At 55.0% G+C, this 57,671-nt stretch carries 47 protein-coding genes and 2 pseudogenes (1 of these 49 only partly in view); 22 read left to right on the forward strand and 27 right to left on the reverse strand.

Annotation, left to right across the window (positions count from 1 at the left end; genetic code table 11):
• The first annotated feature begins 53 nt into the window (after positions 1 to 53).
• Positions 54 to 2,360 (forward strand): EAL domain-containing protein, encoded by a 2,307-nt coding sequence (locus ABD013_RS16160; RefSeq protein WP_343808314.1) that lies wholly within the window; start codon positions 54 to 56, stop codon positions 2,358 to 2,360.
• A gap of 53 nt (positions 2,361 to 2,413) precedes the next feature.
• Here ABD013_RS16160 and ABD013_RS16165 read toward each other — a convergent pair whose 3' ends face one another.
• A complete protein-coding gene (locus tag ABD013_RS16165) occupies positions 2,414 to 2,764 on the reverse strand; it encodes a cupin domain-containing protein (RefSeq protein WP_343808317.1) in 351 nt (116 codons plus the stop codon).
• A 31-nt stretch (positions 2,765 to 2,795) separates the two neighbouring features.
• A complete protein-coding gene (locus ABD013_RS16170) occupies positions 2,796 to 4,103 on the reverse strand; it encodes an NAD(P)/FAD-dependent oxidoreductase (RefSeq protein ID WP_343808320.1) in 1,308 nt (435 codons plus the stop codon).
• 145 nt (positions 4,104 to 4,248) lie between these two features.
• Here ABD013_RS16170 and ABD013_RS16175 point away from each other — a divergent pair, with 145 nt between their 5' ends.
• Positions 4,249 to 5,226, forward strand: a complete 978-nt coding sequence (locus tag ABD013_RS16175; protein WP_343808323.1) for a LysR family transcriptional regulator — start codon at positions 4,249 to 4,251, stop codon at positions 5,224 to 5,226.
• Positions 5,227 to 5,231: 5 nt separating this feature from the next.
• Here the strand turns inward: ABD013_RS16175 and gcvA are convergent, their stop codons facing one another.
• Positions 5,232 to 6,155, reverse strand: a complete 924-nt coding sequence (gcvA, locus tag ABD013_RS16180) for a transcriptional regulator GcvA (protein ID WP_343808326.1) — start codon at positions 6,153 to 6,155, stop codon at positions 5,232 to 5,234.
• Positions 6,156 to 6,265: 110 nt separating this feature from the next.
• A complete protein-coding gene (locus tag ABD013_RS16185; protein WP_343808329.1) occupies positions 6,266 to 7,966 on the reverse strand; it encodes a BCCT family transporter in 1,701 nt (566 codons plus the stop codon).
• Between the two features lie 400 nt (positions 7,967 to 8,366).
• Between ABD013_RS16185 and ABD013_RS16190 the strand changes: the two genes are divergently transcribed.
• The 5 genes and pseudogenes from ABD013_RS16190 to ABD013_RS16210 all read left to right on the forward strand — a co-directional run bounded on the left by ABD013_RS16190 (position 8,367) and on the right by ABD013_RS16210 (position 13,732).
• On the forward strand, positions 8,367 to 9,551 hold the full coding sequence (locus ABD013_RS16190; protein WP_343808332.1) for an aromatic ring-hydroxylating oxygenase subunit alpha: 1,185 nt from the start codon (positions 8,367 to 8,369) through the stop codon (positions 9,549 to 9,551).
• A 62-nt stretch (positions 9,552 to 9,613) separates the two neighbouring features.
• Positions 9,614 to 11,056 carry an aldehyde dehydrogenase family protein gene (locus ABD013_RS16195; protein WP_343808334.1) on the forward strand — a complete coding sequence of 481 codons (1,443 nt, stop codon included), beginning with the start codon at positions 9,614 to 9,616 and terminating at the stop codon, positions 11,054 to 11,056.
• A gap of 76 nt (positions 11,057 to 11,132) precedes the next feature.
• Positions 11,133 to 11,294 (forward strand): annotated as a pseudogene (locus ABD013_RS16200) (rubredoxin); the annotation flags it as partial.
• The gene (locus ABD013_RS16205) at positions 11,286 to 12,497 is read left to right on the forward strand and encodes an FAD-dependent oxidoreductase (RefSeq protein WP_343808492.1); all 1,212 of its coding nucleotides are present in this window, start codon (positions 11,286 to 11,288) and stop codon (positions 12,495 to 12,497) included. The pseudogene ABD013_RS16200 and the gene ABD013_RS16205, both read left to right, overlap by 9 nt.
• 164 nt (positions 12,498 to 12,661) lie before the next feature.
• Positions 12,662 to 13,732, forward strand: coding sequence for an AraC family transcriptional regulator (locus tag ABD013_RS16210; protein ID WP_343808337.1), 1,071 nt, complete (start codon positions 12,662 to 12,664; stop codon positions 13,730 to 13,732).
• On the opposite strand, the gene ABD013_RS16215 is transcribed toward ABD013_RS16210, so the two are convergent.
• Positions 13,733 to 15,175: an aldehyde dehydrogenase family protein gene (locus tag ABD013_RS16215; protein ID WP_343808340.1), complete on the reverse strand. Its 1,443-nt coding sequence runs from the start codon at positions 15,173 to 15,175 to the stop codon at positions 13,733 to 13,735.
• Positions 15,176 to 15,604: 429 nt separating this feature from the next.
• On the opposite strand from ABD013_RS16215, the gene ABD013_RS16220 reads away from it, so the two are divergent.
• A complete protein-coding gene (locus ABD013_RS16220; RefSeq protein ID WP_343808343.1) occupies positions 15,605 to 16,513 on the forward strand; it encodes a porin in 909 nt (302 codons plus the stop codon).
• A gap of 196 nt (positions 16,514 to 16,709) precedes the next feature.
• Here the strand turns inward: ABD013_RS16220 and ABD013_RS16225 are convergent, their stop codons facing one another.
• Positions 16,710 to 17,819 (reverse strand): FAD-dependent monooxygenase, encoded by a 1,110-nt coding sequence (locus ABD013_RS16225; protein ID WP_343808346.1) that lies wholly within the window; start codon positions 17,817 to 17,819, stop codon positions 16,710 to 16,712.
• Between the two features lie 104 nt (positions 17,820 to 17,923).
• Between ABD013_RS16225 and ABD013_RS16230 the strand changes: the two genes are divergently transcribed.
• The gene (locus tag ABD013_RS16230; RefSeq protein ID WP_343808349.1) at positions 17,924 to 18,844 is read left to right on the forward strand and encodes a LysR family transcriptional regulator; all 921 of its coding nucleotides are present in this window, start codon (positions 17,924 to 17,926) and stop codon (positions 18,842 to 18,844) included.
• Positions 18,845 to 18,853: 9 nt separating this feature from the next.
• On the opposite strand, the pseudogene ABD013_RS16235 reads toward ABD013_RS16230, so the two are convergent.
• Positions 18,854 to 18,955 (reverse strand): annotated as a pseudogene (locus tag ABD013_RS16235) (PhzF family phenazine biosynthesis protein); the annotation flags it as partial.
• Positions 18,956 to 19,228: 273 nt separating this feature from the next.
• Here ABD013_RS16235 and ABD013_RS16240 point away from each other — a divergent pair.
• Both ABD013_RS16240 and ABD013_RS16245 read left to right on the forward strand, forming a co-directional pair.
• On the forward strand, positions 19,229 to 21,259 hold the full coding sequence (locus ABD013_RS16240; protein WP_343808352.1) for a methyl-accepting chemotaxis protein: 2,031 nt from the start codon (positions 19,229 to 19,231) through the stop codon (positions 21,257 to 21,259).
• A 587-nt stretch (positions 21,260 to 21,846) separates the two neighbouring features.
• Positions 21,847 to 22,059 carry a DUF6812 domain-containing protein gene (locus ABD013_RS16245; RefSeq protein ID WP_343808355.1) on the forward strand — a complete coding sequence of 71 codons (213 nt, stop codon included), beginning with the start codon at positions 21,847 to 21,849 and terminating at the stop codon, positions 22,057 to 22,059.
• Positions 22,060 to 22,570: 511 nt separating this feature from the next.
• On the opposite strand, the gene ABD013_RS16250 is transcribed toward ABD013_RS16245, so the two are convergent.
• Complete coding sequence (locus ABD013_RS16250) at positions 22,571 to 22,975, reverse strand: hypothetical protein (RefSeq protein WP_343808358.1); 405 nt, start codon at positions 22,973 to 22,975, stop codon at positions 22,571 to 22,573.
• 366 nt (positions 22,976 to 23,341) lie between these two features.
• Here ABD013_RS16250 and ABD013_RS16255 point away from each other — a divergent pair, with 366 nt between their 5' ends.
• The gene (locus tag ABD013_RS16255) at positions 23,342 to 23,905 is read left to right on the forward strand and encodes a hypothetical protein (protein ID WP_343808361.1); all 564 of its coding nucleotides are present in this window, start codon (positions 23,342 to 23,344) and stop codon (positions 23,903 to 23,905) included.
• A gap of 348 nt (positions 23,906 to 24,253) precedes the next feature.
• Here ABD013_RS16255 and ABD013_RS16260 read toward each other — a convergent pair whose 3' ends face one another.
• From ABD013_RS16260 to pdxR, 7 genes are all read right to left on the reverse strand, one after another.
• Positions 24,254 to 24,571, reverse strand: coding sequence for a cysteine-rich CWC family protein (locus ABD013_RS16260; protein WP_343808364.1), 318 nt, complete (start codon positions 24,569 to 24,571; stop codon positions 24,254 to 24,256).
• Between the two features lie 110 nt (positions 24,572 to 24,681).
• Positions 24,682 to 25,080, reverse strand: coding sequence for a response regulator (locus ABD013_RS16265; RefSeq protein WP_343808367.1), 399 nt, complete (start codon positions 25,078 to 25,080; stop codon positions 24,682 to 24,684).
• A 382-nt stretch (positions 25,081 to 25,462) separates the two neighbouring features.
• Positions 25,463 to 26,671 (reverse strand): MFS transporter, encoded by a 1,209-nt coding sequence (locus tag ABD013_RS16270; protein ID WP_343808370.1) that lies wholly within the window; start codon positions 26,669 to 26,671, stop codon positions 25,463 to 25,465.
• An 87-nt stretch (positions 26,672 to 26,758) separates the two neighbouring features.
• Positions 26,759 to 28,024: a serine hydroxymethyltransferase gene (glyA, locus tag ABD013_RS16275; RefSeq protein ID WP_343808373.1), complete on the reverse strand. Its 1,266-nt coding sequence runs from the start codon at positions 28,022 to 28,024 to the stop codon at positions 26,759 to 26,761.
• Between the two features lie 70 nt (positions 28,025 to 28,094).
• Positions 28,095 to 28,895 (reverse strand): YggS family pyridoxal phosphate-dependent enzyme, encoded by an 801-nt coding sequence (locus tag ABD013_RS16280; protein WP_343808376.1) that lies wholly within the window; start codon positions 28,893 to 28,895, stop codon positions 28,095 to 28,097.
• Positions 28,892 to 30,157, reverse strand: a complete 1,266-nt coding sequence (locus ABD013_RS16285; protein WP_343808379.1) for a benzoate/H(+) symporter BenE family transporter — start codon at positions 30,155 to 30,157, stop codon at positions 28,892 to 28,894. Before ABD013_RS16285 ends, ABD013_RS16280 begins: the two co-directional genes overlap by 4 nt.
• 181 nt (positions 30,158 to 30,338) lie before the next feature.
• A complete protein-coding gene (pdxR, locus tag ABD013_RS16290) occupies positions 30,339 to 31,838 on the reverse strand; it encodes a MocR-like pyridoxine biosynthesis transcription factor PdxR (protein ID WP_343808382.1) in 1,500 nt (499 codons plus the stop codon).
• A gap of 129 nt (positions 31,839 to 31,967) precedes the next feature.
• On the opposite strand from pdxR, the gene serC reads away from it, so the two are divergent.
• Positions 31,968 to 32,840 (forward strand): 3-phosphoserine/phosphohydroxythreonine transaminase, encoded by an 873-nt coding sequence (gene serC, locus ABD013_RS16295; RefSeq protein WP_343808385.1) that lies wholly within the window; start codon positions 31,968 to 31,970, stop codon positions 32,838 to 32,840.
• Between the two features lie 292 nt (positions 32,841 to 33,132).
• Complete coding sequence (locus ABD013_RS16300; RefSeq protein ID WP_343808388.1) at positions 33,133 to 34,320, forward strand: aspartate aminotransferase family protein; 1,188 nt, start codon at positions 33,133 to 33,135, stop codon at positions 34,318 to 34,320.
• 135 nt (positions 34,321 to 34,455) lie between these two features.
• Here ABD013_RS16300 and ABD013_RS16305 read toward each other — a convergent pair whose 3' ends face one another.
• From ABD013_RS16305 to ABD013_RS16335, 7 genes are all read right to left on the reverse strand, one after another.
• Positions 34,456 to 35,172, reverse strand: coding sequence for a YebC/PmpR family DNA-binding transcriptional regulator (locus ABD013_RS16305; protein ID WP_343808391.1), 717 nt, complete (start codon positions 35,170 to 35,172; stop codon positions 34,456 to 34,458).
• Between the two features lie 482 nt (positions 35,173 to 35,654).
• Entirely contained in the window at positions 35,655 to 37,415 is a 1,761-nt protein-coding gene (locus tag ABD013_RS16310) for an ATP-dependent nuclease (RefSeq protein ID WP_343808394.1), read from the reverse strand.
• A gap of 90 nt (positions 37,416 to 37,505) precedes the next feature.
• Positions 37,506 to 38,213: an HNH endonuclease family protein gene (locus ABD013_RS16315; RefSeq protein ID WP_343808397.1), complete on the reverse strand. Its 708-nt coding sequence runs from the start codon at positions 38,211 to 38,213 to the stop codon at positions 37,506 to 37,508.
• Between the two features lie 28 nt (positions 38,214 to 38,241).
• Positions 38,242 to 39,492 carry an AAA family ATPase gene (locus tag ABD013_RS16320; protein WP_343808400.1) on the reverse strand — a complete coding sequence of 417 codons (1,251 nt, stop codon included), beginning with the start codon at positions 39,490 to 39,492 and terminating at the stop codon, positions 38,242 to 38,244.
• Between the two features lie 462 nt (positions 39,493 to 39,954).
• Positions 39,955 to 41,136 (reverse strand): thiolase family protein, encoded by a 1,182-nt coding sequence (locus ABD013_RS16325; protein ID WP_181739573.1) that lies wholly within the window; start codon positions 41,134 to 41,136, stop codon positions 39,955 to 39,957.
• 72 nt (positions 41,137 to 41,208) lie between these two features.
• Positions 41,209 to 42,360, reverse strand: a complete 1,152-nt coding sequence (locus ABD013_RS16330) for an acyl-CoA dehydrogenase family protein (protein WP_343808407.1) — start codon at positions 42,358 to 42,360, stop codon at positions 41,209 to 41,211.
• A gap of 31 nt (positions 42,361 to 42,391) precedes the next feature.
• The gene (locus tag ABD013_RS16335; protein WP_343808410.1) at positions 42,392 to 43,153 is read right to left on the reverse strand and encodes an SDR family NAD(P)-dependent oxidoreductase; all 762 of its coding nucleotides are present in this window, start codon (positions 43,151 to 43,153) and stop codon (positions 42,392 to 42,394) included.
• A 230-nt stretch (positions 43,154 to 43,383) separates the two neighbouring features.
• Between ABD013_RS16335 and ABD013_RS16340 the strand changes: the two genes are divergently transcribed.
• Positions 43,384 to 44,571, forward strand: coding sequence for an acyl-CoA dehydrogenase (locus ABD013_RS16340; protein ID WP_343808413.1), 1,188 nt, complete (start codon positions 43,384 to 43,386; stop codon positions 44,569 to 44,571).
• A 12-nt stretch (positions 44,572 to 44,583) separates the two neighbouring features.
• On the opposite strand, the gene ABD013_RS16345 is transcribed toward ABD013_RS16340, so the two are convergent.
• Positions 44,584 to 45,369 (reverse strand): FadR/GntR family transcriptional regulator, encoded by a 786-nt coding sequence (locus ABD013_RS16345; RefSeq protein WP_343808416.1) that lies wholly within the window; start codon positions 45,367 to 45,369, stop codon positions 44,584 to 44,586.
• 138 nt (positions 45,370 to 45,507) lie between these two features.
• Between ABD013_RS16345 and ABD013_RS16350 the strand changes: the two genes are divergently transcribed.
• Genes ABD013_RS16350 through ABD013_RS16370 form a run of 5 tightly spaced genes read left to right on the forward strand, consistent with a single transcriptional unit; the run spans position 45,508 to position 51,450 of the window.
• Positions 45,508 to 46,464 (forward strand): TAXI family TRAP transporter solute-binding subunit, encoded by a 957-nt coding sequence (locus tag ABD013_RS16350; protein ID WP_343808419.1) that lies wholly within the window; start codon positions 45,508 to 45,510, stop codon positions 46,462 to 46,464.
• Positions 46,465 to 46,512: 48 nt separating this feature from the next.
• Positions 46,513 to 48,573 (forward strand): TRAP transporter permease, encoded by a 2,061-nt coding sequence (locus ABD013_RS16355; protein WP_343808422.1) that lies wholly within the window; start codon positions 46,513 to 46,515, stop codon positions 48,571 to 48,573.
• Between the two features lies 1 nt (position 48,574).
• The gene (locus tag ABD013_RS16360; protein ID WP_343808425.1) at positions 48,575 to 48,988 is read left to right on the forward strand and encodes a DUF1850 domain-containing protein; all 414 of its coding nucleotides are present in this window, start codon (positions 48,575 to 48,577) and stop codon (positions 48,986 to 48,988) included.
• Positions 48,989 to 49,007: 19 nt separating this feature from the next.
• Positions 49,008 to 50,195 carry an acyl-CoA dehydrogenase gene (locus ABD013_RS16365; RefSeq protein ID WP_343808428.1) on the forward strand — a complete coding sequence of 396 codons (1,188 nt, stop codon included), beginning with the start codon at positions 49,008 to 49,010 and terminating at the stop codon, positions 50,193 to 50,195.
• A 43-nt stretch (positions 50,196 to 50,238) separates the two neighbouring features.
• Complete coding sequence (locus ABD013_RS16370) at positions 50,239 to 51,450, forward strand: CaiB/BaiF CoA transferase family protein (protein WP_343808431.1); 1,212 nt, start codon at positions 50,239 to 50,241, stop codon at positions 51,448 to 51,450.
• On the opposite strand, the gene ABD013_RS16375 is transcribed toward ABD013_RS16370, so the two are convergent.
• From ABD013_RS16375 to ABD013_RS16390, 4 genes are all read right to left on the reverse strand, one after another.
• A complete protein-coding gene (locus ABD013_RS16375) occupies positions 51,440 to 52,087 on the reverse strand; it encodes a class I SAM-dependent methyltransferase (RefSeq protein ID WP_343808434.1) in 648 nt (215 codons plus the stop codon). The genes ABD013_RS16370 and ABD013_RS16375 overlap by 11 nt on opposite strands.
• Entirely contained in the window at positions 52,084 to 52,992 is a 909-nt protein-coding gene (locus tag ABD013_RS16380) for a bestrophin family protein (RefSeq protein WP_343808437.1), read from the reverse strand. The genes ABD013_RS16375 and ABD013_RS16380 overlap by 4 nt, the downstream gene beginning before the upstream one ends.
• 67 nt (positions 52,993 to 53,059) lie before the next feature.
• A complete protein-coding gene (locus ABD013_RS16385; RefSeq protein ID WP_343808440.1) occupies positions 53,060 to 53,341 on the reverse strand; it encodes a hypothetical protein in 282 nt (93 codons plus the stop codon).
• A gap of 535 nt (positions 53,342 to 53,876) precedes the next feature.
• Positions 53,877 to 56,042, reverse strand: coding sequence for an esterase-like activity of phytase family protein (locus ABD013_RS16390; RefSeq protein WP_343808443.1), 2,166 nt, complete (start codon positions 56,040 to 56,042; stop codon positions 53,877 to 53,879).
• A gap of 204 nt (positions 56,043 to 56,246) precedes the next feature.
• Here ABD013_RS16390 and ABD013_RS16395 point away from each other — a divergent pair, with 204 nt between their 5' ends.
• Both ABD013_RS16395 and ABD013_RS16400 read left to right on the forward strand, forming a co-directional pair.
• Entirely contained in the window at positions 56,247 to 56,906 is a 660-nt protein-coding gene (locus tag ABD013_RS16395) for a YccT family protein (protein WP_343808446.1), read from the forward strand.
• 39 nt (positions 56,907 to 56,945) lie between these two features.
• Positions 56,946 to 57,671, forward strand: the 5' portion of a protein-coding gene (locus ABD013_RS16400; protein ID WP_343808449.1) for a porin. The gene runs 204 nt beyond the window's last position; only the first 726 of its 930 coding nucleotides appear in the window; its start codon is at positions 56,946 to 56,948; its stop codon lies beyond the right edge, outside the window.

Genomic DNA, 57,671 nt, shown 5'->3' on the forward strand with positions numbered 1-57,671 from the left:
ATTTAAATGCTGTAGCTAAACAGCTGCATTCTGCAGGCAGGAGGCCGGCCCGTTTGTTCAATCTGAAGTGCAAATTTCTTGATTTCACCTCCAAGAGCAGCATTTTATCGAGCATCCTGCTATTGGCACTATTTTCCTGGGCATCATTCTGGGTCTACACCCACATCACGATAGACACCACTGAAAAGGCGGTTGCAGCCCAGTTTCAGCAGCGGCTGCTGTACCGTTTTGACTCCGCCCTGAAGGCCATGGATCAACGTACCGCCGAGATCGAATACCAGGCCGGCACACTGGCCCGTCAACTGGTCACCACCAGCACACAGGAACAACAGCTCAATCTGCTGCAACAGGCACTGGAATGGTCTTCCGATCTGGCAGGTGTGGATGTGTTTGCAAACTGGCCCGCCAAACAGGCCAGCCACAGCCTGTATTCGGCTGGCCCGCTGTCAGGCTCCATCACTACAGCACCTTCATCACCCGCCTGGCTGCAGCAACTGCCCAATTCTTTCAACGACCCGATAACCGCCGGTAACCCCTGGTGGACGCCTGTCCATCGTCACCCAATCAGCAATGACCCGGTAATTACGCTCGTTCAGCCCATTCTTTCCGCCCAGGGACAGTTAACCGGATTGATCAGCCTGGACTGGAAAGTGGAAGCGATTCTGCAGCTGGCTGCCGAGGCCGAGACCACTCCAGGGACACTGGTATGGCTGAGCGACAGCAACAACTATCAGTTGGCCCGCAGCTATCAGGATCAACGCCAGAACTACGCCCAGGATGTGATGCGCAAAGCGCAGACTCAAACCCCGCAAGCAGTCTTCGTAACCGATTTCGAATTCCAGTCACTGGAGGTCGATCAATACCCGGTAACGCTATACTACTCACGCTCACAAAACGGGCTGAAGTTTTCGGTGGCCATCCCTCAGGTCGATCTCGATACACCTTTGACAGCCCTGAAAGACAGCAGCCGCACCTACCTCTTTGCGCTTACCGCCGTCCTCCTGGTACTGACTTTGCTTGGCCTGTTCAGTCTCGTGCCAACACTGCGCAACATGCGTCTGTCCGACCGCGATAAGCTGACAGGCCTGCCCAACCGGCTTTGCCTGCTACAGGACCTGGAACGGGAAAGCGCCGTCAGCCTGATTTTGATCAACCTGGACCGCTTTCGCGAGGTCAACAGCCTGTTCGGTGATGACTGCGGCGATCTGATCCTGAGGGAAGTCGCCCTGCGTCTGCAATCGTTCATGTCCAGCGACGAAAACAAAGGCGGCAGGCTCTACCGTGTCAGTGGCGATGAGTTCGCCCTTTCACTGCCACGCCGACGCCCCGAGCTGGTGCAGGTTCAGATGGAGCAGATCCTGGGCTGTGTACGCCAGACGCCCATTTTCTGGCAGAACCACGAGATCGGCCTGAGCGCGACCGTGGGTGCAGCGGTACCCTGGATCGAAGCACCGAAAGAACACAGCCTTTATATCCATGCCCGAGAGGCACTGCGTGAGGCACGCACGAAAGGACTGCACTGCCGTGTCTACGACGGCTCCGAACCACTGGAGCAAGAGTTTGAACATAACCAGAAATGGGCCGGCAAACTGCGTGATGCCCTGAATGCAGAGGGGCTCGTCGCCTGGTTTCAGCCGATCCTGAACAACACCACCGGCCGCATCGACAAATATGAATGCCTGGTACGCATGCTGGACAGCAACGGCGAAGTGGTCAGCCCCGGCAAGTTCCTGGGTGTCGCCGGCAAACTGCGCCTTGAAGGGCATATCACGCGTGTCATGGTAGAAAAGTGCTTTGCCCGTTTCGCCGATTCGCCGATGCAGTTCTCGATCAACCTGTCCTACAGCGACCTGCAGCAAAAAGAGCTGACCGACTTCATTCTGCAGCGGCTGGATGAAACCGGCGTTGGCCCCCGGGTCATCTTCGAGTTGCTGGAGTCGGCCAATATCGAAAACTACGATCAAGTGAGAAGCTTCGTTGATGAGGTCAAGCAACGCGGCTGTCGCATCGCCATCGATGATTTTGGCACTGGCTACTCTAACTTCGAGCACCTGCTGCAGCTGAAAGTCGATTTCATCAAGATCGATGGCAGCCTGATTCGCAACCTGGACAAGGATCCGAATTCACGCCGTGTCGCGCGCGGTATCGTCGGCCTGGCACGCAGCATGAAGATCGAAACCGTAGCGGAATACGTCCACTCCCCGGCGATCCAGATGGAGGTACTGCGCCTCGGCATCAGCTTCTCCCAGGGTGAGCTGATCGGCATGCCAGCGCCAGAACTGCTGGTGCGGGTACCCAAGGAACTGACCAAGCTGTCTTACTCGGGTCGCAATCAGGCAAGAAATACAATGCGGGTGTAAACAAATCAGCCGCGCCGGAGGTTTGCCGGCGCGGCTGATGAACAGGCAGGCGCTCAGGCCATGCCGTGAATCTCTTTCCAGTTACCCGGATAGACGGCATAGAAGATACGGGCCTGATCACCTTCGTATTTCAGCTCGGTACCTTCAGGCACCCAGATGATGTCACCCGCCTCACCTTCCAGCACCCCGTCGTTGGTGACCAGGCGGAAAACGCCGTCGATCACGTAGATCACTTCGTCATACAGCACTGTCCAGCTGATGGAGCAGGCATCAAAATGGGCTACACCGGCCCCCATGGTGGCGCTCAGGTCGGTACTCACGGCACGGGCCACGCCGGCGTCGCCGGGAGGGCCGCCACGGTGCATGTAGGTCAGGCTGCTGCCCTTGATCAGTTTTGCGGACATGGTTTTCTCCATTTACAGGGTCGAACAATATTTAAACTTCGGAACGGCTTCTGAAACGTTCAAAGGCCAACCGCATGGGCACGCCTATGCGCAGTAACGGTTTGGGTGGCAGACGCGACGGATTGCCAGACACGGTTTGCATATCACGCAGCAAATCACTTCTGCGGCCACAGGCCATATCCGCCAGCATCATGCCGGAGATAGTGCCGCGCGCAGCGCCCACGCTCTGGTCACAGCAGGATGCAAAGATATTGGTTTCCAGCTCACCGAAGTAGGTCTCGAAATTGCCGGAAAGACCACTGGCACCACCCCAGGTGTACTCGAACTCCACATCACTCAACTGCGGGTAACGCTCGTCGAAGGCCTCACGGTGACGACCGGTAATTTTGGGGATCAGCTCCTGCGGCGTGTTGTAGTCATGGGCGTAGCGATAGGAGTTGCGCACGATCAGGCGACGGTCCTGGGTCATGCGCAAGGTAGTACCGCCGTGGTCCGCCGGGGTGATGCCCCAGTCGAGCTGACCGCCGTAGCGACGCAGCTGCTCATCGGTCAGCGGCGTGGTCATGCTGGCAAAGGTCATGATCGGCAGAATGCGATCGGCCATATAACCCAGCTCGGCAGTAAAGATGTTGGTGCCAAGAATCAGCTGGCGACACTGAATCCGAGCCTTGTCGGTTTTCAGTTCAAACCCGAAGTGGGTGCGCTTGATCGAGGTGACGGCGGTGCGCTCGGCAATACGGACGTTGTCCGGCATACTGTCGGCCAGGCCTCGCATCAGCGCGGCAGGCTGCATCAGGGCACCGCCCGGCGTATGGATCGCGGCCGAATAGAAGTCGGTACCAAACACCGACTGCATCTCCTCTCGGCTCAGGCGGTGGTACTCTTCCCCGCCCTTCTGCAGCAACTGCTCGTAGTGATCCAGATGCTTGCGGCCGCGGGGGCCTACCGCCGCCTGGTACTTACCGGCATGGGACCACTGGCAATCGATATTGAAGCGCTCGATCTGGGTTTCCAGATACTCCACCGCCACCCGGTTGAGCCGAACGATCTTCTGCTTCAGCTGCTCGTCGTTGCTCTCCAGATCACGCTTGTGCGGCTGGTCGATAACGAAACCGGAGTTGCGACCTGACGCCCCCTGACCGATCTTCAGCGCATCGATCAGCAGCACCTCGGCATCGGGACGGTTCTCAGCCATCCGGCGCGCCGCGGCACAGCCGACAAAGCCACCGCCAATCACGACCACGTCGACCTGCGTATCGTCTCTCAATGCAGGAAAATCGGATACATCTTCAAGCTGCTCATACCAACCGCAACGGCGGTCATACCGGGGAAGAATCATTATTGTAATACTCGGCTCAAGGGGTTCAGATACAGGCGCTGCATCAGCACACTTCATGTATCCGATTATTGCACCAGGCATTAATTTATCTACAATAAAGAACGATATTGAGCCAATCTAACAATATTCATAAGAACAACTAATAATGAATACCTCTCCGCTGATCGATACCCATGCCCTGGCCTGTTTTGTCTGCATCGCCGAATCCGACTCGCTGACCGATGCCGCCCAGCGGCTCAATGTCACCCAGTCCGCGGTATCGCAAACGCTCAAACAGCTGGAAACCCAGCTGGGCACTTCACTGGTGATTCGGCGCACGCGTCCGCTGCGACTCACCGCCGCCGGGCAGATGCTCAAACAGCAGGCGGATACCCTGCTCGGCGATCTGCGCCGGCTGACCAGCCGTGTCCGCGGAGCCGCGCACCAGGGCCTGATCCAGTGCCGGCTGGGGCTGGTCACCTCCTGCTCCGAGGTGTTTGGCAGCCGCCTGATCGCACAGATGGATGACCGCATCGAGCAACTGACTCTGAGAAGCGGCCTGACGCCACCGCTGCTACAGTCCTTTCTCAACCGGGAAGTGGATATTCTTGTGTCCAACGACCAGCTGGAGGAGATAGACGGGCTCGAACGTTACCCCCTGTTCAGGGACCCGTTGCTGCTGGCGGTACCGGAAAGCTTCAACTTTGACGAGCGCCTGCCATCACGGGAGGCGCTGACGGCTCTGGCGCTGCAGCACCCCTTGATCCGCTACGGACGCAACACCCATATCGGCGCCATGACCGAAGTAGCACTGAGGCGCATGGGACTGTTGGCGCAAGTTCGATACGAAACCGACGACACTCATACACTGATGCGCTTTGTGCAGGATGGACACAGCTGGGGCATCATCAGCGCCCTTTGCCTGGCACAGGTAGCCCCGCATACCGAGGGCATCCGCCTGCTGCCACTGGACAACAACCGCCACGCCCGTCACTTGCACCTGCTGGCACGTCAAGCGGAGCTGGGTGATATTCCCGCCGAGATCGCCGCGCTGATCCATCAGCAGATGATCGGGCCAGTACTCCAGGATCTGCAGCGAAGCGCTCCCTGGCTACAGGCAGAAGTGCTGCAACCCGAGTGCTGAGTAGCTTACTCGGGGGCGTCGCTGGCGACCTGCTCGGCCGCCACCAGCTCCAGCAGCCAGGCACGGAACTCATCCACCCCCGGCTTGCGCCTGAAGGTCATGTCCGGTTCCAGCATATAGAAGCAGGCCTCGGTGTTGAGCTCGGTCGCCACCGGCTTGACCAGCAGACCACTGTCCAGATAGTTGCAGATCAGCTGCTCCCAACCCAGAGCTACGCCCTGACCATTCAAGGCCGCCTGGATCAGCATCGGATAGTTGTTCAGGTTCAGTCGACGTTTGGGTGGCGCCGGCTTGAGTTCAACCTGCTGAAACCACTCCGTCCAGCCCAGCCAGTCCTTGCCTGAATCCAGCCAGAGCAGCGTGCTCGAGAAGATATCTTCAGGCTGTTCCAACGCCAGCCGCTCCAGAAACTGGGGGCTGCACACCGGGAATACCCGCTCGCGAAACAGCGGCGTGGCGACCATGTCCGCCGGCGGCTTGCGATAGTAGAACAGCGCCACATCGAACTCGGAGGGCCGCACACCCTTCAGGGTATCGTTGGCAAAGATGCGCACATCGATATCCGGGTGGCGATCCTGAAAATCCGCCAGACGTGGCAACAGCCAGAGCGAGGCCATGGCATTGGAGGTCACTACGGTGATCTGCTTGTTGTCCTGCCACTGCAACACTTCCCCTGTGGCGTTGGCCAGCAACTGCAGCGACTGCTGCACACTGAAAAAGTAATCCTCACCGGTCTGGGTCAGCGACAGGCTGCGCTTGTCACGCAGAAACAGCGACCGCCCCAGGTAATCCTCCAGATGACGAATCTGACGACTGATCGCCCCCTGGGTAACGCTCAACTCGATGGCAGCTTGGGTAAAACTCAGATGTCGGGCGGCAGACTCGAACGCCACCAGACTGTTCAAGGGGGGAAGAGGCTTGATCTTCAACGGCAGACCTCGGTGTACTTTGTAATCATTATAATAACGAGAGGCCCGACTAGCGGGCCTCTGAGGATGTAGCATTATAGTTTGCTCAGCGAGCTGGATGCCACTTCCTGTTAGCGATCACCACTGGCTCTTAGCAGTACCGGCGCGGGTTCCGCCTGCAGTTGAGCCGGCAGGAACTCATCCGCACCTTCTGGCTCAGGCTGGGGTACCGGTTGGCGAACCGGTGACAGCGGCAGTCCAAGCTCTTCCTGTCGCAGCGCTTTCATCAGCGAGATGCACATAATCAGCGTCAGGACGGCGATTGGCAGACCGGCAGCGATAGATGCTGTCTGCACCGCCTTCAGGCCGCCCGCATAGAGCAAGCCACCGGCAATGAACGCCTGCATCACACCCCAGATCACACGCAAGACCATCGGTGGTTCGGGACTGCCGCGCGAATTCAGCGTACAAAGCACCAGCGTGCCCGAGTCCGCGGAAGTGATGAAGTAGGTCGCCAGCAACAGCACCACCATCATGCTCAGCATCTGTCCCAGGAAACCGTCATCGATTTTCTCGAACAGTGTGAACACGGCAGAGGTGGTTTCAGCCTTGGTCGCCAGCAGCACGTCGCCGCCCTTGAACTCGGCCGCTTCGCCAACCAGCACTCCGGATTCCACCTGCGCCTGATGCGCCAGACGATCATTCTGCTCCATCTTCAGTGCAGAGCCGCCAAACACGGACATCCAGATAAAGGTCACCACGGTCGGCACAATCAGTGCGCCCATGATCAGTTCACGGATGGTACGGCCACGGGAGATACGGGCGATGAACATGCCGACGAAAGGTGACCAGGTCATCCACCAGGGCCAGTAGAAAGCGGTCCACCAGTTCTGCCAGCCACTGTCATCCTGGGCGTCGCTCCAGGTGCTCAGCGACACGATATTACCCAGATAGTCACCGGTGCCTTCGATCAGTGTATGCAGGATATAGCGGGTCGGACCGACCGCCAGCACCACCAGTACCAGCAGAATCGACAGCAGCATGTTCCACTCGGACAGCAGGCGAATGCCACGGCCGACACCTGACAGCACTGACAGAATCGCCAGGAAGCTGATCAGGCCGATCATCATCAGCTGATTACCTACGCTGATATCGATGCCGAGCACATTATTCAGACCGGAGTTCATCTGGATCACGCCCAGCCCCAGTGACTGGGAGACACCAAAGGCAGTGATCGCAACGGTCAAGATATCGACGGCATGACCGATGGGGCCGTAAATGCGATCACCAATCAGCGGATAGAGCACCGAACGCATGGTCAGCGGCAGCCCCTTGCGATAGGAAAAGTACGCCATCACCAGTGCCACGATGATAAAGATCGCCCAGGGATGCAGCCCCCAGTGGAAGAAAGTGATGCGCATCGCCGTCTGGGCCGCTTCGTTGCTCAGCCCCGTCTCGGCGAAAGGGTTGCCGGCGTAGTGCCACATCGGCTCGGCCACCGACCAGAAGATCAGACCGATACCCATACCACCACTGAACAGCATCGCCAGCCAGGAGCGGTAACTGAATTCAGGGGTTTCGTCGTCCCGCCCGAGGCGGATATGCCCAAAACGGCTCAACATCAGCCAAACCAGCAAGCAGAGGACGCCGCTAACAAGGCTCAGGTAGAACCATTTGAAGTTGTTGAGGATGCTGTCAGACACCTGCTGGAAGAAAGCACCCGCTTCCTTCGCCATCAGGCCACAGAAGATCACGAAGCCAATCACCAGGATCTTGGAAATCACGGTGACCGTGGGATCGATGCCCCGCACAAGGCCGGAGTCGTGTTTCATTGGGTCGTCTCCATCTAATTATTATTGTCTGCACCCGGCTGATGCCGGGCGCTGCCACCGAAAAAACCTGGGGTTCACCGGCAACGACCACATGCGTGCAACATGCAGTGGAGGCAATCCTGCTGAAATTATTGATCTGCATCAAACTAATTTTGCGAATGGTTTGATGAGCTTTGGTAATAGGTTGAGTTTCCAGCCACATCTTTACGCAACTGCACAACATGACTCCCGGAGAGGTCATGAGTTTTTGTAATGACCCAGGGGCGCAAAAATCGTTTGTGACAAATCCGTGTCTATCCCAATATCCGCTCCACAGACAGGGGCATTTTCTTGAGCCCCGTCAATGAAACCAGCTTTTTACAAACACCTATGCCTCAGTGGCGGAATGTGGAGAGACACCATGACAATAAAATCTCACATCATCCCAATGGAAACCCTGGACGACGTACGCAAGCCTCTGGCTGAAGCCAAGGGTATGCCGAATGCGGTCTATACCGAAGATGCCATGTTCGAGCTGGAGCGCGACGAAGTACTGGGCAAAACCTGGGCTGCTCTGGGCTATGCCACTGACCTGCCGAGCAACGGCTTTGCCAAGCCTGTCGACTTCATGGGCCTGCCGCTGGCGATCATGCGCAACCGCGACGGTGAATACAAGGTATTCCACAACGTCTGCAGCCACCGCGGCATGATCATGCTGACCGAAGAGACCGAAGTGGAAGGCATGGTACGTTGCCCGTACCACTCCTGGACCTACGACCTGAACGGCAACCTGAAAGGCACCCCGCACATCGGCGGCGTGGGCGTACACAAGGCGGAAGGCTTTGCGTGCGAGAAGCATGGTCTGCGTGAAGTGCGTTCCCACGTCTGGGCCGGCATCGTCTTCATCAACCTGTCTGGCGACGCCAAGCCGTTCGAAGAGCACATCGAGCCGCTGGTCCAGCGCTGGAGCGAGTTCTGCGGCAAGGACGGCTGGGACAAGCTGACCATCGCGCCAACAGGAAGCCAGATGCAACTGGAAGTGAAGTGCAACTGGAAACTGGCGATCGAGAACTACTGTGAAGCCTACCACCTGCCGTGGGTACACCCGAGCCTGAACACCTACTCGCCGCTGGATCAGCACTACAACCTGATCGTCAACGACGACATGTCTGGCCAGGGCAGCTACAACTACAACCTGTCCGATGTCGCCGGCACCCGCCTGCCGCGTTTCCCGAGCTGGCCGCAGGACCGTCTGCGTCACGCCGAGTACGTGTCTCTGTACCCCAACGTGATGCTGGGCATGCAGGCTGACCACTTCTTCGCCATCATCCTCGAACCGAAGAAGAAGGATCTGACCAACGAGAACCTGCGCCTGTTCTACGTCGGTGAAGAAGCCTCTGGTGACGAATACGCCGCCTGCCGCCACTCCCAGCTGGAAGCCTGGAAAGTGGTCTTCGGTGAAGACGTCTTTGCCGTTGAAGGCATGCAGGCAGGCCGCAAGTCCCCGGGCTTTACCGGTGGCGTGTTCTCGCCGGTACTGGATGGTCCGACCCACCACTTCCACACCTGGGTCGCCAACAAGTACGCCGACATCAATAACGACTGATCCATGACGGGACCGACCTGGCTGCGCGCCGGGTCGGCCACTGACGGACGAAGGACAGAATTATGCTGAACAACGAAAACCACTGGCTCAACTTCATCGGCGGTGAATGGCGCGACAGCGCAACCCGCATCGAAGTTCGCGACCCCTCTACCGACACCGTTTTCGCCACCATTGCCAGCGCCACGCTGGATGATGCCGAAGATGCCATTCGCGCCGCTCGCAAGTGCGTCAAAGCGGGTGCACTCACCCGCCAGCGCCCGGCCCGTCGTGCCGAACTGATGTACCGTATCGGCCAGGAGATCCGCAAGCTGGTCGAAGAAGGCGCTGTACTGGCGTCCCGCGAAAACGGCAAATCCGTCAACGATGCCCGTGATGAATTCGAAGAAGCCGCGCGCTACTTCGAGTACTACGCCGGCATGACCGACAAGATCGAAGGCAAGTCGATCCCGTTGGGTGAAGACTACATCGACTTCACAACTTACGAGCCTCAGGGAATTTCTGTACAGGTCGTGCCCTGGAACTTCCCGGTCTCCATCTGTGCCCGCTCCCTGGCCCCGGCCCTGGCCGCCGGCAACGCCGTGATCGTCAAGTCACCGGAGATCTCTCCGCTGGCGATCACCCTGCTGGCCACCGCCTGCGAACGTGCTGGCCTGCCCAAGGGCGCACTGAGCGTGTTGGCTGGCCCCGGTCGCAAGATTGGCGCCGCGCTGGTATCCCACAAGGAAACCAACCAGATCGTGTTCACCGGCTCCGTGCCGACTGGCCGCTCCATCATGCGCGATGCCGCCGAGAACTCGGTTCCCTGCGTCATGGAATTGGGTGGCAAGTCTGCCGCAGTCGCTTTCCCGGACGCAGACCTGGATCAGCTGATCAGCAGCGTGCGCTGGGGCATTTTCTTCAACGCCGGGCAGGTATGCTCCGCCATGTCGCGCCTGCTGATACACCGCGACATCTATGACGAAGTGGTGGGCCGTGTTGCCGAACTGGCCACCGGCCTGAGCATCGGTGCCGGCAAGGACAACCCCGACCTGACCCCGGTGGTGTCCATGCAGCAGCGTGACGGCATCCTCAAGATCTGTGATGAAGCCGTAGAAGACGGAGCCCGTCTGGTCTGCGGCGGCGGTGCCGTCGAAGGCCTGCCCGGTGCTTTCGTACAGCCGACCGTGTTTGCCGATGTGACCACCGAGATGCGCCTGTTTACCGAAGAGGTATTCGGCCCGGTGATCGCCCTCACGCCGTTCGACACCGAAGAGGAAGCTTACGAACTCGCCAACGCCACCGACTACGGTCTGGTTGCCGGTGTGTTCACCCAGGATGTCAGCCGCGCCATGCGTGCCTCCCAGGCACTGGACGCAGGCCAGGTATTCGTCAACGAATGGTTTGCCGGTGGCATCGAAACGCCGTTCGGTGGCAACCGCCTCTCCGGCTACGGCCGCGAGAAGGGTCAGGAAGCCCTGTACAGCTATGTACGTACCAAAAACGTAGCCATCCGCGTCGCTCGCTAAGAGCAGACAACTGCAATTGTAAAAAGGGTGCCGCCATCGCGGCGCCCCTCCCTAATAAGAAAAGGTGGGCCCAATCATGAAAAAGTGGTTATGTGTCGTTTGCGGACTTATTTATGACGAAGCCAAGGGTTGGCCAGCCGACGGCATCGCTCCCGGCACACGTTGGGAAGATGTCCCTGAAGACTGGAAATGTCCCGACTGCCTGGTCGGCAAGTCTGATTTTGAAATGATGGAGATCCGCCAGGACCTGAAAGTCGAGGTTCCGGTCATCGACATCGCCGCTCAGCAACCGCCGATCGTCATCATCGGCACCGGTTACGCCGGCTACGGTCTGGCCGAAGCCCTGCGCCAGCGCGATGCCCAGACTCCGATCGTAATCTTTACCGCAGACGACGGTCACAACTACTCCAAGCCGGGCCTGTCCACCGCCCTCACCCGTGATAAGGCGGCGGCCGAACTGGTGACAGAAACACCTCTGTCCATCGAAGCCCGACTCAATATCCGCATCCACACCCGTTGCCCGGTGTACAGCATCGATGCGAAAAACAAGACTCTGTCCACCGCCTCCGGTGAGCAAAGCTACAGCAAACTGGTTCTGGCCCAGGGTGCAGCCCCGATCCGCCTGCCACTCAATGGTGATGGCGCTGATGACGTGATCAGTGTGAATGATCTGCAGGACTACCGCCTCTTCCGCGAACGTCTGCAAGGCCGCAAGCGCGTCAGCATCATCGGCAATGGCCTGATCGGCTGCGAATTCGCCAATGACCTGGCCAATGCCGGTATCGAAGTCGACGTGATCGGCCTGTCCGCCTGGTCGATGGACCGCCTGATCCCGCAGGCCGTGGGCGAGCAGCTGCAAAGCCGATTAGCAGACAAGGGCGTGCGCTGGCACCTGAGCACCACCGTTGCCTCGGTTGAGCGCGAAGGTGAAGGCTACCGCCTGACACTGGAAAACGGCGAGCAGATCGAATCCGACCTGGTACTCTCCGCCGTGGGTCTCAAGGCCCGTACCGAACTGGCTGCGGCGGCCGGTGCTGAAGTCAATCGCGGTATCAAGATCAATGGTGGCCTGAGAACCACCCTGCCGGACGTCTTCGCCATCGGAGACTGCGCCGAGATCAATGGCCAGCTGTTGCCCTACCTGGCCCCGATCAACGCCGCCCTGCCGGCACTGGCCGATTGCCTGCTGGGCCGCCCGACCATGGCGCATTACCCGCTGATGCCGGTAATCGTTAAAACCCCCGCCTGCCCGCTGACGCTGCAGGCACCCGCCGCTGATCTGGATGGTGATTGGCAGATCGAACAGACCGATCGCGGCACCAGGGCCCTGTTCATCGACGCTCAGCAACAGCTGCAGGGCTTTGTGCTCACCGATGAACTGGGCAGTGAACGTCAGTACTGGCTGGACCGCATTGGCGGTCCGCTGGAACAGGTGGCGTAACCGTTATACCTGTCTCTTCCCCGACGCTGGAAGCGTTGTTCTTTGCCAGTCAGCCGCAAGGCTGACTGGCGTTTTTGTTTCTGTACCTTTCACCCTGCCTGTCACCTGACACCCACAGGTGAACAGCTTTGTCTTTTCGCGCCGGCCTGGCTTAAGATGGAGCCATGACGACCTCAATCGCCTTTGTACCCACTGCTCAAGTCCGGGCACGATCACTCACCGGCTTTGCCGAACTGGTCATGCGCTGTGGCGGCGATCCCGACACGCTGCTGCGTGCCTCAGGCATCCGTCCGGAACTGCAGGATGAGCTTGATGCCCCGCTGGCACACGCACAGGTTGCGCAGCTGTTTGAACGGGCGGCGGCAGAGTTGCAGGTAGACGACTTCGGTTTACAGCTGGCCGAAATTCAGGGCCTCGATGTGCTGGGTCCTGTAGCCGCAATGGCACGCAATGAGCCTACGGTGGCCGAGGCGCTTGATGCCATTCATCGTCACCTGGCCTACATCAGCACCAATGCGGAAATGGTGGTAAATCCTGAGGCTCAACCCGGACAGGCCGCCATCTTCTACACGATGAATCTGCCGGAATCTGTCCCCCACCGGCAAAAATCGGAACTCAGCTTCGCGATCACCCTGAACCTGCTCAAGCTGCTGGCTCCGACCCAGGACTGCAGTGACTGGGTCCTCCACTTCCGGCACACAACCGGCCTTAGCCTGGACAAATACCAGCGCCGCTTTGGTTGCCGGGTCAAGCTGGGGCAACCAGTGGAAGGGCTGTATTTCCCACAGACGCTTTTGCAGCAAAGCATCGACTCTGCCGACCCCGCACTGGCACAACAGATAGAGCGCTATGTCACTCACATCGTGCGCCGCTATCCGCTGGATATCAGCATGCAGGTCTGTACCCTGCTGGAGCAGCAACTGGTATCGGGAAAATGCACCCTGAAGAACATCGCCGGGCAATTGATGATGTCACCCCGCAGCCTGCAGCGCAGACTGAAACAGCAGGATATCACCTTTGACGAGATCGCCGACGGGCTGCGCCGTCAGCGTGCCGAGAACCTGTTGTGCCATTCGGACGAACCGCTCGAGTCGGTGTGGAGCCTGATCGGCTACACCGAAGCCAGCACCTTCAATCGAGCCTGTCGGCGCTGGTTCGGCCAAACCCCGCTGGCATTCCGGAAAGCCTTCCGGAACACCAGCGGGAATACTGAATCCTCAGCAGCGATGCCGTGATCAGTCCAGCAGTCCGCCGGTCGCCTGCTTGAGGAACTCGCGGGTGACCTCTCCGTGCGGTGACATGATCAGGCCCAGGTTGTTGTCCTTGGCCACTTCCACACAACCGCGCGGGTTGGAGAACTCGCGGAAGCCTTCCACCCCGTGGTGACGGCCCATGCCGCTCTTGCCCACGCCGCCAAAGCCCATGCTTTCCTGCGCGCCCTGCAGCCCCGCCGCATTGACACAGAAGCCGCCAGATGAGGTGTTCATGCGCAGCTTGTCCACCAGCTCCTGCTGGTCAGAGAAGATGTAGATTCCCAGCGGACGATCACCTGACTGAATCGAGCCGATCACCTGGTCGAATTCGGTATAGGTGTAGATCGGCAGAATCGGCCCGAACACCTCATTTCGATCCAGCAGAGAGTCCTGTTCCGGATTGATCACCAGCGTCAGCGGCATGCGGGAAGCGGTGCTTTCATCACCACGCTGGGCCGCGCTGCCCACCTCAATAATCGCGGTGTCTCGCTGACGCGCATCATCCAGGTAGCTGCCCAGACGGTCGAACTGACGGGTGTTGATTATCGAACAAATCTGCGGCGCCTGAGTGTAATCACCCACGCTGTTTTCAACGAAGTCCTTGATCAGGTTTACGAAGCGATCCACGGAGCCGGCCGGTACGTAGCAGTGGTCTACATTGATACATACCTGACCATTCTTGGTCATCTTCATGCCCATCATGGTACGGATGTTTTCCGGCGTCAGCGCTTCTTCGGTGAACACCGTCGGGTTCTTGCCGCCCAGTTCCAGCGTCACCGGCACCAGGTTTTTCGCCGCATTGACCATCACCTCACGACCGATGGCAGTGCTGCCGGTGTAGAGCAGATGGTCCCACTGTAGGGTGCTGAAGTGCTTGGCCAGGTCAATACCGCCATTGACGACGGCCACACGGTCGCGATCAAAAGTGGCACCGATGATCTCTTCCAGTACTTCACCCACCGCCGGGGTCTGCTCAGAGGGCTTGATGATCGCACGGTTACCGGCGGCCAGCATTTCGCACAGCGGGCCAACGGTCAGCTCAACCGGGAAGTTCCAGGCCGGCATGTTGCCGATCACGCCCTTGGGCTGATACTCGATGTAGGCCTTGGAGCTGCCGTAGATATGCGGTTCCATCTCGCGATAGTCGCGCGCGGTCCACTCTTCCAGCTTGTTTGCAACATACTGAGCGCGCCCGGCGATGCTGACCACATCATGCGCGTAGGTCATCAACTCCGGGTGGTAACCGTAATCACTGTTAAGGGCTTCTGCCAGGCGCTTGGCATTGCCCAGCACCATGCCCGGAATCGCCTGCAGCAGCTCGCGGCGCTCAGCAAGCGTCGGGTACGGGTCTTTGAGGTAGGCAGCTTTCTGCTGCTGGAAAACGTCTTCGAGTTGCACAATGGCAGCGTGATCAGCGTGTGTCATCTCAACCTCTCAATTGTTATTCGTATGGGGGGATCGGACATAAACCGAGCCAGAGTCCCATTATTGATGCTGAAATACGCTGCGTATTGTCTTTTGGCGCCATATTGCCTTTGAATGTTCGCGCCCCCGATGCCACTGCCCGTTCAGTGCGATCGTGCAAACGGCTCCCCTCCTGCTACATGTTCTCCCGGGTAAGACGGCAAGGCAGTAATCAGCCATCCGTTTTGACCAATGACAGAAAATGACGACTAACGGCCTATCAATATATAAATCTCAATAAACAACCCGTTCTTATTAAAACCATTAGAAATCCTAATACAGGCCTAAAAGCATTTATCCGTCGGAACCAATTATTAATAATTGATGACGCCCCCAGGGTGAATAACCCGACGTATAACAATAAATATTTCCTGTACTGGAGTTTCCTCAATGAAATTGAAATCCGCCTGCCTTGCGCTGTCCACACTGGCACTGGTTCCCTTCTCGGCTCAGGCCGCCGAATCCGAATACGATTACAACTTTTACGGTAGCCTGAGGGTGATGGTCGAAGAGGCCAAGCATGACAACGGCGACAGCTTCAAGGACGCGGTCAGCCGCATCGGCGTCGAGGGTTCCCATAACCTGGGCGACGGCATGCAGGCTTTCGCCAAGTACGAACTAAGCGTGGATGTAGCCGAAGGTGAACTGGGCTCCGATACCGGCAAGGATGCACGCCAGGCCTATATCGGCCTGTCCAGCGACTACGGCAGCCTGATGCTGGGCCGCTACTGGTCCAGCTTCTACAATGCCGTCGGCTACGCTGGCGACCAGCTCTGGGTCCATTCGTCACCGGTGTACTACACCCTGGACTGGGACTACCGCATCGGCAAATCAGTGATGTACACCAGCCCCGAGATGAACGGCGTGCAAGTGTCCGCGCTGTACAGCGACGAACGTGAACAGGGCCAGCTCGCCGCGACTTGGCAGGCCACCGACAGCCTGAAACTGGCCGCCGGTTATATCGATGATGCCGACAACAACGATTCCGTTGGCCTGGCCGCCTACTACACTGGCAGCGGCTACTACCTGAACGCCATGCTGATGGACAAGGACAACCAGGGCCGCGGTATCGACCTGATCGGCGGCATCTCCGCCGAAAAGCACCTGTACACCGCCGGCGTCTCCAGCTTTGAGGACCGCTCCGGCACCGATAACGACTTCGACGCACTGATTCTGGCCTACCAGTACAATCTGCACCCGAAAGTTAAGCTGTGGGTGGAAGCCAAGGCCTGGGACGGTGTGCTGTACGGTGTTGAAGATTCAAACCTGATCGCGCTGGGCATGAATTACGATTTCTGACCCGGCAGATTGAACGGCTCAACACCCCACGCCCTGCCTTACCCCTTCGGCGGGGCCGGGGTGTCGAGTTCATTGCGCTCAAACTTAACCGACCTTCCAAATACTTTAAAACCCTTGGCACTCCGGATATAAAGAGCTGCCTGCCAAAATGCGGCCATTCATAACCCGACAGAAGATAGTGCGGCACTTCTTCCCTTTATAACCCCTGCATCCAGAACCGGCTTAACTGCTTGGCGGAAATACCCGGAGCAGCCAGCTGAGGTTCAGGCTGGCCTCCAAAAATCCCCTGCGCCAACTGTCTGCCAATGGCCTGGGCTGCGGATGTTTTGGCGATACGCTGTTGGTAAAAGTCGATCAAAGCATTTTCCAGCTCGCCTTGCTCTTCCAGAAGCCGTGCAAGATGCCAAGCATCTTCCAGCGCCTGACAGGCCCCCTGCCCTGAAGTCGGCAAAGGCGCATGGGCCGCATCGCCAATAATGACAACATTGTCGCGGTGCCAGTAGGGCAAAGGATCCAGATCATGCACAAAAATACGGTTAAGCGACGCCTTTTCATAGGAACTCAGCACGCTTCTCACCGGGGCTGGCCAGCTTGAAAAGCGCTGATGCATCTCGTCGTACCAAGCGGATACAGACCTGTCTTGATCAAGGTCGGCGCGCCAGGCTGCGGCCCAATAACAGACGCCTGACGTGACCGGCACAATGCCAAAACGCTCGCCGAGGCCGCGAACATCATGAATGACATTATCCAAAATGCCCTCACCCAACCGGCTGATCCCGATGATATTAATGAAGCCCTGATAACAGGGGCTCACCTCTTGCGGGTATAACGTCTGGCGCACCACCGAGTTCATGCGCCCATCGGCGCCCACCACCAGATCAAACTCTTTCTTGAACCCATCGATATCCTGCGACGTCATTGAGCGTCCAAAGTGTATTTCTACGCCCAAATCATCTAATGCCCTGGCCAATATGCCCATAAGATCACGACGCATTATAGTCACACTGGGGAAACCGCTCAGTAGACTCACTTCCCCGATATCAAACTCGCCCTGCCGGACACCATGCTGATCGAACTGGCGCATAAAACGGGGCATGCCACCCACCCGCTTGATTTCGTCTTCCAGTCCCAGCCGATGCAGCACAAACATGGCATTGGGCCACAGGGTCACCCCGGCCCCCATGGAGGAGACTTGGCGACCCCGCTCATACAGGCTCACCTGAAAGCCCTGCCTTGTGGCGAATATCGCCAACACCATCCCGGCAACGCCTGCACCGACAATGGCAATACGCTTGCTGCTGTTCATCTTCCCTGCCTCGATAATTGAATTCAACAGGGATTGTCACAAGACCATTATTCAGGATAAACAGGCTATTATTGCGTTGATAATCCCGTTTTATGAGTGAATTAATGATTGAGAAAGTCGAACTTCAATGGCTGCTGAGCTTCCAGGCCGTGTATGAGCAACTGAGCTTCAAACGGGCTGCCGAGCAACTTCAGTTACCGACATCGAATGTCAGCCGCCATGTGGCCTTACTGGAGCAGCAACTGAATCTGCGGTTACTGGAGCGCACAACGCGCAAGATGATTGCAACCGCCGCCGGCAAGCAGCTCTATCAGTCCATCACGCCACTCACTCAGGCAATGAATGATGCACTGGAAGAGGTCTCTCTGCAGGGTGACGCCCTCTCCGGCCACCTGAAAATCATCATGCCGGATCTCCCCTTCCTGGCTGAGATCATCGCGGACTACTGCCGCCGGTATCCGCAGATACAACTCAGTTGTGATACCCAGCTCAATCCAACGGAAGGCTTGTTGGATGGCTTCGACCTGGTATTGCGTTTTGGCCGTGGGCCACTGGAAGATTCCGGCTGGGTCGCCAAGGAAATTCTGCGCTGGCCAAGCTGCATAGTGGCTGCGCCACAACTGCTTGAACAGCACTCAATGCCACGTTCGTTGCATGATCTGGGGAAGGTCCCCTGCATCACCAGCCTGTCGGTACTACAGGGCATGCCCTGGCGATTCAAAGGGGATCAAACCCTTCAGGTTCAGTCCGGCTACAGGGTCAACAGCGGCCACATGGCCAAAGCCGCCGCACTGAAAGGGCTGGGTTTCGCCATTTTACCCCGGCATGCCTGCCAGGCGGACATCGATAGCGAAGCCCTTATCGAAATTGATCTTAACTGCGAACCGGAAGATCTGGTGTTATACGCGTTTTATTCGGGCAGAAAATACCCGCTTGAGAAAGTGAAAGTGTTTTTGGAACACCTGCAATCGGGAATGATTGAGCTGAATGAAGAAGCGGATCGGGTGGCGCTGTCGATTGATTGATGTCCCCGCGTACGACAGGTGTTCAGACAGCACATGCGCCACCGCCAGCGTTACATGGCCGCAGAGATCCACCTCGGCTGCAGGAGTCAACCAGCTCAGAGCAAAGCGATCATCCTCTTGCTTGACCTCTTCGCAGGCGCGGGGTGTTGAATATGTTCATCTCCATGACTCGCCAGATCGGCCTTTTGGGTGGCTTCCCACCCATTCCAGATGGCCGCATGTACCTTTTTCCGCCGATTCTTGCCCGCCAAACCAAAGCCGACCGGCCCAAACAAAACATAACCTTTTGATTCTTATACAAAGTAACTTTCAGCTACACGGTCATGGCACACCAATTGCTACCAAAGTCGAACCTCCAACGATAATAAGAGTGCAGGTAAGTCCATGACAAAATCGATCAGTCACAAGATCGCAGGTTGCTTTTTACTGACGCTGGCCGTCCTTCTTGCTACCGGGCTCTATGCCCAGAACGGTGTTACTTCGGTGCGTGACACTCTTGAACAGATCGCAGGCGATGTCTGGCGTGCAGCTGACAATGCTTCATCCCTGAACCTGAATGTAAACCAGGGCACAGGACAGCTGGAACGAAGCCTTGCCTACCAGGAACCGATCCCGCCCCTGCATCTTGAGCAGGTCGATCAGCACCTTTCCATCGCCTTGAACGCACTTGAGCAGCTTAAAACCGGTCATTACCAGCGCGAGAGTCAGGCGCTGGCCCCCTTGATGACAGATCTAAAGCAACTGAAAAGCGAAGTGATCGATCAGCACCAGGCGTTTGTCAGTGATATTGAGGCCAGCCAGGCTACAGCAGCTCAATTCCAGAAGTTCATGAGACGACTCGGCTTTTACGGCAACTTCCAGATTTCAAGCCTTGAGGATGCCTTTCAGCGTAATCGCATCACCTCCTGGAGCGGCGATGTGGATGAAAAATGGAACTTTGTACTGGCCACCTACAAGGCCCGCATCGCCTTTGGTGACAGTATCCGTTCGTTGCAAGCGCAGCTGCAATCGTCCAACCCGGACCAGCTCACCAGCAGGGTGCAGGACAGTCTGGAGAGACTGACCACAGAGCTGCACGAAATCATCCGCTCACCACTGGCCGAAAGCAGCATCAACGGCGGCCCCTGGAAAGGCATAAGCTACGCCCAGGCCGCAGAGACATTGCTGGGCCGGCACCAACAAGGGGTTAAACGGATACAGCAGCGTCAACGCGACTTCCTGAATACCCGCAATCAACTGCTGTCACTGGTCTCACAACTGGAACAGCATACCTCCGACCTGCGCACTCAGCTGAACAGCGAAATGAGCATTCAAACCGAGCAGGCAGTACAGCAGACCAACCGGCTCAACACGACCCTGCTGTTAAGCCTGCCTGCCGGCATTGGGCTCACCCTGCTGGCCATCTGGCTCTGCTTCCGCATCGTGATTCAGCCCGTTAAACAGGTCAGCGCCAGCATGGCCGAGATTTCTTCCGGCACGGCCGACCTGAGTGTTCGCCTGCCGGTAAAGGGCAAGGATGAAGTGGCCCAGCTGGCCGAAAACTTCAACCGTTTTGTCGCCCGCATCTCAGACACTGTCAAACTGGTGGCCAACAGCAACCAGCAGTTGGTGAAAACCGCGGAACACCTGAAGCAGAATGCTGAAGCAACATTGATGTCAGTAGAACAGCAAAATCAGCAGAGTACACAGGCCGTAACCGCCATGGCGGAAATCAACGATACCGTAAACAACATTGCCGCAAACGCCAGCGAGGCGGCACACTGCAGCGATACGATTCAAAACAGCGCTACCTGCGGGCGTGAACTGGTAGACCGCAACCGAAGAGCCACCGAATACCTGGCCAGGGAGATTCAGTCTGCCACTGACGTGATCAGTCAACTGGCCGACGAAAGCAGCCGTGCCGGCTCCATTCTGACCGTGATCAGCGGCATCGCCGAGCAGACCAACCTGCTGGCGCTTAACGCTGCAATTGAAGCCGCGCGCGCCGGTGAGCATGGCCGCAGTTTTGCCGTCGTCGCCGACGAAGTGCGCCAGCTGTCACAGAATACCCAGCAGGCGACCGGGGAGATCAGCAATCTGCTGGACGCACTGCAGATAAAAGCCTCAGATGCCGTCACCGCGATGCAGAAAGGCCAGACACAGGCCGCAGAAAACGTAAGCCTGTCGGAGCAGGTGCACCAGCAGATCGAAAGCATTGCCGCCGATATAGACCAGATCAACCAGCTCAACCTGCAGATCGCCACTGCCACTGAAGAGCAGGCTCAGGTCACCACGCTGACCCATAACAACCTGGAGCAGATTGGCCTGGCTGCCAGTGAAACTGCTCGCTCAGCCAGAAGTAACACCGACTTCAGCATCCAGCTGGAACAGCAGGCCGCGGAGATGAAAAAAATGCTGGTCCAGTTTGGCACCTGAAAGGAGTAACAAAACGGGCAGGTCGACAGCCCCGTACGCGTAGCCCCCTGTTCGGCCCAGGCACCCGAGTACGATTACAACTTATACAGCAGCCTGAAACTGGCCCGCCAGTACAACCTGCCCCCGAAGGTTAAGCTCTGGGCAGAAGCCAAGGCCTGGGATGGCGTGATGTACGGCGTTGAAGATTCCAACCTGATTGCGCTGGGCATGAATTACGATTTCTGACCAGGTTTTATAACCCACTCAACACCCATGCCCTACTTAACCCCTCCAGTGGGGTTTGGGGTTGAGCCGATATAACCATAACGCCATCAAATAGCTTCTGCCCCCAAAAAATAAACGTAACCGGCGCTTATATAGCCCGATAGTTCTATCTCAAGGGTGCTGCTTGGGAAATCTCCTCATGCCTATTGCTGCCCCTCATCAACACGCCGGGCTTGCACTACTCCATGCATTTCACCCCAGCCACACCCGACAATAAGATGTTGCAAAATAGCAACACAAAATTGACGGGTTAATGCATGACTGGTATAAAGCCAACACATGTCACTTTTGTCGTAAAAAATAATAATCATAGAGAGCTTTGCATGCATCACCCAAAGAATGCACACCGGGTTTACCTGAAGCTGACCAGCGGCAAATCAATGGATGGACACCTTTTTATGTACGATGCAGAGCGCATCACCGACCTGCTGAATGATGAACGCCTATTCATTCCCTTCTTCAACCGCCAGGAACGCAAGACACTGGTCATCAATAAGAGCCAGATCCAGTACATCTACAGTCTGGAAGAGCAGTAGCCAACAGGCATAAGGACGCCTGATACAGCGGCTTATAAAGACAGGGCTCCTCAGCATTTCAAGCGTGAAAAGATAATCCAGGTTGATCTCCTGCTTCCCTTCAACCGGCTCAGAACTGACAATGCAGAATCACATCAGCTGACCACTGGCCTTTTCCGCCAGAGTTCAGGTACCAAAGCCGTGCACCTCATAGCTTGACTGGCAGCAGTCGTAACTCCCTGGTCGTCAGCATGACAGACGCCCCTGACGGAATACTCAATTTCGGGGATCAGCCAGCCTGTCAACTATCTCAGGCATGTCCTGTTCAGACAGTTATCGAACCATCAGACGGCGTGTTTCGAATAGCGCGGCTCTCTCCCTGAGTAAGGCTATCAATCGGTATGGCTATAGGGAAGCATAACATCGGCTTCTGGTCAGCACTGGCTACCTCGGTTCAAGCACTTCCCGGATCGTCTACTGTTGTGGCGCCCCGAGGGTCAGGGTCGGAAACAGGGATTCACTCAGCACAGGTTTAATGTTCAGGCAGACATATCTCTCTAAGCCGTGCGGCCACGTAGGGTGAAGTCACCGTAACCAGCAAAACAACTGGCCAGAGGTTACCATCTTTAAACGTGTAGGCATCCAGGATGACGGACAAGGGCTTGCCCTGAGACCAGCCAAATGCGAATTCAAATACCAATGTCAGCAGTAGCCAGAAAAGACCAATTCCTGCCAATTTCGAACGCCGGTTGGCCTGCAGCCAGGGCAATGTGAAAAAGGTAATCACCAGGATCAGCACTGATAGCAGCATACCGCTCAGTATCAGACCGGCAGTAAGACCAAGCATCGGCATAAGCACTGACTCTCGCAGTATCCCGTTGGCCACTGCCACGACAAGGATGATCAGCCAGATACCCAGAGCTTTTAAGGCGGTCATAATGGATACTCCTTGGCATTGTTTATTTAGTGATAAAAAACTTTGTTGTACCCGCCCATATTACGAACTCATTTTCCGCTACCATAAATCGTCCTCAGTTAGCATGGCTTTGCTACCATGATCCCGACCTCCAATAGTGTAAACTTGTACAGCATATTGTAATTGAAAAGTTACAATTTACGCTGTCTTTAGTCACCATTTTCACCACCCTTTTACTACAATCTTATTTAAAAACAGTAGCTTTTTACTTTCTGCATGATTTTTGCGTGTTCACCCTCATGCAATGGCAGTAGCTGCCATTACTTCAAAATCAAGCGGTTGCAATGACCAAATTACCGTTTCAATAATCAAATCGGGAGAATATAAATGTTTATAAAGAACATATTAATGGGGATCACAACTTTATTTTTGAGTTTATCGTTAAATTTATACGCTCAAGAACAAGGTGGTGGTCACCATTATGTATTAAACCTGATTGGATCAGGAAACATGTATCCTTCTCTGGTTCCCGATATAGATGGTGACTCCATTGACGATGACGCCATATGCTTTGATGTTGAGTTAGTAAATGGAAAAAATCGCCAGATTGTTGGTACTGCCACTGACTGCCTCTCAAACATTGAACCCTCAGGCTCAGGCGTCAGGCTCGTCGGCACTACTTTCTTCCATATGCCTCAAGGAACCCTGATTACTCGCGGATATACATCCGTCAAACCCGTTGGCCATCCGACAACGACTCCTTCTGGACAGCCTGTAACCCATGTCACTGGGGCGTCCAGCGATCAAAACGCTATCCTCGGAGGAACCGGTGTCTTTGCCAACAGGGAAGGAACCGTCCGCTTGTCAGGCATGGTGGATATGACAAACTTTACTGGAGATGAAGGTACACCAATAGCATTTGATTGCCTCTTCATAATCGATCTTTATTAGAGGGCTTTCTATAAGCCAAAGCCTGGGATGGAGGGCTGTATGGAGTTGAAGACTCCAGCCTGATCGCACTGGGCATGAACTACGATTTCTGATCAGGCAAATTAAATAGCACAATGCCCCAGCCCTGTTTTCCCCCTTTGGCAGGGCTGGGGTGTTTCGATATGGAATCAACCGTCTCCAGCAGCGCCTGCTCGTGGAGCCTATATGGCAGCCTTCAGTGCAAGCAGGTTGGTCTGGTCAGCGATCTCGGAGATACTGCTGATAATATTGCCGATCAATCAGCAATAAATCTCACTCTGCCCCCGTTTTAACGGCTCCCATCATCATGATGAAAGCACCTGCAGGCGATTACTGTTGCAATTGCTTCTTCTGAAACTCGAGTGCGCAGGATCTGCACACACAGGCCTTGCGCCTTAGCTCATCGGGAATCTGTGACAGCAGTGCTTCGGGAAAGGCTATGGCCGGGTCATTGCACCAGCAAGTGTTCTCCACATCCTTCGTTGAAAGGTTCACACAAGAATTAGCCTGATTGCACAGAGGACACATCAGAGGGTCAATATTGTGATCGTTCAACATGCTACTCCAGTGAAACTTTATGCTGCATAGTGCTTTCGAACGACTTGCTTTGATCTTATTCTCCCAGACCTGCAGTTCCAGGCAAAGCATCTGCTGAAGTCGAGCGTTAAATCCACGTACTACCGGATCCGGATATTAAGGCGTCCTTCTGCCATGGCGGGAAGTTGGTAACGGGTGTTTTTAAGGATTCAAGTGGCGCGTCATGAGCCCGTTGGCTGCAGGTGGTTGTCGCCGAGACGTGCAACTATGCGCTGAATTTTGCTTTGCAGCGCTTCAGCAGTGAAGGGTTTGACCAAATACCCATTAACCCCGGCATAAGCGGCCCGAGTCATCTGCTCTCGTTTCGATTCTGCCGTGACCATCAGCACGGGAACGCTGGCCGTTTCGGGGTGAGTTCTCATATTGACCACCAGCTCCAGGCCATCCATCACCGGCATATGCCAATCGGTTACGACCAGATCAATATCCCCGCAACCGAGTCGCTCCAGTGCCTCCTGTCCATTACGTGCCTGGTGGATATATGAGAAGCCCAACTCTTCAAGCAGGCTGCTGATGATCCTGCGTGTAGTGGAGAAATCATCAACTACCAAAACCGTCATATGAGATTTCATTATTGCGCCTGACTGAGAACCGGAAGACCGCATTCTAACCAAATGCCCTACATGTCACAAATGTCGTTTTTTGATATTTGTCATATTTGCTAATGATATTTATAAACCACCCATTCATGGCCAAAGCCTGTGCTCAGACATAAAGCACAGACAGTTGGCATACCTTGAAGGAGATTGATCGACAGCGTTTGGGTAGTGAGGTGAAGGCGCCCGACCTGAGCCAGGTCCGACGAGTGCTCAGCGTGGAACCCTTGCCACCCCACCACGTTCACCGCAGGCAAAACCGCCAAAACAACATACGGGCTGCCTTGATCGCCGGCGCAATATGAATACCTTCAACAGCCCCGTCGCATAAACAGGCGGCTCTTGCTTAATGGACTCCGGCTTCTATCGGTACCCCTTCTGCCTGACGCCCCTTACGCTGTTCCTGCAACAGCACGATTAAGGTGGTGATCCCCATAAACGCAGCTGTGGCCCAGAACAGACTGGTATACCAGCCCTGGTCCAGCATGAAGCCGAACAGTATTGGCCCGACCACGCCTCCGAGGTTGAAACCGGTCGAGACAATGCCGAAAGTACGCCCCTCCGCCCCGGCCGGGGACGCCGCACGTACCAGCATGTCACGTGACGGGGCGACCATCCCGGCCAGAAAGCCGGTTACGCCCAGCACCAGCGCCAGCATCATCGGCGACAGCGGTACGGTCGCCACCAGCATCACCAGGCAAGCCGCCAAAGCGAAGGCGATTCCCGCCAGAGAACCATGACGTTCGGTCCGGTCGGCCAGTACACCACCGGCCAGCACGCCAAAGGCGGTCGCGAACAGGAACACCGTCAGCGCCCGGTTGGCGTGCGGCAATGACACGGCAAACCCTTCCACCAGAGCCGATACCGAGAACTGCTCGATCGAACCAGTACTCAGATTCAACATCATGAACAGCAGTGTCAGGATCGCCAAAGACGCCAACGGCGTGGCCAGCGGACGCTGATCGACGCGGGATGCGTCAGCAGCACTCTGGTCCGGCAGCGCCTGTCCCACTCCCGGCACCACCAAAGCAAATACCAGCAAGCCCGCAATGGCGGCAACCGCAAACGCCCAACGCGGCTCCAGCATCAATGCCACCCCAATCATCACCGGTGGCGCCAACGCACCGCCCAAAAAGCCCGAAAAGGTATGTACCGAGAACGCCTTCCCCATCCGTTCCGACGCCATCCCACGAGACAGCAACGAATAATCCGCAGGGTGATAAACACCATTGGCAAGACCAGCCAGTGCCATGGTCACGAGTAGACAGGTGTAGGTCGGTATGGCCGCCACCAATCCGAAGCTTAAGGACCCCAGCAGCAATGCAGCCAGCAGCATCCGCTTTGCGCCCACTCGATCAACCATAAAGCCGAGGGGGATCTGCACCACCGCCGTCACGATATTGAAAACGCCGATCGCAATACCCAGCTCGACAAAGCCGACCTGCATCACACCGGGCAACAGTGGCAACAACGCGGGGAGCGTCATGATATGCAGATGGCTGATCAGATGGGCCGCCGATACCTGCGCCAGCAGACCATTCCGGGTCACTTTCACCTTTACTCTCCTTACCGTTTCCTGCAGGGCCGTGGCGGGGATAGCCGGGTATCGCGGCACTCACCGTGCAACCCGGCCACTTTTATCTCAGGCATAGACCGGGTAGCGCTGGCACAACGACAGCACCTGCTCCCGCACCCGGGCAATGACGGCATCGCAGTCGGCGGATTCCAGTGCATCCAGTACATCACACAACCAGGCCGCCAGCTGCTCGCACTCTTCAACTCCGAAACCTCGGGTGGTCACTGCCGGAGTACCGATGCGAAGCCCCGAGGTAACAAAGGGCGAGCGCGGATCATTGGGCACCGAGTTCTTGTTGGTGGTAATCCAGGCTTCGCTCAAGGCTGCATCCGCCTCCTTGCCTGTGTAGCTGCGGCCGATCAGGTCTATCAGCATCATGTGGTTGTCTGTGCCGCCGGACACGATCTTGTATCCTCGCGCCTGAATAACGGCAGCCATTGCGCGAGCGTTGATCACAACCTGTTGTTGATAGGTTCTGAACTCGGGCGCCAACGCTTCCTTGAACGCCACCGCCTTGGCAGCTATCTGATGCATCAGCGGGCCGCCCTGCACACCCGGAAATACCGCCGAGTCCAGTCGTTTGTAGAACTCCTCATCCTGCCCCTTGGACAGAATCAGCCCGCCACGCGGTCCACGTAGCGTCTTGTGGGTGGTACTGGTGACCACATGGGCATGGGGCAAGGGGTCCGGGTATTCACCAGCCGCCACCAGACCGGCCACATGCGCCATATCGACCCAGAACAGGGCTCCCACCTTGTCGGCAATGGCGCGCATCCGGCCCCAGTCCTTGCGACGCGAATAGGCTGAAAAACCACCGATCAGCAATTTGGGGCGGGTTTCCAGGGCGATGCGCTCCATCTCGTCGTAGTCGATCAAACCGGTTTCGGGATCCAGGCCATAGGGCACGATCTTGTAATGACGTCCAGAGAAGTTTGACGGGTTACCGTGGGTCAGGTGACCACCTTGTGCCAGGTTCATCCCCATCACGGTATCGCCCGGCTGCACCAGCGCCAGAAAGACCGCTGCATTGGCCTGAGCCCCCGCGTGCGGCTGCACGTTAGCATAGTCACAGTTGAACAGCGCCTTGGCACGGTCAATGGCCAACTGCTCGGCCTGATCGACGTACTCGCAACCGCTGTAATATCGACGTCCCGGGTAGCCCTCGGCATATTTGTTGGTGAAAACGGTGTCTTGCACCGCCATCACCAGTGGGCTCGCATAGTTTTCGGAGGCGATCAGCTCGACATGGTCTTCCTGACGCTGGATTTCGCCCTGCAAAGCCTCAGCCAACAATGTATCAAAGCTATCCAAAGTGATCGAAGAATCGTACATTTTGCGGTAATTCCTTAACGATAAGTGGGTATGAATAAGAATGGGTAAACGTGCTGTTGCAGCCAGCCAACTATGCCGAAGGCCAGTAATGGCTGTCCGGAATAGCGCGAGCACCGAAAATGGCCTGGCCAACACGAACGACAGTAGCGCCTTCCTCTATGGCGATTTCAAAGTCGCCTGACATTCCCATCGACAAGTCATCCAATGTGACGCCAGCGGGTATCTCCTGACGCAAGCGGTCTCTAAGTTCGCGCAAAGATGCGAAGCAGGTGCGGACCCGAGGCACATCGGACGAAAACAGAGCGAGTGTCATCAACCCTCGGACGCGTAGAGCAGAAAAGTGAGGCATCTGCTGCAGGAAAGTCGCGACCTCGTCCGGTGCAAGACCGTACTTGCTGCTCTCGCCTGAGGTATTGACCTGTACGAAGACATCCAGCTCCCTCCCCTCTGCCTGAAGACGCCGGTCCAGTGCCTCCGCCAGTTTCAGGCTGTCCAGTGCCTGAAATTCACTGGCGAAACGTGCGACAAGCTTGGCCTTGTTGGTTTGCAGATGGCCGATCACCGACCATCGCAGCTCCGGCAGGTCGGACAGGTTGCCCCATTTCCGGTAGGCCTCCTGCACCTTGTTTTCGCCCAGCTGGCGACACCCCGCTTCATATGCCAGTCGCAGCTGGGGCTCGGAAAAGGTTTTACTGACCGGCAACAAACGCACTTCTTGAGGATCTCGTCCCACTCTGAGAGAGACATCAGCGATACGTTGCCGTACCTGCATCAGGTTACGACGAAAGTCATCAACACTGCCCGCCTGGGGGTAGCGACCGTGCTGCTCGTGCCCAGTAGAAGTGACAGAAGACTTAGGCAACGTGTTCATTGGGTGGCCTCTCCCGAGTATGCCACCAGCTCTGATGAGGCATCGCTCGTATCCTCGGGCTCATCGGTTTGACGGCGAGGCAAACGGCCATTGAGCACAAGGTAGGACCCCAGGCCAATCACTAATCCCCAAAAGGCACCTCCGATCCCCAACAGCGTGATATTCGCGGCGGATGCCAGGAAAGTGATCAGAGCCGCTTCCCGAGATTTGGGATCATCCATCGCACTGGCGAGGCTGCCGCCAATCGTTCCCAGCAGGGCCAAGCCCGCCAGAGTGCTGATGAAGGCCTGTGGGAACGCCATGAAGACAGCGGCAAGAGTGACGCCAAAGACACCCACGAGGATATAGAAAACACCTGCGGCGATCCCTGCGACCCAGCGCTTGGAAGGGTCATCGTGCGCTTCCTTGCCGGTACAGATTGCGGCCGTGATAGCAGCCACGTTGAAGGCATGCGATCCAAAGGGGGCCATAAGCAGGGAACCCAGACCCGTGATGGTCAGGATCGGGTTGGCGCTGGTTCTGAAGCCGTCATTACGCAACACAAGCATGCCAGGCATATACTGTCCGGTCAGCGTAATCAGGAACAAAGGCAAGGCAACACTTAACAGGGCGTTGAATGAGAACGACGGCATGGTAAAAATCGGCGCTGCGAGTTTCAGCTCCAGTGCCGACAGATCGACACGCTCTTGAACCAAAAGCAGAACAACACCCAAGAGCAGAATACCCACCACGGCATAGCGTGCCGTGAAACGCTTGAGTACTACATACGCCATGATCAGCATACCTGCCAACAGCGGATCAACGCTCATGCCACCAAAGGCGTCGATGCCAAACTGAAGCAAAATACCGGCCAGCAACCCGGCAGCAATGCCGGATGGAATCAGACGAATGACCTTTTCGAAATAGCCCGACAGGCCGAGTACAACAAAGGCTGCCGCCGATACCAGATAAGCACCAATGGCCTCTTCGTAAGGCGTTGTGGCCAGGGCCGCGACAAGGAAAGCGGCGGCAGGTGTCGACCAGGCCGTGATGATAGGCTCGCGAGAAATCCAGCTGAGTATGATCCCGGTTACACCTACGCCGATCGAAATGGACCAGACCCATGAAGTCGTCAACTCTGGACTCAGGCCTGCGACCTGTGCGGCCTGGAATACCAGGATGAAGGTTCCGCCATAATTAACGATAACCGAAATCAGGCCCGCTACGAACGGATGAACAAAGTCATTAAGCCTGGAAGATGAAGTTGAACTTGGACACGACATGATTGCGCGAGCCTCTTCTGACGATTTGAATCAAAACTTGAGGCAATCATTTATATCGTGAAAATGGATTGAAAAAATCATCCATTGTCATGGAAAGCACCAGACCATTCATAACTTTCAAGTCCGATACTTAGCCTGATAGGTATTTCTTTCTTCCAAAAAATAGAAAATTTAGATTATTCTATCCTTTCCTGAGGATATCAGAAAGGGCTTTAACTGACTTTTCAATTTCATAATTTGATAATGAAGAGTAACCAAGAATCCATCCCTCCATCCTGTTATTACCAGTATACAGCTGGCTGAGCCCTAATATGTCTATCCCATGACGTCTGGCTTTTTTAATTGTTTCCTCTTCTGACCAACCCGGTTTCAAAAAACAAGGTATTTGCAACCCTCCTTCAGGTCTCAGCACATCAATAACGCTACTCAAGCGTCTTTCCAATGACTCGATCATGACGTGGCGACGTTCAGCATATAGCTTACGCATGGATCGTATGTGTGTATTGTAATAACCATCTTCCATGAAACGAGCCAGTGTTAATTGAGGTATTTGTGGTGTATATCCATCCATGATATTCCGAGCATTTATAAAAGAGTCGACTAGCTGACGAGGCAGGACCATATAACCTAGCCTTAGCCCCGGAAATAACGTTTTACTGAAGGTCCCCAAGTATATTGTTCTGTCATTATTATCCAGGCCTTGTACACAAGCTGTCGGTAATCCATCATAGTGGAATTCACTATCATAATCATCTTCAACTATCCATTTCCCGTTCCTGGCAGCCCATTCTATAAGCTCAAACCTGCGCTCCAATGATAGCGTGACACCTGTTGGATATTGATGCGAAGGAGTGACATAGACGAAACCCGCATCACTCTTGTCATTCTGGAGAATATCGGTTCTCAAACCATTTTCGTCTACTTCAACCGGAATCAAAGGAGCACCATTTGCTTCAAAAACCTTTTTCGCTCCATAATAGCTTGGATCTTCAATTAGAATAGGCTTATTGGTATCAGAAAAGAGTTGTGCACATAAAAAAAGAGATTGTCTCGTACTACTTAACACAAGGATTTGGTCAGGGTTTACATTAGCACCACGCTCCAGGTTCAAGTAGGTAGCTATAGCTTTCCTTAGAGGCTCAGCGCCTTGTGGGTCGCCATGTAACAGGGCTTTCTCTCCATGCTCCCTTGTGACTTGGCGCTGTAGTTTCTCCCAGGTTGCCATCGGAAATGTACGGGTTTCCGGCAGGCCTGTTGCAAAAGCTTTTGCTGCTCTTGTGTCCGCCACACAACCTGTTCTTCTATAGTTCTCGCCTCGATGGCTCAAGCCGAGGTCTATGTTTGAATCTTTTTGCCCGCCTTCGCCAGACCATGTCCGTTTGCCTTTCTTCCCTCTTACTGCTCTCCCCAAACTTTCAGAGACGTAGCTCCCAGACCCTACCCTCCGCTCGATGAAACCATCACGGTGCAATTGGACATAAGCGTTTTCAACTGTATCCCTTGCTATTCCCAATGACTGAGACAGCTTCCGGGTAGCGGGTAACCTCATACCAGGCGCCAATGTTCCCTCAAGGATAAGGGAGCAAAGTGATCGTTGGATTCTCTGGTGTAAATCCAAGGGCTTCAAAGCAGAGCTATTAATCAAAATTCTGAGGGTTTCAAGCTCGAATGTTTTTCCCATTTGGTCTTCCTTGAACACTACAATTGGTACGACTGCGTTATCAATACTAACTTTATACTTATCGGCTGTCACTATACGCCTGAACTGAAAAGCAGCATAAATCCTCATTCTCCAACAGAGCCTAAAAACGTGATTAGATCCCATAATTTTAGTGCAGGTCCATCAGCCTTACCTATTGAAGTACTCGAAAAAGTCCACCAAGAGTTATTCGACTTTGCCGGGACTGGCTCATCTATAATGGAAATCAGTCATCGATCTGTTCTTTTTAAGAATCTTTTTGAGAAGATCGAATCTGATATAAGAGATATTCTGGACATACCTGAAAATTACAAAGTTCTTTTTTTGCAGGGCGGTGCAACCTTGCAGTTTTCTCAAGTACCCATGAATCTGCTAAACGGCAAGAAAAAGGCGGACTATATACATACCGGACTCTGGTCAGGAAAAGCGATCCGTTCTGCTTCCAGATTTTGCGATACCCATATCGTTGCCAGTAATGAAATGACCGGTTTCAACCACATACCTCTCCAGGAAGAGTTGAACCTGAGTAGTGATGCAGCTTATTTACACTACACGGAAAACGAAACGGTTCAGGGAGTTCAATTCAATTACACACCGAACTCATCAGTTCCCCTGGTTTGTGATGCTTCTTCCAGCCTTTTATCAAAACCAATTGAATTGAATAAACATGGTCTTGTCTATGCGAGCGCACAAAAGAATATAGGCATATCCGGAGTTACAATTGTCATCATAAATGAAGACCTATTCAATATGGCACCTAATTCTACGCCAGAAATATTGAACTATACCAGCCTTGCGAAAGCAAACTCCCTGATCAATACGCCTGCGACCTTCCCGCTATATATCACAGGACTGATGCTTGATTGGTTGATTTCGCAAGGAGGAATCGCAGAGGTACATCACAGGAACAAACAAAAAGCCGGATTGTTATATGACACCATCAGCTCAAGTGGTGGATTCTATAAAAACAATGTTATAGACTAATTTCGCTCAATCAGTAATATCCCATTCTCGACTGTATGCTCCGACATGGACCATAATTTCATTAAAACCGCAGAAGAGAACGGATTCAAGGGACTCAAGGGACATTCATCAACGGGAGGACTAAGAGCAAGTATATATAATTCAATATCCATATCTGAAGTACGTGACCTGGCCGAATTCATGAATTACTTCATGACTAAAAATGGATAAATATTATTCTAATATATGATGAATAACATTTAATTCGACCATCTGTTATATGAATAGATAAATATCGGATATCAGGAAAATCATGAACAGTAAACACTCATATCTCATGGATGCTTATTCACGTCAGGAAATATCCTTCGCTTCTGGTTCAGGCATTCGACTGTGGGACAATGACGGTGTCGAATATATAGACGCCATTTCTGGTGTCGCTGTAACCAGCCTGGGCCATTCTCACCCCGAAATCGCCTCGGCTATTGCTGAGCAGGCCTCTCAGTTGATGCACACTTCCAACCTATTCAAAATAGACTGGCAAGAGAGATTAGGTGAAAAGCTTTGCTCAATATCAGGAATGGAACGCGCCTTCTTTTGCAATTCGGGTGCCGAAGCGAATGAAGCCGCCTTGAAGTTGGCCCGCCTGCACGCCAACGCTAACAATGTTTCTGATCCTGTTGTGGTTGTAATGGAAGGCAGCTTCCATGGCCGTACACTGGCAACGCTATCGGCAACAGGCAATCCTGCTGTGCATTGTGGGTTCTCCCCCCTGGTCCCCGGTTTCATGCATATACCATTCAATGACATTGAATCCATACATCGACTGGCTGATCAAGTCCCCAATATAGTTGCTGTACTCGTTGAACCCGTACAGGGAGAAGGGGGAGTTAATGCTGCATCCCAAGAATTCATGCAGACTATCCAGCACCTGTGTCATGAAAAGAATTGGCTCTTCATGGTTGATGAAGTCCAAACAGGCATGGGTCGTACCGGTGCCTGGTTTGGTCATCAAAATGTGGATGTCAAACCTGATGTCATCACGCTCGCAAAAGCCCTCGGCAATGGCTTTCCAATCGGCTCATGCCTTGCACGTGGTCGTGCCGCAAAGTTGATATCGCCCGGGAAACATGCCTCTACATTTGGCGGGAACCCCCTCGCATGCCGTGTTGGGTGTAGCGTCGTTGATATTATGGAACGCGATAAGATTCCTGCTAATGCATTAATCCAAGGCAAGCGATTGCTTCAAGGCTTGAAGACTGAACTGGGGGACCACTCTGAGGTTCTTGCAATTCGGGGAGAGGGACTGATGATAGGAATAGAGCTTTCCAATCCTTGTGAAAGCCTGGTTCAACGGGCTTTGGTAGAGCACAGGATTCTTATAAACGTTACGCGTAAAAATATTATCAGACTATTGCCTCCTCTTATTTGTAACGAAAACGAGACCGATGAAATCGTAGCGCGTGTTTCTGATCTTGTTCGAAAGACAAGTAGTCATTAAGGGCTCCCAAATAGGTCAGCACGAATTCAACTCCCTTTCCATATCGGATCATAAACAAAAAAAAGGAGGTGCCATCACGGCACCTCCTCTTGCGATCCCCATTATGGGACGGGGTTCGGCCTGTGGTCAGCCCCTTCAGAGCTCGACGTTGTGGTACACCTGCTGTACGTCGTCCAGATCGTTCAGGATCGCCAGAAACTTATCGAACAGTGCCACATCGTCGCCACTGAGGGTGGTGTAGCTCTGCGGGATGAACTGGATCTCATCCACGTCGAAATCGATTTCGCCGAAGCGTTCGATCAGGGCGGTCTTGGCCTTGAAGTATTCAGTGTTGGGGGCGAAGACGGTAATTTTACCGTCTTCAAGTTCGATATCGGTGACGTCAACATCCCCTTCCATCAGCGCTTCAAGCACGGCTTCTTCATCATCACCGGCAAAGACGAAGATGGCGCAGTGATCGAACATGTGGCTGACGCTGCCCTGAGTACCGATCTTGCACTTGGTCTTGGTGAACGCCTGACGCACGTCGCCGAAGGTGCGGTTGGGGTTATCGGTCAGACATTCGATGATCGCCATACTGCCGCCGGGGCCGTAACCTTCGTAACGCGCCGGAGAGTAGTCTTCGCCGCCACCACCCTTGGCCTTGTCGAGCGCCTTGTCGATAACGTGCCCTGGAACCTGATCCTTTTTCGCGCGATCGATCAGGCCGCGCAGCGCCAGGTTGCCATCGGGGTCGACCCCGCCCGACTTGGCCGTGACATAGATTTCGCGCCCGTAACGGCTATAGAGCTTGGCTTTCATGTCCGAGGTCTTGGCCATCGACTCTTTGCGGTTCTGATACGCTCTGCCCATGGGGTGATTACTCCGATAGTGATCTTAAAGGTGGCGATTTTACTGCGATACGTCCGGGCTGGGTACTGTGCATTTCAGATGTTTTGTGACTTCCACGTAGGAGGTCACACCCGACCCGATGGCAAGAGATTGGCGTTGGCCAAATACTCATTCCCGAATTTGGCCGTGCCAGCAGGCGAAATGTCACAAGATAATCAAGTTAGCAACCCGCTTCCATTGGTTTTAATGCCCCACCACACTTGACCCGAGAGACCCTAATAATGACTGTAAGGATCTCGCGCACCTCCTAGGATGGGTAACCAAACTATAGAAGGTGTCTACTGCTCGCGGGTAACTCGGGAACATAACGCGCGTATAAGGGGCAACAAAATAGTAGCAATTAGTTTAAAATTCACGAAGCACCAAACTAAATCGCCGCATAGTTTTGCTTCCCCAGCGAGCCTGCGAGCCTGCGAGCGGCTTGATGCCTTGTTAAATGGAGTTCAATCTGCTCTAAGCCACTCGACTAACTCTCGGATACCATCGAAATCCGGGCAAACTTGCTGCAAGCTAACTTCATCAACGCTATTTTTAAAAGCAGCCCAAGATTTCTCATCTTTACTGCCTGTCCCAATATGGGCTTCGATTGCTCCTTTTTTCCAAAGCCAAATATTCTGAAGCTTCATTTTGTTATGTAATGAATCAATTAATGGCTGAGCATCCTGTTCGTTAGCGAGAATTTCAAAAGCTTCAGAAGCTTTTACGATTCCGTTTCTTGGAAGGTTGTTTCCATTTATCGTGACTCTTCCTTCCTGTGATAGTCGAACGAAGATATTTTTAATCCCCACAATATCACCGTCATCCCTATCAATGAAACCATGCGAGATTGCACCATTTAAACCGTAGTCGAGATCAGCTATTGCCTTAGCAGGCAAATCCATTGCTTCAAGAATTTGTAGTGATTTTTTCGTGTCATTAACACCACTCTGAGCAACTAGAGCATGTTTATCTTGTCCCATTGTTTTATCTGATACTTTTTTGAATATATACGGCAATAAGCGTAACTCAGTCTTTCCTTCCGTCAACACCACATTTTCAGCAAATAGAACCTGTGTGGAGTGTGACAAGGAAAATAGCTGCTCCATCTGGTGTATGGAGTTTGGGACAACACTCTGAATGGCATCAGATAAGCGCTCTCTTGCATAAGTGCCAATGCCTGGTGACTTTCTGATTAGAAGGGCGTTTTTCGCATGTTCAGCAGTAACCATTTGTGCTGAATGTGTAGAGATCAAAACTTGGTAACCATTTTTAGAAAGCTGCAAAAGAGCCTCTCGAACTTGTTCAATTGCAAATGGATGAAGATAAAGCTCCGGTTCATCTATTAACAGAAGAGTATTTGTTAACTGTTCATTACTTGAGCGCTTTATTTCTGCTAAATATTGAACGAGAGCCATCTGAATCGAACGTTGAGCTCCATGCCCATAAGAGGAAAAATCTCGACCACATTGCGCATCCTCATAAACTTTTATAGTTCCACCTTTGATAAGATCTTCAAAGGATGGAGTTTCAAAATGAAGCTTAACGCTCATACCAGGGAAAAGATTAGCAACTTTCTCATTAACCCTGCTGTCTATTGAATCAAGCTCATCAAAACGCATATTACCGTCAGATGAGATACGGCTTTTTACCTGAAGTAAATGCTGATTAAGCTCTTGCTCATGAGCTACCTTTACAGGCTCAATAAACTGAGAAAGAAGCTTACCAATAGTTGTAGATGTTTTAGCCTTAGACGCATCCTCTGCTGCATTTTCCATGGCTCCAATTCTTATTGGCTCAGGTAATAAAATGCTGACAGCATTGTCAATGCCCGTAGGGTTCAAAACCCAATCCTGTTGAGTTTCATCCCATACGGAAAGTTTAATTTCAGCTACTTTAGCATTTGGTAGTGACTGTGTTCTTTTGATTTTTATAGTTTCACTATTTATATAAGGAGCAATTGACCTTTGCTGTCTGTCAGGCATTTGATCGATAATTTCTTGGGTTACACCTTCGATCACCGCACTTACTTCAACAGGCTTTGAGCTATCATAAAAGTCTCCATCTGAAAGACTGCTTTTACGTAAGAGCCACTGAATTGCTGAAAGGCAATTTGATTTACCAGCATTATTGTAGCCAACAAAAGGAGTATAACTACAAAGCTTTAGTGTTGTTCCATTGCAAGACTTGTAGTTCTTTATCTCTACTTCAGAAAGTATGTGACTCACAGCAGTTCCTTGTTTTACTTGATGGTTATTGATGCCATTCAACGCTTTTTTAAGGCTCGCGAGGTACAAACGTCGCACTCTACGCGTTTGTTATGCATTTTCAAGTAGCCACTTTGCTTTATGATAAGCCTCTGAATTTTCCAAGAAATGGCGGCAGAAACTTGAATATTTCTCTCTAGATGAAGTTAATGTTTCAATTGTCTCAACTGCTTCTCTTAGTTTTTTAACTCTATTCACTTTTTTTCTTTCTGTATCTGCATTTTTAAGTTCTTCGATTGCTTCCTCTATTGCTCTAGAAAATATTCGTAAAGAAACCAATATTTCGGCTCTTGGTTTCCAAAGCCTTACTGTATTTAACCCACATACTTCAATAGTTTTATCAGCGGTTTCTTTCAGGGGTGATTCTACTGCCTTAATTACTATATCTTCAAAATAAAAAACATATTTTGGGTCTATATCATAAGGATTTATAATGGGTTCAGCCCCTGTATCGTGGCTGTCCTTCGAGCCATTACATTTCCTACACGCCGGTAAAAAATTAACCCAATCAAATGTAAGGTCTGGATATATTGATTTTGGTTTAAAGTGCTCAATTTCAAAGTTACCACCTTCGCTAGGTATACATTCACAGAATGCGCACTTCCCAAACGAACTTTTTATCAAAGCACTTCTGACGGAATCATTTCTATAGTGTGATATTAGTTTTTGCTTTTCTTTTTCTGGTATTTTCTTATACGAACCATAGTTAGCTATGGCGGCCTTAAGAGCACCAAGCCATGTCGCCTTATTGTCGATCATGTACTGTGGCTCTGGCTCTCTATTCAATTTAATCATTCTGCAAGGCCACCATTGAAGCTAAGCGAGTCTTTAAGACTGTTACTATTGAGTCGCTTGGATGGCAAACCTCAGAAAGTTTTACAATGGCACTTTTTAACCCTTGCACTGAGTTTTCATCTATTTTCTGCAATGCGGTAGCTACGAGTTCTCCATATAACTTATTATCCAAACTCTTAACCCCCATTATTTCAGATAGTATTTGATCTGTATTCCAACCTGAATACATGTACTCCGAAGGTTTTAAGTCATAATAGTTGTTACCATTTTCAGGCATTACAATAACTTCATTCTCTCTTGCAGAAGATAGAAGGTGAGGAGAATGTGTAGTTACGATGAACTGGATTAACGGGAAAATTTTTTCAAGACTATCTCGGATAGTAAATTGCCATTCAGGGTGAAGATGAAGATCAAGCTCATCAATCAAAACTGTTCCTGAAGCTTTTTGAACGATTCGGTCACCATCCACTCTGCTGCCCTCAATCCACTCAAAGACATTAGCAATAATTGATAGAACAGCTTGGAATCCTGAAGACAACTCTTCTAAGTAGCACTCGTTTCCATAAATTGAAAAAACTGGTTCTAAATCCTTACCAATACGAACAAACGTAAATTCACTTTCAAAAGGACCAATACTAGGAAGACATTCAACCAAATGCTCCCAGTTTTCCTTTTCTTCAACAGCCCAGTCTTTATCTATCATAAAATATCGATTGACTAACCACTGCTTTATATCTGAGTTCCAATCTCCATATAATGACTTGGTGCTATTAGAAGTGTATGTGGATATTTTTTGTTCTAGAGTTTGCTCTCTAGACATTCCTGAAATCTGTTTATATTTTATGCTTCTGTTCGCGCCAATAAATAGTGGGCAAAATGACTTAAGTTTGGTATTTGCATCAACAACACTCAAAGATTCTCTATTTTTTTCCTCAGTTGGCACATTCCATTGGCGTCCAGTTGACTGGCGATATCCCCCTGCCGTTACAGAGTTTGGCCCTAACCCTACTCTATAAAACTGGTTGTTATCATTTAGATCTGTCCAGAATTCTGATTCTTCTTCAAATCTAGAGTAAGCAAAGTTTCCATGATGAAAGCAATGAGAGATGCAAGCAAGAATAGATGTTTTCCCACACCCATTAGGACCAGCCAAGAAATTAAAGCCTTTATTAAAAGAAACATTAATTTCACTGAATTTTCTAACATGTTTTACATGCAGTTTTTCTATATAAGAAATATTCAAAAAAACTCCTTTTATATCTTATGAAAAACAGTATTTTTATGAGGCTTTCGACCTCATAAAAATCATTATCGGGTATACCTTTAATCCTTATATAAACCCTTACCTATTGATTTCTATAGCAGACCAAAAGACAAAAAGGTATATCCCCGCCAAAGCTCCCGACTCGCCGGGTATCGCCAAATGCGACGCACGACAAGGAACAGGCCCAAAAAGGCTTGGTGAATAAATCGAGAAACTATAGAACTGCTGTAACCATCCCTGCCATCGACCCATCCCCTTTTCCCTGTCATTGCGGCCGCCGACTTCCTGCTGGCGGATTATTAGACTTTACCAATATGTAGTCGTAAGGCAACACCCAAAAAGACTAATGCAGCTTTGCCCTGCTCTGATCCACTGCGTCCAAACGAAAAAAAGGCCACCAATCGGTGGCCTCAAAGGCAGAGATGTGCAAGTTAAGGCGTATCAGAGCAGCTCGACTGCAACGGCTGTCGCTTCGCCACCACCGATACAGAGGGATGCAACCCCTTTCTTCAGGCCGCGCTGCTTAAGGGCGTTGAGCAGCGTGACGAGAATGCGTGAGCCGGAGGAACCGATCGGGTGTCCCAGGGCACAGGCGCCGCCGTAGACATTGACCTTGTCGGCATCCAGGCCCATTTCGTTGATCGCCAGCAGGGAGACTACGGCGAAGGCTTCGTTGATCTCGTACAGATCCACGTCGTCCTTGCTCCAGCCCGCCTTGTCCAGCACCTTCTGGATGGCGCCGATCGGGGCGATGGTGAATTCAGCCGGCAACTGGGCGTGGGTGGAGTGCGCCACGATACGCGCCAGCGGCTTGACGCCGCGCTTGTCGGCTTCGGCCTGAGTGGCCAGTACCAGTGCAGAACCACCGTCACTGATGGAACTGGAGTTGGCCGCAGTAACAGTACCGTCCTTCTTGAATGCCGGCTTCAGCTGCGGGATCTTGTCCGGACGGGCGTTGCCCGGCTGTTCGTCGGTATCGACAACGGTGTCGCCCTTGCGGCCCTGGATGGTGACCGGTGCGATCTCGTCCTTGAACCAGCCGTTTTCGATGGCGGCAACGGCCTTGCTCAGGGAGCCGATAGCGAAGTTGTCCATCGCTTCACGGGTGATGTTGTACTCGTCAGCGGACCGCTGAGCGAATACGCCCATCAGGCCGCCTTCGTAGGCGTCTTCCAGGCCGTCGAAGAACATGGAATCGATCACCTGGCCGTGGCCCATGCGCATGCCGGCACGGGCTTTCGGCAGCATGTAAGGCGCCTGGCTCATGTTTTCCATGCCGCCGGCGATCATGATGTCAGCGCTGCCTGCCTTGATCTGGTCGTGGGCCAGCATTACGGCCTTCATGCCGGAACCGCACATCTTGTTGATGGTGGTCGCGCCAGCCGCATCCGGGATGCCTGCCTTGCGAGAAGCCTGACGGGCCGGGGCCTGGCCCAGTGCGCCGGGCAGTACGCAGCCCATGATCACTTCGTCGATATCGCTCGGCTGCAGGCCGGCACGCTCGATGGCCGCTTCGATCGCGACGGCACCCAGGTCCGGTGAGCGCACGTCGCTCAGGGAACCCATCATGCCGCCCATGGGAGTACGGGCCGCGCCCAGAATCACAATGCTGTTGTCTGACATCTTCTTGCTCCTGATAATTCGCTTTTATTCTGTCGCTTTATTCGATGCTGCTGTCTGTTCAGCGCTGTTCCGTTAACGTCCCAGCACTGAGCGAGCGATCACTTCCTTCATCACCTCAGAGGTGCCGCCGTAGATGCGCTGTACACGGGCGTCGATGAAGGCACGCGAGATCGGGTATTCGGTGGTGTAGCCGTAGCCGCCGAACAGCTGCAGGCAGCCATCGGCCACGCGGCACTGCATCTCGGTCGAGGTGTACTTGGCCATGGACGCGGTAGCCGCATCCAGCTCGCCACGGGAGTACTCGGCGATGCACTGGTCCACGAACGCCTTGTTGACGCGGTAGTCGGTCTCCATCTCGGCGATGCGGAAGCGGGTGTTCTGCAGTTCCTTCAGCTTCTGGCCGAACAGGGTGCGCTCGTCGGCATACTGGATGGTCATATCCAGTGAGCCGCGGGCCGCACCGACACCGATGGCGCCGATCACCAGACGTTCACGCGGCAGTTCCTGCATCAGGTACACGAAGCCCTTGCCCTCTTCGCCCAGCAGCGCCGACTTGGGCACGCGCATGTTCTCGAAGAACAGCTCGGAGGTATCGCCGGAGTGCTGGCCGATCTTCTCCAGGTTGCGGCCCTTGGCGTAGCCCGGCAACGTGGTGTCGACCAGGAACAGGCTGACGCCCTTGGCACCGGCCGCCGGATCGGTCTTGGCTGCTACGATCACCATGTCGGCGTGCTGGCCGTTGGTGATGAAGGTCTTGGAGCCGTTGATCACGTACTCGTCGCCATCCAGCACCGCCGTGGTGCGCAGCGCCGCCAGGTCACTGCCGGCACCCGGCTCGGTCATTGCGATGGCGCCGACCACGTCACCGGAGACCATGCCCGGCAGCCAGCGGTCTTTCTGTTCGTCGTTGCCGAGATGGGCGACATAGGGCGCCACGATATCGGAGTGCACCATCACGTTGGTGGCCAGGGCACCGTAGCCCAGACGCGCCATCTCGGTGACCAGCATCACGGAGTATTCAAAGGGCACACCGCAGCCGCCGTGGGCTTCGGGGGCGTCGACGCAGAGCAGGCCTGCTTCGCCCAGGGTGCGCCAGAGTTCACGCGGGGTGATCTCGTCCTTTTCCCACTGTTCGTAGTAGGGTGCCACTTCGCGCTCCAGAGCGCGCAGCACCATTTCGCGAAAGAGTTCCAGTTCTTCCTGGTCGATTACAGCTGCATTCATCTCGCTCACCTTCTTTTACTCTTCCGTCGACTTACTTCGGTGCCATGCGCAGAGCGCAATCCAGACGGATGGTTTCGCCGTTCAACAGCGGGTTACGTACGATCTGGTCAACCAGCATGCCGAACTCGTCCGGGTTACCCAGTCGCTGCGGGAACGGCAGAGTAGCTGCCAGGCTGTCCTGAACTTCCTGCGGGAAGCCGGCCATCATCGGGGTCAGGAACAGGCCCGGCGCGATGGTGTTTACGCGTACGCCCTGCTTCGCCAGTTCACGCGCCGCCTGCAGGGTCATGGCCACAACACCGCCCTTGGACGCGCTGTAAGCCACCTGACCGATCTGGCCTTCGTAAGCCGCGATGGAGGCGGTAGAGATGATCACGCCGCGCTCGCCATCGGCATTCGCTTCGCGAGTCGCCATGTCAGCGGCGGCCAGACGCATGATGTTGAAGCTGCCTACCAGGTTGACCTGGATAACCTTGTTAAAGTTCTCCAGCGGCATGGGGCCTTCCTTGCCGACGATCTTGCCGGCCGGGGCGATACCGGCGCAGTTGACGGCGATGCCACAGGCGCCATGGACTTCACGCGCAGCGGCAAATGCCGCTTCTGCGCTCTCGGCGGAGGAAACGTCGCAGCGTACGAAGATGCCACCCAGTTCTTCAGCGATCTGGCGACCGCGCTCTTCATTCAGATCGAAGATGGCGACCTTGGCACCAGCAGCGGCCAGTGCACGGGCAGCGCCCTCACCCAGACCTGAGGCACCACCGGTTACGATTGCGGGTACGTTTTTGAAATCCATAACACTCTCACCTTTGTTATTCGTTTGGCTGCCGCCTGTGCGTCAGCGCCATATAAGGGAATGACCTAAGTGTGTATCAGGATCGGGGTGGCCACCATGACAATATTCGGCAGCAAATTTGGCAAAAATCAGCAATTGATGCGGGTGATCCCGATGGATCGGTGCTAAATGTTGTATGTGGCCCGGACGACCTTCGGGCATTTAGCGGAAGCCCCACAGGGAGTCGCAGCATGTCTCATCCTGTTCAGTTTAACTGGGAAGATCCCCTGCTGCTGGAACAGCAACTGACCACCGAAGAGCGCCAGATCCGCGATGCGGCGCGTGCCTACTGCCAGGACTCACTGCAGCCCAGAATCCTCAGCGCCTTCCGGGAGGAGCGTTTTGATCGGGATATCTATCACGAGATGGGCAAGCTGGGCCTGCTCGGCCCAACGGTATCCACCAAGTACGGTGGCGCCGGTGTCAATCACGTCGCCTACGGCTTGATCGCCCGCGAGGTGGAACGGGTGGATTCCGGCTATCGCTCGGCGCTGAGCGTGCAGTCATCACTGGTGATGTACGCCATCGAGGCCTATGGCACCGAGGAACAGAAAAAGCGCTATCTGCCCCGGCTGGCCCGTGGCGAATGGGTCGGCTGCTTCGGCCTCACCGAACCGGACCACGGCTCCGACCCGGGCTCCATGAAGACCCGCGCCAGGAAGATCGACGGCGGCTATCTGCTCAGCGGCCAGAAGACCTGGATCACCAACAGCCCCATCGCCGATGTCCTCATCGTCTGGGCCAAGTCTGATGCCCACGGCGGCAAGATCTGTGGTTTTGTCATCAAGCGCGGCGCCAAGGGCCTGACGACCCCGAAGATCGACGGCAAGCTGAGCCTCAGAGCCTCGGTCACCGGAGAAATCGTGCTGGATGAGGTGCTGGTCACCGAGGCCAACCTGCTGCCCTATGCCACCGGCCTCGCCGGCCCCTTCGGTTGCCTCAACAAGGCCCGCTACGGCATCGCCTGGGGCAGCATGGGCGCAGCCGAATTCTGCTGGCATGCCGCCCGCCAGTACACCCTGGATCGCAAGCAGTTCAACAAGCCACTGGCGGCCAATCAGCTGATCCAGCTGAAACTGGCCAACATGCAGACCGAAATCACCCTGGGCCTTCAGGCGGCGCTACAGGTGGGCCGGCTGATGGACAGCAACAACTGGGCGCCGGAGATGGTCTCGCTGATCAAGCGCAACAACTGTGGCAAGGCGCTGGAGATCGCACGCATGGCGCGGGACATGCACGGTGCGAACGGCATCAGCGAAGAGTACGGTGTGATGCGCCACCTGATGAACCTGGAAACGGTGAACACCTACGAGGGCACTCACGATATCCATGCCCTGATCCTGGGGCGAGCACAGACCGGGATTCAGGCGTTCTTTTGATCAGGTCTCTCGTTAGGCAAGGAAGTGTTTCTGCAGCTGCCCTTCCAGTTCACGGTTGAAGTGCTCGGCAGACTGCATATGTTCCCGCATCAGTTGTCGTGCCCGCTCGGCATCGCGCGCACGCAGGGCTTCCAGCAACTGTTTGTGATAGTTGAGGTTGGCGCAGGAAAACTCCTGCTGCTCCGGCAGCTGCGCCTTCTTGAAGATCACCAGGTCACGAATCATGTCGTTCAGGAAGCGGCCAATGAACGCCAGCATGGCGTTGTCACAGCATTCCGCCAGCACGACGTGAAACTCCAGTTCGGCAATACGCTGCTGCATCCGCTCATCAAAGTTGCGCGCCGGTGTTTCGCAGCACGCCACCAGTGACTCCAGCCGCGCAAAATCCTCCTCCTGCAGCCGTGGCGCTGCCAGTGCAGCGATTTCCGGTTCCACCAGGGTACGCAGGGCATAGATTTCGGGCCCCGTGGGCTGCTCGAAATGCAGAAAGTTGCGCAGCAGCTGACTGGCCTTTTCATAGGGCACCCGTTCCAGCACCGCACCGCCGTTGGGACCGGTCTTGATGCTGACCAGCCCCTGCACCTCCAGTGACTTCAAGGCTTCTCTGACCGTTCCCTTGGAACATTCGAACTGCTCCATCAGTTCACGCTCGTTGGGCAGGCGATCGCCCGGCTGCTTGCCGTTGACGACGACCCAGCGCTTGACGGATTCCACGATCTGGTCGGCGCGCTTGATGCGCTTGGGGGCTTCAAAGTCTTGTTGTTGCATGTTCTTGGGTGCCTGGGAGGGGATCAACATCCTGCCACAAATATGAAGATTTTTCGATCCGGGTTGTTTAATTCTATTTATTAGTATAAATACTATAGACAAGACTTGGCTGACAGCCGAGCTGCATGCGGTATCTGAAATAACAACAAACCAGCAGAGACGACTGATATGCAAACCAAACGATGGATCCGTTCAATCGGCGCCGCCGCCCTGGCCGGTGCTCTCTCCATGTCTGTCCAGGCATCCGACTACATCAACATCCTCACCGGCGGCACATCCGGGGTGTATTACCCGATGGGCGTGGCGCTATCGAAGATCTACAACGACCAGATAGACGGTGCCAAGGCATCAGTGCAATCCACCAAGGCCAGTGTGGAGAACCTCAACCTGATCCAGATTGGCCGTGGCGAGCTGGGTTTCGCACTGGGCGATTCGGTCAACTCTGCCTGGCAGGGTGACCAGGACGCAGGCTTCCCGCAGAAGCTGGATAAACTGCGCGGCCTGACCGCGATCTACCCCAACTACATCCAGATCGTGGCCAGCAAGGATTCCGGCATTCGCACACTGGCAGACCTGAGAGGCAAACGCGTCTCCGTCGGTGCGCCCCGCTCGGGCACCGAGCTTAATGCCCGTCGCGTCTTTGGTGCTGCCGGCCTGAGCTACGACGATTTCAGCCGAGTGGAATACCTGCCCTTCGGCCAGTCGGTGGAGTTGATCAAGAACCGTCAGATCGATGCGACCCTGCAGTCCGCCGGACTGGGCGTAGCGTCCATCCGAGACCTCAGTACTTCGGTCGATATCACCATCGTGCCGGTCAGTGCCGAGGTTGCAAAAGCGCTGAATAACCCGGCCTATATCTCCACCACCATCCCGGCCGGTACCTACGAGGGCCAGGATGCTGATGTCTCCACCGTGGCGGTGGTGAACTTCCTGGTCACCTCCACCAATGTGTCGGATGACTCTGCTTACCAGATGGCGCGTCAGCTGTTCGAGAACCGCGACCGTCTGGAAGCGGCTCATGCGGCCGGTCGTCAGATCAAGCTGGAAAACGCGCTGAACGGTATGCCGGTCCCCCTGCACCCCGGTGCCGAGCGCTATTACCGCGAAGTGGGTCTGATCAAGTAATGACACCCGGGGCACCTGCGGGTGCCCTCCTGATCTGCGGATAACGATATGACGGATGCAAGCACTCATCCGGTGCCCGAGACAGCACCGGAGGTCGAGACACGCGCAGCCACGCTGATCCGACCGCTTTACTGTATCGCCATCGCCTTTTCCCTGTTCCAGCTGTACACGGCGGTATTCACACCGCTGTCGAGCCTGGTGGTGCGCTCGGTCCATGTGGGCTTTCTGATCCTGCTGGCCCTGACGCTCTATCGTGCCAACGGCTCCGGCGAGAGCAAGGTGCCCTGGTACGACTGGCTGCTGGGCCTGACCGGCTTCGCGCTCGGTTTCTACCACTGGATTTTCGAAGCCGACATCATGTTGCGCTTCCTGCCGGAAACCCAGGACCTGATCGTTGGCACCCTGATGGTGGCGCTGGTGTTCGAGGGCGCGCGTCGCTGTATGGGCATTGGCCTGGCTGTGGTCTGTGGCCTGTTCCTGCTCTGGGGCCTGTTCGGCCAGTACCTGCCGGACCCGCTGGGCCATCGCGGCTACGCGCCTGATCAGGTGCTGCAGCAACTCTTCCTCGGCACCGAGGGGATTTTCGGTATCCCCACCTTTGTATCATCCACCTATCTGTTCCTGTTTATTCTGTTCGGCAGTTTTCTGCAGCAGGCCGGCATGGTCAGCCTGTTCAACCATCTGTCACTGGGCACCGTCGGCCACACCAAGGGCGGACCTGCCAAGGTAGCGGTGGTCTCGTCCGGCATCATGGGCACCATCTCCGGCTCAGGTATCGCCAACGTCGTCACCACCGGCCTGTTCACCATTCCGCTGATGAAGCGCTTTGGCTACCGCCCCGCCTTTGCCGGTGCGGTTGAAGCGACCGCCTCCATGGGCGGGCAGATCATGCCACCGGTGATGGGCGCTGTGGCGTTCATCATGGCGGAAACCATCGGCGCCCCCTATGTAGATGTAGTCAAGGCCGCCGCCATTCCGGCCGTGCTCTATTTCGCCACCGTGCTCTGGATGGTTCATCTGGAAGCGGGCCGTTGTAACCTGAAAGGACTGCCGAAAGAGGAGTGCCCGCGCCCGTTGCTGGCACTGAAGGAGCGCTGGTACCTGCTGCTGCCGCTGATGACTCTGGTGTGGCTGCTGTTCGGCGGCTACACCCCGCTGTTCGCCGGCACCATCGGCCTGCTGCTGACCGTGGTGCTGATTCTGGGCAGCGCCCTGTCCGGCCCTCTGCGCCAGACCTATATGAAAGTGGCCTTCTGGATTATGGTCGGTCTGGCCTGCTCGGCGTTTTTCAAGTTCGGTGCCGGTGCCATCTTTGCCCTGATCGGTGTACTGATCCTGCCACAACTGGTGCTCAAGGGCGGCCGAAGCACGCTTAAGCTCTGCCTCGACAGCCTGGCGCAGGGTGCGGTCAGCGCCACCGGTGTCGGTATCGCCTGCGCCGTGGTCGGTGTGATCATTGCGATCCTGACCCTGACCGGCCTGCCGATCACCATTGGCTCGGCCATCGTCGATATTGGCCAATCCAGCCTGTTCCTCAGTCTGGTGCTGACCATGCTCACCTGCATCGTACTGGGCATGGGGATCCCGTCGATTCCCAACTACATCATCACCAGCTCCATCGCCGGGCCGGTACTGGTACAGCTGGGTGTACCGGTGATCGTGGCGCACATGTTCGTGTTCTATTTCGGCATCATGGCCAACCTGACCCCGCCGGTTGCACTGGCTGCCTTTGCCGCCGCCCCCATCGCCAACGCCCCGGCCATGCGGATCTCGATGATCTGCCTGCGCATTGCCATTGCCGGTTTCCTGCTGCCCTTCATGGCGGTATATGCCCCGGCACTGATGCTGCAGGGCGACAGCCTCTGGATGAGCGTCTGGGTCACCTTCAAGGCCGTGTTTGCCATCGCCCTCTGGGGTGCAGCGGCCATCGGCTATCTGCAGGCACCATTGAACTGGACTGAACGGCTCTGGGCCACCGCTGCAGCGGGTTGCATGGTCGTCGCCATGCCGATTACGGACGAGATCGGACTGACACTGGGCGCCGCCTTCCTGGCCTGGCACTGGTTCCGGGTCCGTCGCGGCAGCAGCCTGGCTACGGAACCGGCCTGATATGAGCCTGCTGTGTATCGGACTACTGGCAGCCGCAGTGGAGATCCAGTGTGTTGAAACCGATGACTTCACTCTGCGCTGGCAGCATTCGGTGGAACACAGCGGCTGGTATGAAGAGTACCAACTGAGCGGCCAGCAGCTGCAGCTGGTGGAATCGGCCGTGCAGCAAAGCGGAGCGGGCATGGAGCCCGCCCCGGATGCCCGCCTGATCGATGGCTGGTGGGTCAGCCGCCCCGCTACACCGTTGAGCGTGCCGGAGCTGGTCCTGCCGGACTCGGCCTTCACTGGCCCCATGCATCTCTGCCTGCAGGAGACTTGCCAGCCGCTGCGCAGCTGGCTGACTGGACACGAGAATTCAACCGCTCCGGTGCGCCTGTTCGCCGGAGAACAACCGCTATCACAAGACGATCACTAGACCCGTCGGGAGTACACAGATGTCAAACTTTGCAAGCTTCAACTGGGATGATCCCTTGCTGCTGGAACAGCAACTGACCGAAGAGGAACGCCAGATCCGCGATGCGGCCCGCGCCTACTGTCAGCAGTCACTGCAGCCCCGCGTACTCAGCGCCTTTCGCGAGGAGCGTTTCGACCGGGAGATCATGAAGGAGATGGGCGAGATGGGCCTGCTCGGCCCTACCGTTGCCGAGGAGTATGGCGGTGCCGGTGTCGGCCATGTCGCCTATGGCCTGATCGCCCGTGAGGTGGAGCGCGTCGATTCCGGCTACCGCTCGGCCATGAGCGTACAGTCTTCGCTGGTGATGTATCCCATCGAAACCTATGGTTCCGAAGAGCAGAAGCGCAAGTACCTGCCCAAACTCGCCAGTGGTGAATGGGTTGGCTGCTTCGGCCTCACCGAACCGGACCACGGCTCCGACCCGGGTTCCATGATCACCCGCGCCGTGAAGGTGGACGGCGGCTATCGGCTGACCGGCCAGAAGATGTGGATTACCAACAGCCCCATCGCCGACCTTGCCGTTGTCTGGGCCAAGTCTGAAGCCCATGACGGCAAAATTCGCGGCTTTATCGTCGAGCGGGGTACCGAAGGTTTTTCGACACCCAAGATCGAAGGCAAGCTGAGCCTGCGCGCCAGCATCACCGGCGAAATTGTGCTGGATGAGGCCTTCGTACCGGAAGAAAACCTGCTGCCCAACGCCAGTGGCCTGGCAGGTCCCTTCGGCTGCCTGAACAAGGCCCGCTTCGGTATCGCCTGGGGCGCCATGGGGGCTGCCGAGTTCTGCTGGCACGCGGCACGCCAGTACACGCTCGATCGCAAGCAGTTCAACCGGCCTTTGGCTGCAAACCAGCTGATCCAGCTGAAACTTGCCAACATGCAGACCGAAATTTCACTGGGCCTGCAGGGCGCGCTGCAGATCGGCCGCCTGATGGACAGCGGCAACTGGGCGCCGGAGATGGTCTCGCTGATCAAGCGCAACAACTGCGGCAAGGCACTGGATGTGGCTCGCATGTCTCGTGACATGCACGGTGGTAACGGCATCTCCGACGAATTTGGCGTGATGCGCCACATGGTGAACCTGGAGACCGTCAACACCTACGAAGGCACCCACGACGTGCATGCGCTGATTCTGGGCCGTGCCCAGACCGGCATTCAGGCTTTCTTCTAACGCCTGCCGGCGGCCTGCGGGCCGCCAGCCCTGGAGGTGAAAAATGGATAAACCCCTTGCAGGTATCCGGGTACTGGATCTGTCTCGTATCCTGGCAGGCCCCTGGTGCAGCCAGCATCTGGCCGATCTGGGTGCCGAAGTGATCAAGGTGGAACACCCGACTCGAGGCGATGATACCCGTAGCTGGGGCCCGCCCTATCTGAAAGACACCAGGGAAGCGGCCTATTTTCTCAGCGCAAACCGTGGCAAGGAGTCGGTTGCCATCGACATCGCCCACCCGGAGGGTCAACAACTGATCCGGGAGCTGGCTGCTCAGGTGGACGTGGTGCTGGAGAACTTCAAGGTGGGTGGCCTGGCCCGCTACGGTCTGGACTATGCCAGCCTGAAAGCCGTAAAACCGGATCTGATTTATTGTTCCATCACGGGTTTTGGTCAGGATGGCCCCTACGCCGAGCGGGCCGGCTACGACTTCCTGCTGCAGGGCATGGGCGGCTTGATGAGCCTGACCGGACAGCCCGAAAGCCTTCCCGGCAGCGAGCCGGTCAAGGTTGGCGTGGCAATTACCGACCTGTTTACCGGCATGTATGCAGCCACGGCGATACTGTCCGCACTGCTGCAGCGAAACCGCACCGGCGAGGGTACCTGGATCGACCTGTCACTGCTGGATGTACAGGTCGGCGTACTGGCCAACCAGGCGATGAACTACCTGACCACCGGCGTTTCACCACAACGTCTGGGCAATGCCCACCCCAATATTGTGCCTTATCAGGTATTTCCCAGCGCCGATGGCCACATTATTCTGGCGGTGGGCAACGATACCCAGTTCCAGCGTTTCTGCACCCTGGCGGGCATACCGGAACTGGCCGAAGACCCGGCTTTCGCCACCAATCGCAGTCGGGTTGAGCACCGGGAGCAGCTGATCCCGCAACTGAGCGCCCGCATTGCCGAGCAGCCTTCAGCCTTTTGGCTGGATGAGCTGGAGAAAGTCGGCGTGCCCTGTGGCCCCATCAACAACCTGGAGCAGGTATTCGCCGACCCGCAGATACGCCATCGAGGCATGCGTATCGAGCGTCCGCATCCGAAAGCCGGGACAGTCCCGCTGGTCAGCAACCCCATAAGGTTTAACGGTAGCGCCCTGAACGCCGACAGCGCGCCACCCGCTTTGGGCGAACACACACTGGAAGTACTGCAGCGCCTGCTGCCGGATCAGTGCTCGAAACTGGATCAGCTCAAGGCCGAAGGCATTATCCGCTGACCGGTTTGACGAAGCAGACCACATCCCCGTGCGGATACTCGGGTATGCTACCCCAGCGCTGGCCCAGCCAGTTGAAGCTGGTTTCGGCAAAGAAGGTGATATGGGTGGGGTCGTTACGGTAGTGCCAGCTGCGAAAACGCTCGTCATCCAGCACCCGCTTGGTCTGCAGCACCAGCAGGCCGCCGGGCGCCAGCATTGACCAGAGCTGGTCCAGAATGGGCAGTGGTTCGGCCAGGTGCTCAACCACCTCTGTACTAGTGATGAAATCGTACTGCCGATCCAACACGGCTTCATCCGGATGAAAATACTTGTCGTACTGCGCCATCTCGTAGCCCGCTTCTCGCGCCATTGCCACCAGCGCTGGCCCCGGGCCGCAGCCGAAGTCCAGCCCTTTCGCCGGTACCGGCTTGTGCTTCAGTACCTCATCAAAGGCGCGGGACAGAAAGCGACGGTAACCCGGATCATCGACCTCGTTCTGGTGATCATCGTAGATCGCCTTCTCGCCTGCTTCAGACAGACGCTGGACAGGTTCCAGATGGACCAGGCCACAGTGTTCGCAGCGATGATAGAGTCGCTGCTTACACTGGATCGGATACAGAGATTTTGCGCTACACAGCGGGCAGTGATTCTGGCTCATTGCAGCTGGAACTCCACCGGCTGCAGCAACTCGGGTGCCTGATCGCCCAGCGCCTCGGCCACGCTGATCTCGTTGATACGGCAGATCGCGTCCAGTGGCAGATCGTTGGAGTCGCGGCCAAAAGGAAACTCCAGCTGCTCTGACAGGCGATCCAGGCCGAAGAAGGTATAGGCCACGATGGCGGTAAACACCGGCGTGAACCAGCCCGCGGCCCCCACCAGACCAAAGGGCAGCAGATAACAGTAGATGTAGGCGGTACGGTGCGCCAGCAGCGTATAGGCGAACGGCAACGGCGTATGGGCGATACGCTCGGACGCCGCTTGAACCCCGGACAGTGCATGCAGATGCTTGTCCAGCGCCGCTGCCGCGATAGTATCCAGCCGCCCGGCCTGCAGCTCATCAGCGATCAGTTGCCCGGCCTGCTGCAGCATGAACTCGGCCGGGTTGCGTTTGGCCAGCGCTTTGTCCGCCAACTCGGACGACAGCGCTGCAGGCAGATCAGCCCTCACGTCTTCCCCCCGCAACTGCCCCCTTAGCAGATGAGCGTGGGCCAAAACACACACCATCAGCTGACGACGCGGCTCCGGCTGCAGATAGATACCACTGGCTCGGGCCAGGCTGCGTACTTCATAGACCATCTGCCCCCACTGCTTGCGCGCCTCCCACCAACGGTCATAGGTGGCCGTGTTGCGCACACTGAGCAGGATCGACAGGGCGATGCCCAGCAGGGTAAACGGCAACAGGGTATATTCGACGATGCCATCCAGATAGTGGTGGCGCGCCACCCAGGTCACGGCACAGGCAAAAAGACCGGCAAGGAGAATATGTGGCAGGACATGGGGAACAACCGAGCCTTTCCAGGCCAGCATCAACCCCAATGCACCGGGGCGCTTACGAACGATCATGAAAGGGGAACTCCCGAGCAGCTGGAGGGCACAGATAGTGTCACAGCTACCCGGGATAGGAAAGGTATCAGGCGCGGGACATCACTCGACGGCGTGTGCTGACACCCTGTTTCAGTTTGTTCAGGCGTGCAATCCGGGCCATCACCAGCAGTTCCACTACACCTGCTGCGATCAAAATATCGAACACGTTCGACTGATCCGCAAAGATGGAATGGATAGAAGCTCCTTCTCCTGTTGCCAGTGCATAGATGCAAACGGCGATAACCAACGTAGCGGCCATAGAGATCAGGTTGTACTTGAACAGGTGACGCTTGATCTCGGCAACTGATTCGCGCTTGCCAGGTCTCATTTTCTCTCTCCTTTAGAGTTCATTATTTGAACAATTAAAGCGAGAGTGATTTTGGACCCGAGACCCAAACCCCACCAGTGTCCCGAATAGCGACACTTATCAGGGAACACCCTAAACACCCGTTCCAATTCGCATTTTGATGCACGTTTTGGGTGCGCAACATGCCATTTATTCATTTTGAATTCAGAATTTTGCGCCGTCCTCCAACCGTAATATTGCTGAAAAAATGACAAAAACACCTAAAAAAACACTATTTATCTTTTATTTACAACATGTTACTTAAAGACCACTCAAGATAGGATGTTTTTATCCTTCACTCCGTCTCTGTTCACCTGTGGAAACAAGTACCATCCAATACGTTGAAAAATGGCGACAAGCCAAAACAGGAAATTTTCAGTTTTTTGTGTTGCATCAACAAACCGGGTCTTCAACAGCCTCCGGGCAGTCGTTCGTCTTCACTAGAGCCGGCCTCTGCCACAAAAAAGGGCTGCCCAATGGACAGCCCTCTTGTCGTATCGGTGGCTAACTCTGTTGCTTAAAGCTGGCCCAGCTTCAGCCAGAGCGTTTCGCCTGAGCTGTCGTCGACACCATCATTGTCAGTCACCAGGTAGCCGTTGCCCTTGGCATCAACAGCAAAGCCTTCAACCTTGTCAGTGACGTAGCCGTTCAGGGATTTCAGCTCCGGAATCAGATCGCGCACCAGCGTCTTGGTAATCACCGGCAAGGTCTGCCCCAGGGCCTGCGGCTTGAGTTCTGACAGCGCCACTTTATATAGACGCTTGATCGCCGCCTTGTCACCGATCTGGTTATCACGCTCGATCACATAGAGATGGTCGTTGTGCAGTTCAAGCTCGGACAACCCAACCCAGCCTCCGGCCGCCTGTTCCAGCGGATAGTGTACCGCTCCCCAGGTTTCTGTTTTCAGGTTGTAGGCCAGCAGCTTGGCATGATGATCGGCATCATCAGCCCAGGGACGCTGGATCGCGACCCACAGCGTATCATGCACCAGGGCAATACCTTCGGCGCCAAAGCGAGTCTGGTGTTCCAGCAGCGCTTCCGGCAGAGCGATGGTACGAGTGATCTCACCCTCGGCATTCACATGATGCAGTGCATGCGGCACTTCTTTCTTGGCATTACCCTCGGAAGCCAGCCAGAAGCCGCCCTTGCCGTCTGCCACGATGCCTTCAAGATCCAGCTTCTTGGCGGTTTTGCCATCACGCGTGATCTCGGTCACTGCGGTGATTTTCGCCGGCTTCTGGTTGGCATCGATGGTGAAAATGCGCGGCTGCGACTTGTAGAAACTGTCATTGACGGCGTACAGAATACCCGGCTGTTTCGGATCGGCCGTCAGACCCGACAGGGCACCCCAACCGATCGGCGCACCAGTCGCATCATTGTCGGACACCAGCTGCGGATACTGCGCTTCATCGGCAGACAGACGGAACAGCATCACATGCGCACGTGCACCGCCATCTTCGATCAGATCCTTCTCGTTGGCACTGATCAGCAGACCACGTTCAGGGATGGCTACGGCAGATTCCGGCGCAATGCCGGACGGCAGCAGCTGAACGAACTCCGGATCGGCACCGGTATCACGGTAAACACCGATGACCGAGCCGCGCTCAGACAGCACGAAGATGAAGGTATCATCGCCAAAACGGGCCACTTCCAGGCCTTCCGGCTCGCCGCCCTTCTTGCCTGAACGCTTGTCCGGGTAATGACCGGCACGGATAACTTCATGTTCAAAGGCAGCACCCGCTTCAAACAGTAGACGGCCATCCTTGTGGAAGATGCTGAAACCACGAGCACCGCCCTGGTAGTCACCTTCGTTGGCAATGACGAAACGTTCGTCATCCAGCCACTTGACCGCATCCGGCTCACGCTTCACGCCCTGCTGGCTTTCGGTAAAGGTCAGAGCACCATCTTTCTTGGTGTCGATTTGCTGCAGATCGACGCTGCCGGCAGAGAAATGGTTGATCACCTTGCCAGTGGTCGCATCGACGATCACCAGGTGGTTGTTTTCCTGCAGGGTGACCACGACTTCGCCCAGGCTGTTGAAGTCGACGAACTCCGGTTCCGGGTCGGTCGGCGCGATCTCGGCCAGACCGGTCAGGTCAACGCGCTTCAGGTTGGCGCAATCCAGCTGATCGCCCTTGACCGGCACAATTACCAGATCGCCGGCCGGCATCTGGGGAATCTGACCGTCGTTCAGGTCTTCATCACGCTCGTTCTCGATGGCGACAGCGATCAATTTATGGTCTTTGGAGACGGCAACTGAGTCAGGCTGTCCGCCCAGGTCACAGCGGCTCTCGATCTTCTTGCTTGCTGGTGATACCAGTGCAAGGAAGCCAGCGGGTTCGACATAGCTGCCCGAGGTGTTCACGGCCGTCACAACACGGTTACCCAGTGCACTGACCGATGTCGGCTCACCAGACAGATCAACAAAACCTGCCGGTTTCGGCTGCTCCGCCTGACGGATATCGACAAAACCCAGGCCGCCGCGAGGGCTGTCCGAGTACACCAACATCTGCCCATCAGCCGTTGCGGTAATGATCTCGGCAGAGGTTTCCTGCTGCAGATCATCAGCTGACAGATTCTGACTGACCGGGAAGCTGGCAATGCGATTGAACTGGTCGGCATGAGCACCGGTCGCGGCGATCGCCAAGGCCAGTACAGATAAACGAGCGGCAAAAGACGGCATGGTGAAAGCACCCTTTTTTGAATGAAGCCCCGCACCCTAATTCAGGAAAATGACAAATAAGTTATACCAACTTAAATGTTCATTTATTAACCAGAAACATAAAAAGCAATATTTACAACCTTAACAGAACATAAACAGATTTGTAACATTTGAAAAATACCATGCACCCCACTTTTAAAACACGCTTCACGTTTGGTGCATTCAATGAATAAAACTCTGACATCGCTTCTGGCAACCTGCGCCCTTTATCCAGCCCTCTCTTTTGCAGAGATTGAAATTAGCCCTGCAAATGGCGTGGATATTTTGGCTATTAACGGCAAGCCCGTCGAGTCAGAAACTTTCTTCTCCGGCACGCCCGAACTCAAGATCCAGAACGGAAAGGCTCAGATCGTAGCCGAGTACACCGCTGAGATCGTCGAATCAGCCGACGACTATATCCTTGAAAACAGTGACACTTTTGTCCTCACTTTCGAAGCATCGGACACGACCATCCGTGTTCAGGCTCCGCAGATTTCAAGCCAGTACGCACTGAATGAATTCAACAAGCAAGGTAACTGGAAGCTGCTGGACGCACAAGGAAACAGCATTTCCTACAGCTTGGGAAAACTTGAAAAAGAAGGTTTTCAGCTGGATCGTGATTATGAAAAAGAGCTGAAAAAATTTAACCGCTCAAATGCCGAAGCGGCATTGGGTTCTCTTACCGTGGAAACTCATAGTTTCCAAAATAGCGCGCCTGCTTACCAGCCTGAAGGCAACGCACATCCTGATCAAGTAATGGTCGGAAAGATGCTGCAGTTTTGGTATGAGCAGGCAAACACAGAAACAAAGAATAAATTCAAGAGCTGGATAGAAACCAGCCACTAAATATCACCCTTAATTATTTAATACCTTGGAGTCTCGCACATGAAAAAGCTTCTTCTGGCTGTTGCAGTATCTGTTGCCGCCGGCTCTGCCAGCGCTGCCACCATCTACGAAGGCAAGGGCCTGACCTACAAACTGAACGGTGACCTGCAGGTTCAGTTCCGTAAGGATGTAGGCGATGATCAGCATGCCGACATCGAATTCGACGACCTGGAAATCAAAAACTACGTCAGCTACGACTTGGGCGACGACATGAAGGCCTTCGGTCGCGTTGACTTCGGTTTCAAGGATGCGGCTGAAGACAAGCAGGATGGCAGTGATCTGGAAGAAGCCTACGTTGGCCTGGCTTTCGGCAACACCTCCATCTCTTTCGGTAAGCAGAACTTTGCATCTGACGAGTTCGGTATCGAAGAAGCCTACGAGCTGGAGTCTGACGAAGATCGCTTCGACGGCATGGGCACTGACGGCGACGACACCATCCGTCTGGACGTAGAACTGGAGAATGCCTACATCGCAGCATCCTACGAACTGGACGCTGAAGGTGAGTCCAGCGAAAACGGCGAGTACTTCGACCTGTTCGCATCTACTGAATTTGCCGGCCTGACTCTGGCCGCCGCTTACCAGAACGCCACTCCGGCTATTGGTGCCGATGACATCGACACCTGGGGTGTAAGCGCTGCCTACGATGCAGATTTCGCCACTTTCGCCGTTGACTACAGCACCACCGACAACGTCGCTGACCAGTACAACATTGCAACTGTATTCTCT

It is taken from the genome of Marinobacterium maritimum, from assembly GCF_039523155.1.
Taxonomy (GTDB): Bacteria; Pseudomonadota; Gammaproteobacteria; order Pseudomonadales; family Balneatricaceae; genus Marinobacterium; species Marinobacterium maritimum.

What these genes read in the sequence shown, in the direction of transcription:
- ABD013_RS16165 (WP_343808317.1), bottom strand. Translation starts at nt 2,764, where the DNA reads ATGTCCGCAAAACTGATCAAGGGCAGCAGCCTGACCTACATGCACCGT.
- ABD013_RS16170 (WP_343808320.1), bottom strand. Translation starts at nt 4,103, where the DNA reads ATGATTCTTCCCCGGTATGACCGCCGTTGCGGTTGGTATGAGCAGCTT.
- ABD013_RS16175 (WP_343808323.1), top strand. Translation starts at nt 4,249, where the DNA reads ATGAATACCTCTCCGCTGATCGATACCCATGCCCTGGCCTGTTTTGTC.
- ABD013_RS16185 (WP_343808329.1), bottom strand. Translation starts at nt 7,966, where the DNA reads ATGAAACACGACTCCGGCCTTGTGCGGGGCATCGATCCCACGGTCACC.
- ABD013_RS16190 (WP_343808332.1), top strand. Translation starts at nt 8,367, where the DNA reads ATGACAATAAAATCTCACATCATCCCAATGGAAACCCTGGACGACGTA.
- ABD013_RS16195 (WP_343808334.1), top strand. Translation starts at nt 9,614, where the DNA reads ATGCTGAACAACGAAAACCACTGGCTCAACTTCATCGGCGGTGAATGG.
- ABD013_RS16205 (WP_343808492.1), top strand. Translation starts at nt 11,286, where the DNA reads ATGGAGATCCGCCAGGACCTGAAAGTCGAGGTTCCGGTCATCGACATC.
- ABD013_RS16210 (WP_343808337.1), top strand. Translation starts at nt 12,662, where the DNA reads ATGACGACCTCAATCGCCTTTGTACCCACTGCTCAAGTCCGGGCACGA.
- ABD013_RS16215 (WP_343808340.1), bottom strand. Translation starts at nt 15,175, where the DNA reads ATGACACACGCTGATCACGCTGCCATTGTGCAACTCGAAGACGTTTTC.
- ABD013_RS16220 (WP_343808343.1), top strand. Translation starts at nt 15,605, where the DNA reads ATGAAATTGAAATCCGCCTGCCTTGCGCTGTCCACACTGGCACTGGTT.
- ABD013_RS16225 (WP_343808346.1), bottom strand. Translation starts at nt 17,819, where the DNA reads ATGAACAGCAGCAAGCGTATTGCCATTGTCGGTGCAGGCGTTGCCGGG.
- ABD013_RS16230 (WP_343808349.1), top strand. Translation starts at nt 17,924, where the DNA reads ATGATTGAGAAAGTCGAACTTCAATGGCTGCTGAGCTTCCAGGCCGTG.
- ABD013_RS16240 (WP_343808352.1), top strand. Translation starts at nt 19,229, where the DNA reads ATGACAAAATCGATCAGTCACAAGATCGCAGGTTGCTTTTTACTGACG.
- ABD013_RS16245 (WP_343808355.1), top strand. Translation starts at nt 21,847, where the DNA reads ATGCATCACCCAAAGAATGCACACCGGGTTTACCTGAAGCTGACCAGC.
- ABD013_RS16250 (WP_343808358.1), bottom strand. Translation starts at nt 22,975, where the DNA reads ATGACCGCCTTAAAAGCTCTGGGTATCTGGCTGATCATCCTTGTCGTG.
- ABD013_RS16255 (WP_343808361.1), top strand. Translation starts at nt 23,342, where the DNA reads ATGTTTATAAAGAACATATTAATGGGGATCACAACTTTATTTTTGAGT.
- ABD013_RS16260 (WP_343808364.1), bottom strand. Translation starts at nt 24,571, where the DNA reads ATGCTTTGCCTGGAACTGCAGGTCTGGGAGAATAAGATCAAAGCAAGT.
- ABD013_RS16265 (WP_343808367.1), bottom strand. Translation starts at nt 25,080, where the DNA reads ATGACGGTTTTGGTAGTTGATGATTTCTCCACTACACGCAGGATCATC.
- glyA (WP_343808373.1), bottom strand. Translation starts at nt 28,024, where the DNA reads ATGTACGATTCTTCGATCACTTTGGATAGCTTTGATACATTGTTGGCT.
- ABD013_RS16280 (WP_343808376.1), bottom strand. Translation starts at nt 28,895, where the DNA reads ATGAACACGTTGCCTAAGTCTTCTGTCACTTCTACTGGGCACGAGCAG.
- ABD013_RS16285 (WP_343808379.1), bottom strand. Translation starts at nt 30,157, where the DNA reads ATGTCGTGTCCAAGTTCAACTTCATCTTCCAGGCTTAATGACTTTGTT.
- pdxR (WP_343808382.1), bottom strand. Translation starts at nt 31,838, where the DNA reads ATGGGAAAAACATTCGAGCTTGAAACCCTCAGAATTTTGATTAATAGC.
- ABD013_RS16300 (WP_343808388.1), top strand. Translation starts at nt 33,133, where the DNA reads ATGAACAGTAAACACTCATATCTCATGGATGCTTATTCACGTCAGGAA.
- ABD013_RS16305 (WP_343808391.1), bottom strand. Translation starts at nt 35,172, where the DNA reads ATGGGCAGAGCGTATCAGAACCGCAAAGAGTCGATGGCCAAGACCTCG.
- ABD013_RS16315 (WP_343808397.1), bottom strand. Translation starts at nt 38,213, where the DNA reads ATGATCGACAATAAGGCGACATGGCTTGGTGCTCTTAAGGCCGCCATA.
- ABD013_RS16325 (WP_181739573.1), bottom strand. Translation starts at nt 41,136, where the DNA reads ATGTCAGACAACAGCATTGTGATTCTGGGCGCGGCCCGTACTCCCATG.
- ABD013_RS16330 (WP_343808407.1), bottom strand. Translation starts at nt 42,360, where the DNA reads ATGAATGCAGCTGTAATCGACCAGGAAGAACTGGAACTCTTTCGCGAA.
- ABD013_RS16335 (WP_343808410.1), bottom strand. Translation starts at nt 43,153, where the DNA reads ATGGATTTCAAAAACGTACCCGCAATCGTAACCGGTGGTGCCTCAGGT.
- ABD013_RS16340 (WP_343808413.1), top strand. Translation starts at nt 43,384, where the DNA reads ATGTCTCATCCTGTTCAGTTTAACTGGGAAGATCCCCTGCTGCTGGAA.
- ABD013_RS16345 (WP_343808416.1), bottom strand. Translation starts at nt 45,369, where the DNA reads ATGTTGATCCCCTCCCAGGCACCCAAGAACATGCAACAACAAGACTTT.
- ABD013_RS16350 (WP_343808419.1), top strand. Translation starts at nt 45,508, where the DNA reads ATGCAAACCAAACGATGGATCCGTTCAATCGGCGCCGCCGCCCTGGCC.
- ABD013_RS16355 (WP_343808422.1), top strand. Translation starts at nt 46,513, where the DNA reads ATGACGGATGCAAGCACTCATCCGGTGCCCGAGACAGCACCGGAGGTC.
- ABD013_RS16360 (WP_343808425.1), top strand. Translation starts at nt 48,575, where the DNA reads ATGAGCCTGCTGTGTATCGGACTACTGGCAGCCGCAGTGGAGATCCAG.
- ABD013_RS16365 (WP_343808428.1), top strand. Translation starts at nt 49,008, where the DNA reads ATGTCAAACTTTGCAAGCTTCAACTGGGATGATCCCTTGCTGCTGGAA.
- ABD013_RS16370 (WP_343808431.1), top strand. Translation starts at nt 50,239, where the DNA reads ATGGATAAACCCCTTGCAGGTATCCGGGTACTGGATCTGTCTCGTATC.
- ABD013_RS16375 (WP_343808434.1), bottom strand. Translation starts at nt 52,087, where the DNA reads ATGAGCCAGAATCACTGCCCGCTGTGTAGCGCAAAATCTCTGTATCCG.
- ABD013_RS16380 (WP_343808437.1), bottom strand. Translation starts at nt 52,992, where the DNA reads ATGATCGTTCGTAAGCGCCCCGGTGCATTGGGGTTGATGCTGGCCTGG.
- ABD013_RS16385 (WP_343808440.1), bottom strand. Translation starts at nt 53,341, where the DNA reads ATGAGACCTGGCAAGCGCGAATCAGTTGCCGAGATCAAGCGTCACCTG.
- ABD013_RS16390 (WP_343808443.1), bottom strand. Translation starts at nt 56,042, where the DNA reads ATGCCGTCTTTTGCCGCTCGTTTATCTGTACTGGCCTTGGCGATCGCC.
- ABD013_RS16395 (WP_343808446.1), top strand. Translation starts at nt 56,247, where the DNA reads ATGAATAAAACTCTGACATCGCTTCTGGCAACCTGCGCCCTTTATCCA.